We start from the raw sequence: 57,303 nt of genomic DNA on the forward strand, positions 1-57,303 counted from the left end.
GCGGCCTCCCCCCGGGGGGGGGCCTGGGGGGGGCCGGGCGGGCCCGCCCCCCCCCCCCCCCCCCGGACCCCGTGGTGCGGTCGGGCCGGTCAGCCGGTGCGGCGCAGGGCCTCCGAGAGACGGCCCGCGGCGTCGATGACGGCCTGGGCGTGCATCCGGCCCGGGTGCCGGGTCAGTCGCTCGATGGGGCCGGAGACCGAGACGGCCGCGACCACGCGGTTGGACGGTCCGCGCACCGGAGCGGAGACCGAGGCCACGCCCGGCTCGCGCTCCCCGATGGACTGGGCCCAGCCGCGGCGGCGCACGCCCGAGAGCGCGGTGGCCGTGAAGCGGGCGCCCTGGAGGCCGCGGTGCAGTCGCTCCGGCTCCTCCCAGGCCATCAGGATCTGGGCCGAGGAGCCCGCCTTCATGGTGAGCGTGGAACCCACCGGCACCGTGTCCCGCAGCCCGGACAGCCGCTCGGCGGCGGCCACGCAGATCCGCATGTCGCCCTGTCGGCGGTAGAGCTGGGCGCTCTCGCCCGTGATGTCCCGTAGGTGGGTGAGCACGGGCCCGGCCGTGGCCAGCAGGCGGTCCTCGCCCGCCGCGGCGGCCAGCTCCGCCAGCCGCGGGCCCAGGATGAATCGTCCCTGCATGTCGCGTGCCACCATCCGGTGGTGCTCCAGGGCGACCGCGAGACGATGGGCCGTGGGCCGTGCGAGCCCGGTCGCCGCGACCAGCCCGGCGAGGGTGGCCGGACCGGACTCCAGGGCGCTCAGCACGAGAGCGGCCTTGTCGAGTACGCCGACACCACTAGAGTTGTCCATGCAACGATATTCGCGTCTCACTCTGTGAAACGCAAGTTCAATTCTCCAGGGAACTTGTCACCCTGTACGTCACACGCCGCCCGCAGACCGACGGGGCCGGCGGTCGCTGTCCGGGACGAGGGGTACCGGAGACGACGCTCACACACCTAGTTGGGTCGACCAACGACGGCCGACCGGAGGGAAAGCGATGGGTAGGACACTCGCGGAAAAGGTCTGGGACGACCACGTCGTCCGGCGCGCAGAGGGCGAGCCCGACCTCCTCTTCATCGATCTGCACCTGCTGCACGAGGTGACCAGCCCGCAGGCGTTCGACGGCCTGCGGCAGAACGGCCGCCCGGTGCGCAGGCGCGACCTCACCATCGCCACCGAGGATCACAACACCCCGACCCTCGACATCGACAAGCCGATCGCGGACCCGGTCTCGCGCGTCCAGCTGGAGACGCTGCGCAAGAACTGCGCCGAGTTCGGCGTGCGGCTCCACCCGCTCGGTGACGTCGAGCAGGGCGTCGTCCACGTCGTCGGTCCGCAGCTGGGGCTGACGCAGCCCGGCATGACCGTCGTCTGCGGCGACTCGCACACCTCCACGCACGGGGCCTTCGGCGGTCTGGCGTTCGGCATCGGCACCTCCCAGGTGGAGCACGTGCTGGCCACCCAGACCCTGCCGCTGGCCCGCCCGAAGACCATGGCCATCACCGTGGACGGCGAACTGCCCGACGGCGTCACCGCGAAGGACCTGATCCTCGCGATCATCACCCGGATCGGCACCGGCGGCGGCCAGGGCTACGTCCTGGAGTACCGCGGTCCCGCCATCGAGAAGCTCTCGATGGAAGCCCGGATGACCATCTGCAACATGTCCATCGAGGCCGGTGCCCGCGCGGGCATGATCGCGCCCGACGAGACCACCTTCGCGTACCTGAAGGGCCGCCCGCACGCCCCCGAGGGCGCGGACTGGGACGCCGCCGTCGCGTACTGGAAGACCCTGCGCACCGACGACGACGCCGTCTTCGACGCCGAGGTGGTCATCGAGGCCGCCGAACTGTCGCCGTTCGTCACCTGGGGCACCAACCCGGGCCAGGGCGCCCCGTTGTCCGCGAGCGTCCCCGACCCCGCTTCGTACGAGGACGCTTCGGAGCGGCTCGCCGCCGAGAAGGCCCTGGAGTACATGGGGTTGACCGCCGGACAGCAGCTGCGGGACATCAAGGTCGACACCGTCTTCGTAGGTTCCTGCACCAACGGTCGGATCGAGGACCTGCGGGCCGCGGCCGACATCGTCCAGGGCCGCAAAGTCGCCGACGGCGTACGGATGCTGGTCGTCCCGGGCTCCGTGCGGGTCGGGCTCCAGGCCGTCGACGAGGGCCTGGACAAGGTCTTCAAGGAGGCCGGCGCGGAGTGGCGGCACGCGGGCTGTTCCATGTGTCTGGGCATGAACCCCGACCAACTCGCCCCCGGCGAGCGCTCCGCTTCCACCTCCAACCGCAACTTCGAGGGACGGCAGGGCAAGGGCGGGCGCACCCATCTGGTGTCCCCGCAGGTCGCCGCCGCCACCGCGGTCCTCGGCCATCTGGCCTCACCGGCCGACCTGGCCGGAGCCGACGTCGCCACCCCCGCAGGAGTCTGAGAGCCATGGAAGCCTTCACCACCCACACCGGCCGGGCCGTCCCGCTGCGCCGCAGCAACGCCGACACCGACCAGATCATCCCCGCCCACTGGCTGAAGAAGGTCACGCGCGACGGCTTCGAGGACGGGCTCTTCGAGGCGTGGCGCAAGGACCCCGAGTTCATCCTCAACCGCCCCGAGCGGGCGGGGGCCACCGTGCTGGTCGCGGGCCCGGACTTCGGCACCGGCTCCTCCCGCGAGCACGCCGTCTGGGCGCTCCAGAACTACGGCTTCAAAGCGGTCATCTCCTCCCGCTTCGCCGACATCTTCCGGGGCAACTCGCTCAAGAACGGCCTGCTCACGGTAGTTCTGGACCAGAAGATCGTGGACGCGCTCTGGGAGCTGACCGAGGCCGACCCCCAGGCGCCCGTGACCGTCGACCTCGAAGCGCGCGAGGTGCGCGCCGAGGGCGTCACGGCCCCCTTCGAGCTGGACGAGAACTCCCGCTGGCGGCTGCTGAACGGCCTGGACGACATCAGCATCACCCTGGCCAACGAGCCGGACATCGCCGCGTACGAGGCGCGCCGCCCCTCGTACAAGCCGCGCACGCTGACGCTCTGAACCGCCCGGCCCCGGTCCGGTCGACCCCGCGGATTCCCGCACGGGACCGGCCGGCGGGGCCCGGGGCGCCCGCTCCCCGAGTTCCCGGGGGGCCGCCCGCGCCCCCGCGAGGCCCTTCGGGGCCCGCGACCCCCTTCGAATCCCGGTGATGTACCCCCATCCGTCCCACGGTTGGGGGTACATCCGTGTGCGCTCCCGCACCCCCTCCGCCGGGCGTCCCGCCGGTCGTCAACTCACGGCAGTCCAGGGCCACAAGAGGCCGAAAGTTGCCTTGCGGATGAGACCCTGAAGGTGACGCGAAATGCCCTCCGAGCTGCATAGTTGCACCCTGGGCGGGCGACAACTCGCCCTAGATGGCACAATCGGTGCATGGATCGCGATGACCAACTCCAGCTCTACGGGGTCGTCGCGGACCAATTGAAGGAGGCGCACGCCAAGGTGCGCGCACTGCAAGTCCCGGAGGGCGTACGGATGGCGCTGACCCGGAAGCTGCTGGTCATCACGGCCGTGGCCAAGCACGATCTCGCCGATGCGGCAAGGCGTCTGGAGCGATTGAGTGTGGACCTCGACGAGGGTCGTTTCCCTGAAGAGGGCTGAGTGGCACCGGCATCGGGTCGCGATGCGGGTCGACCGAGCGGGCAGCGGTCGATTTCGTTGCGGCACAAGGGTGATTAGCCCGTTTCGTGTTTGATTTGCGGTATATATCTGCCTAACGTGCGAAAAAGTCTTGAACAGATTCGTTCGAGCAATGTTTCCGAAGGGGAAGACGTGAACAAGGCGCAGCTCGTAGAAGCCATTGCCGACAAGGTCGGTGGGCGTCAGCAGGCCGCTGACGCCGTGGACGCCGTACTCGATGCCATCGTGCGCGCGGTCGTCGCGGGCGACCGGGTCTCGGTCACCGGTTTCGGCTCGTTCGAGAAGGTCGAGCGGCCGGCCCGCTACGCCCGCAACCCGCAGACGGGGGAGCGGGTCAGGGTCAAGAAGACCTCGGTGCCCCGCTTCCGTGCGGGTCAGGGCTTCAAGGACCTGGTGAGCGGCTCGAAGAAGCTCCCCAAGGGCGGCGAGGTCTCCGTCAAGAAGGCGCCCAAGGGCAGCCTGTCCGGCGGTACCAAGACCACCGCCAAGGCCGCGACCAAGAAGGCCGCGGCCAAGAAGCCGGCAGCCCGCAAGACCACGGCCGCCGCCAAGAAGACCACGACCGCCAGGAAGACGACCGCCACGGCCAAGAAGACCACGGCCACGGCCCGCAAGACCACGGCCGCCGCCAAGAAGGCGACCGCGACGAAGAGCACGGCGGCCAAGAAGACCACGGCCGCCGCGAAGAAGACCACGACCGCGGCGAAGAAGACCGCTCCGGCGAAGAAGGCGGTCGCCAAGAAGGCACCGGCCAAGAAGTCGACCGCGCGCAAGACCACGGCCAAGAAGACCACCGCCCGCAAGCGGTAGGACGGGGCCGCAACGGTCACTCACGCGCCGGGCCGGACTCCCCCCGGGGAGTCCGGCCCGCGGGCTGTCCCGGCCCCGCCGGCGCGCGTGAGCGGGCGCTGACGCGTGTCAAGGGGGTCGGGGGCTTTCCCCCGGCCGGACGGGCCGGCGGAGGCCGTCAGGCCCGGCGCTAGAACGTCTGGAGGGTCACCAGCGTGACGCGCCGGTCGTTCCCGTCGCCGGTGACCTCGATCCGTACGCGCTGGCCCGGCCGCAGGAGGCGCAGACCCCCCGCGTCGAACGCCGGGCCGTCGAACGGGACCGGGGTCCCGTCGTCCAGGAGGACGCTGCCGCTGCGGGAGTCCGGGTCGTACGTGTAAGCGGTGGCTTGCATGGGGGAAAGCCTAACGGCGCGGCTGCCGGCAGACCGCTCGCCGGGTGCTCTCCCCGTCCGCGACGGGCGGCCGTGGCGCCGCCCGCCGGGTGTGCGGGCCGACGCCCAACGCCAGGGCGGTCCACAGGTCCCGACCGGTGTCGACGTCCTGGCGCACCGAATCGGTGTCCGGGAGCAGGATCTCCACCGCGCCCGAAGCCCGGTGCCGGGCGCGCGACGCCCCGCCGAACAGGGGGCGCAATTCCGTGCCGGGCAATGCCGTCAGCAGGGTCGTACCGATTCCCGAGGCGTCCGGCACGAATGCGCGCGGGAATTGGGCGGCCCGGTCGAGAACGCGGGTCAATTCCTCGGACCGCAATGCGGGGAGATCGGCGTTCAGCGTGGCGAGGGCGGCCCCGGGCCGGCTGTCGCGCACGGTCGCCGCTCCGTGCGCCAGCGCGGCGTTCAGCCCGCCGCCCCGGACCGCGTCCGGGACGGTCCGGGCCCCGAGGCGCGTCAGCTCCCGGTCGGCCAGCGCGTCGTCCGTGACGACCACCACATCCCGTACCGCCCGGCTGGCCAGCGCCGCGGCCACGGTGTCCTGGGCGAAGGCGAGGACCAGACCGGGACGAACCGTGTCCGATGCCGTGTCCGAGAGTCTGCTCTTGGCCTGTGCCAAGGGCTTCAGCGGGACGACCAAGGTCCACTGCACGCGCGCTCCGTCCCCACACATCGTGCCCATTGTCACCCGCGACCCACCCGTTCCGTCCGTGAGGGGGTCCCGCCCGCCCGTGTCGCCGGGGCGGAAGGCGCGCGGTCCCGGGCGTACCGTGTGCTCGACAGAGAGGCGGCTCGGAGCCACACTTGGGCGCCTGACCAGGTCCGGACCGGGGCCGGGTGAAGCTAGAGGAAGGTGTCCGCGTGTCCCGCCGAAAAGTCGGCTTCTGGTACCGCCTCGCGGCGGTCCTGTGCAAACCGCCGTTGGTGGTGCTGTTCAAGCGGGACTGGCGCGGAATGGAGAACATCCCGGCTTCGGGCGGATTCATCACGGTGGTGAACCACAATTCCCACGTGGACCCGGTCGCTTATGGTCACTTCCAGTACAACTCCGGACGGGTGCCGCGTTTCCTCGCCAAGCACAGCCTCTTCCGCAAGGGGTTCGTCGGGGCCGCCATGCGCGGTACCGGGCAGATCCCCGTCTACCGCGAGAGCACGGACGCGCTCAGTGCGTTCCGGGCCGCCATCGACGCCGTGGAGCGCGGCGAGTGCGTCGCCTTCTACCCCGAGGGCACCCTCACCCGCGATCCCGACCAGTGGCCCATGAGCGGCAAGACGGGCGCCGCCCGGGTCGCCCTGAGCACCCGCTGCCCGGTGATCCCGGTCGCGCAGTGGGGCGCGAACCTGCTGTTGCCGCCGTACGCGAAGAAGCCGCACCTGTGGCCCCGCAAGACCCATCGGGTGCTCGCCGGACCGCCCGTGGACCTCTCCCGGTTCTACGACGCGGAGCCGACGCCCGAACTGCTCAAGGAGGCCACGGAGGTCATCATGGCCGCCATCACGGCCCAGCTGGAGCAGTTGCGCGGCGAGAAGGCACCGGACACCCCCTACGACCCGCGCCGGGCGCGGGTCCAACAGCGCAGCCGGACCACCGCCGGGCGCAGCGAACCGAACGAACGGCCCGCACGGGCCGGACAGCACGAGAACGACGTGGAGGACGGCAAGTGACCAGCACCGTGAAGGCGGCCGTCTTCGGCACCGGTTCCTGGGGCACGGCCTTCGGGATGGTGCTCGCCGACGCCGGCTGCGACGTCACCCTGTGGGCCCGTCGCGGCGCACTCGTGGACGCCGTCAACTCCACCCGCACCAACCCGGACTACCTCCCCGGCGTCGAACTGCCCGCGAACCTGCGGGCCACCACCGACCCGGCCGAGGCGGCGGCGGGCGCCGACCTCACCGTCCTCGCGGTCCCCTCGCAGACCCTGCGCGGCAACCTCGCCGCCTGGCGGCCCCTGCTGGCGCCCGGCACGGTCCTGGTGTCCCTGATGAAGGGCGTCGAACTCGGCTCCGCGATGCGGATGAGCGAGGTCATCGAGGACGTGGCGGGGGTCGGCGCGGAGCGGGTCGCCGTCGTCACCGGACCCAACCTGGCGCGGGAGATCGCCGCCCGGATGCCCGCCGCCGCCGTCGTCGCCTGCGCCGACGAGGCCGTCGCCCAGCGGCTCCAGGCCGCGTGCCACACCGCGTACTTCCGCCCGTACACCAACACCGACGTGGTCGGCTGCGAACTGGGCGGCGCGGTCAAGAACGTGATCGGCCTCGCGGTCGGCATCGCCGACGGCATGGGCCTCGGGGACAACGCCAAGGGCTCCCTCATCACCCGGGGACTGGCGGAGACCACCCGACTCGGCCTCGCCATGGGCGCCGACCCGCTCACCTTCTCCGGTCTCGCCGGGCTCGGCGACCTGGTGGCCACCTGCTCCTCGCCGCTGTCCCGCAACCACACCTTCGGCACCAACCTGGGCAAGGGCATGACCCTCCAGGAGACCATCGCCGTCACCAAGCAGACCGCCGAGGGCGTCAAGTCCTGTGAGTCCGTGCTGGATCTGGCCCGCCGGCACGGCGTCGACATGCCCATCACCGAGACGGTCGTCGAGATCGTCCACGAGGGGAAGCCGCCGGTCGTCGCCCTGAAGGAACTCATGTCCCGCAGTGCCAAACCCGAACGCCGCTGACCTGCGCCCCGGCGGCCGGACGGACGCCGGGCGGAACGCGGCCCCGCGGGCGCTGACCCACGACGGGGCAGCGGGTACGCTCAGTCCGTTATGAGCAGCGAGACCTCACCCCAGAGCTTCAGGCTCCGCAAGCCGCGCGTGGCCGTCGTGTTCGGCGGTCGCAGTTCCGAGCACGGCATCTCCGTCGTCACGGCGGGCGCCGTCATGCGCGCCATCGACCGCGACAAGTACGACGTGCTGCCCATCGGCATCACCCGGGACGGGCGCTGGGCGCTCACCGCGGACGAGCCCGACCGGATGGCGATCACCGACCGCACGGTCCCGAACGTGGACCAGTTGGCCGAATCGCCCGAGGGCACCGTCGTGCTCCCGGTCGACCCGTCGAGCCGCGAGGCCGTCTACCACGAACCCGGCGCCGTGCCCAAGGCGCTCGGTGACGTGGACGTGGTCTTCCCGGTCCTGCACGGCCCGTACGGCGAGGACGGCACCCTCCAAGGGCTCCTGGAACTGTCCGGGACGCCGTACGTGGGCTCCGGCGTGCTCGCCTCGGCCGTCGGGCAGGACAAGGAGTACATGAAGCGCGTCTTCGTCTCCTTCGGGCTGCCGGTCGGGCCGTACCTGGTGGTCCGGCCCCGCGAGTGGGAGCGGGACGAACCGGGCGCCCGGCAGCGGATCGCCGCGTTCGCCGGCGAGCACGGCTGGCCGCTGTTCATCAAGCCCGCCCGCGCCGGTTCCTCGATGGGCATCACCAAGGTCGACTCCTTCGAGGGCCTGGACGAGGCGATCGAGGAGGCCCGGCGCCACGACCCCAAGTTCCTGGTCGAGTCGCTGCTGCGGGGCCGGGAGATCGAGTGCGGGGTGCTGGAGTTCGAGGACGGGCCGCGGGCCAGCCTGCCCGCCGAGATCCCGCCCGTGCAGTCCCACGACTTCTACGACTTCGAGGCGAAGTACATCGACTCCGCCGCCGGGATCGTGCCCGCCCCGCTGAGCGCCGAGGAGACCGCCGAGATCCAGCGGTTGGCCGTCGCCGCGTTCGAGGCCGTGGGCTGCGAGGGACTCGTCCGCGCGGACTTCTTCCTCACCGAGGACGGGAGCTTCGTGATCAACGAGATCAACACGATGCCCGGCTTCACGCCCATCTCCATGTACCCGCGGATGTGGGAGGCCAGCGGGGTCTCCTATCCGGAACTGGTGGACCGACTGGTGCAGGCCGCGCTGCGGCGCTCCACCGGACTGCGCTAGCGGAGCCGTCCCGACGCCCCGGGCGTCGGGACGCCCGCCACCCGGCGGGGCCGTCACCTCAGTCCGCTATGCCCTCGGGGACCTCGGCGACGACGGGCTCCGCCAGATCGGTCAGCGGGGCCAGCCCGCGGTCCTTGCGGGACCCGGGCAGGGTCACCTCGACGTACGCGCGGCGCAGCGCGGTGGTGAACCGGAACGCGCCGTCGTCCTGCGGCTCCATCAGCCAACCGACGCCGTCCACCTCGACGCTGTCGGCCTTCGGATCGTTCATCTTCGCGGGTCGGGGCACCCCGCAGCGCAGTATGATCGCCGGATCGCCCCAGGCCGCGGTCAACTCGGACGCGGGCGTCGGGTCACCCCGGTCGAGCCCGTCCACCCGTTCCGGCAGCGCCCCGTGCAGGTTCCGGCACAGCCGGTCGGCCGAGTCGGCGGGGGAAGGGACGGCCGCCGTCACCGAACCGCCCGCCGGAGAACAACCGGCGAGGGCACACAGCAGGGCGAGGGCGGACGGCCCGAACAGACGGCGCCGGCGACGGGGAGAGCTCACCGGCCAAGGGTAGACGGGGACTACAGATGGACGACCGGGCAGGTCAGGGTGCGGGTGATGCCGTCCACTTGCTGGACCTTGGCGACCACCATGCGGCCCAGTGCATCGACGGTTTCGGCCTGGGCGCGCACGATCACGTCGTACGGTCCGGTCACGTCCTCGGCCTGGATCACCCCCGGGATCTTGCTGATGGTCTCAGCGACGGTCGACGCCTTGCCGACCTCCGTCTGGATCAGGATGTACGCCTGTACCACGGAACCTCCAGGGCGGCCACGAGGATCATGTGGGGAGAAGAGACGCCACGTTATCGCGTCGCCGTGCGCCGCGGGGAGACCCGCGGACGCTGTGGCGCGCACGGGGTGCACGCGCGGTACGGGTTGACGGCCTCGCCGACCCCGCGCAACGCACCCATCACCAGCACAGCGCCGACCGTGCCGGCAGGGCCCACGACACCCGCGCGTGCGGGGGCGGCCGTCGGACCGGTCGGTCGCACCGGCGCGGAAGGGGCAGGACGAGGATGAAGGGCACCGTGGGCGAGCTGGGGGAGTTCGGGCTCATCAGGGAACTGACCGCCCGGCTCACCACCACCCCGGCGGTACGGCTGGGGCCCGGGGACGACGCCGCGGTGGTGACCGCCCCGGACCGGCGGGTCGTCGCCAGCACCGACGTCCTGCTGGAGGGCCGCCACTTCCGCCGCGACTGGTCCACCGCGTACGACGTGGGCCGCAAGGCCGCCGCCCAGAACCTCGCGGACATCGCCGCCATGGGCGCCGTGCCGACCGCGCTGCTGCTCGGCCTGGTGGTCCCCGCCGAACTGCCGGTGACCTGGCCGACCGAGCTGATGGACGGGCTGCGCGACGAGTGCCAGGTCGCGGGCGCCGCCGTGGTCGGCGGGGACGTCGTGCGCGGGGAGACGATCACCCTGTCGATCACCGCGCTCGGCGATCTGCGCAACCACGAGCCGGTGACCCGGTCCGGCGCCCAGCCCGGTGACGTGGTCGCCGTGACGGGCTGGCTGGGCTGGTCCGCCGCCGGACACGCGGTCCTCTCTCGCGGCTTCCGCTCGCCGCGCGCCTTCGTGGAGGCCCACCGGCGACCGGAGCCGCCCTACCACGCGGGTCCGGCCGCCGCCGGGCTCGGCGCGACCGCCATGACCGACGTCAGCGACGGACTGATCGCCGACCTCGGACACATCGCCGAGTCCAGCAAGGTCCGCATCGACGTCCGCTCCGGTGCGGTCGACGTGCCCTCCCAGATGAACGACATCGCGACCGCCGTCGGCGTCGACCCGCTGCTGTGGGTGCTCACCGGGGGCGAGGACCACGCGATCGTGGCGACCTTCCCGCCGGACGTGAAGCTGCCCGCACGCTGGCGGGTCATCGGCGAGGTGCTGCACCCCTCCGCGCTGCCGCAGGTCACCGTGGACGGGGCGCCCTGGACCCGGGCCAGCGGCTGGGACCACTTCGGCGACATCGAGGACTGACCCCGCGCCCCGACCGGACCGAGAACGGACGACCGCCATGACACCCCAGCCCCCGCCGTCCCCGACTCCCGTGCCGCCGCCCCGCGCCGCGCCGCCCCGGGTGCTCACCGTCGCCGGATCGGACTCGGGCGGCGGCGCCGGCATCCAGGCCGACCTGAAGACGATGCTGACCCTCGGCACCCACGGGATGAGCGTGCTGACCGCGGTCACCGCGCAGAACTCGCGCGGCGTCCAGGGCGCCTGGGAACTGCCGGTGGCAGCCGTCCGCGCCCAGTACCGCAGTGTGGTGGACGACATCGGGGTGCAGGCCGTGAAGACCGGCATGCTGGCCTCCGCGGAACTGGTGGAGACGGTCGCGGCCCTGCTCGCGGCCACCGACGCCCCGGTGGTCGTCGACCCGGTCGGGGTCTCCAAGCACGGCGACGCCCTGCTCGCGACCTCCGCGCTGGACGCCGTACGCCGGGAACTCCTGCCGACGGCGACCGTGGCCACGCCCAACCTGGACGAGGTGACCCAACTCACGGGGATCACGGTGCGCTCCGAGGACGGGATGCGCCGGGCGGCCGACGCGGTGCTCGGGTTCGGACCGCGCTGGGCGCTCATCAAGGGCGGGCACCTCGCCGGGGACGCCGTGGACCTGCTCACGGACGGCGTCGAGGAGCACTGGCTGCGCGCGCCCCGCCTCGACAACCGGCACACCCACGGCACGGGCTGCACCCTCGCCAGCGCGATCGCCGCCCGGCTCGCCCACGGGGACCCCGTGCCGGTCGCCGTGACGGCGGCCAAGGAGTACGTGACCGGGGCGATAGCCGCCGGGTTCGCCCTCGGTGCGGGCATCGGCCCGGTGGACCACGCCTGGTGCACACGGAACGTCACCCGGGACTGACCGCGCACACGGAGAAGCCGGCCCACCCGAGGGTGGACCGGCTCCTCAGCAACCAGCAAGTGGCCGCGCTAAAAGCTATACGTCAGCGCGAGACCTTGCCGGCCTTGATGCACGAGGTGCAGACGTTGAGCCGCTTCGGCGTCCGACCGACCACGGCACGCACGCGCTGGATGTTGGGGTTCCAGCGACGGGGCGTACGGCGGTGCGAGTGGGAGATGTTGTTGCCGAAGCCCGGCCCCTTGCCGCAGACGTCGCAGTTGGCAGCCACGGGTCACTCCAAAGACTTCAGATGCACTTACGGTTGAACCCGGCATGCCGGGACCAGTGCAGTGATCGGGTGGCGTTGCCAGGGGAAAGGCCCGATGTGGATCGGGCAACCGGAGCAGCATACTACGGCCGCTTCGGTAGAACGAAACTACCACGCTCCGCCCGACGACCTCCCCGCCGGCCGCTGCGGGTGCTCTTCCCACCGGGGCCGCGGTCCGGGCCGGGCGCTACGCTGCCTCGCAGTCCGGATGCCCGAAGGAAGGCCAGCAGGTGCCCCAGATCCTCGACTCCGTCACGGTGCGCGCCTGGTGCGCACGGTCCCTGGAGGCGCTGGGCAGGGCCCGCGAGGAGATCGACGCGATCAACGTCTACCCGGTGGCCGACGGCGACACCGGGACCAACCTCTACCTGACGCTGGAATCCGCCGTACAAGCCGTGGAAGCGGTGTTCGCCGGGCACGAGCCGGAGCTTCCGGCACCGTCCGAAGTGATGCGCGCGATGGCGCACGGGGCGCTCATCGGAGCGCGCGGCAATTCGGGAACGATCCTCGCCCAGCTGCTGCGCGGCATGGCCCAGGTCCTCGCCGCCGAAGCCGCCGAAGCCGCCGAAGCCGGGGAAGCCGGGGACACCGAAGACGCAGAACGGCTGCGGCGGGCGCTGCGCCGGGCCGCGGAGTCGGCGTACGAGGCGGTCGCGCACCCCGTGGAGGGCACGGTCCTGACCGTGGCGACGGCGGCGGCCGACGCGGCGGCCGACGCCGACGGCGACTGCCCGGCCGTGGTCAGGGCCGCCTACCGGGGCGCCGTGACGGCCCTGGAAGCCACCCCCGGGCAGCTGGCGGTCCTGGGGCGGGCGGGCGTCGTGGACGCCGGCGGACGGGGCCTGGTCGCCGTTCTCGGCGCCCTGGTGGAGGCACTGACGGGGGAGCGCCCGCCGACCGTCGCCGCGGGCCGTGCGCGGGCGGCCCGCGAGCCCCGGCAGCCGGCCGCCCCCGACGAGTGCGAGGAGCACCGGGACGCGGCGGCGGACGGGCCGGCGTACGAGGTGATCTACCTGCTGGAGGCCACCGACGCGGCCGTGGAGCGGCTGCGCGCCCGGCTCGACGCCCTCGGGGACTCCCTGGTGGTCGTCGGCGGCGACGGGCTGTGGAACGTGCACGTGCACGTGGACGACGCGGGCGCCGCCGTGGAGGCCGGGGTCGAGGCGGGACGCCCGCACCGCATCCGCATCACCCACTTCGGCGCCGGCGACGCGCACACCGCCCGCCCGGGCGACGACCGCGAGGCCGTCGCACCGGTACAGCGGGCGGTCGTGGCCGTCGTCCCCGGCGAGGGCCTGGCCGAGCTGTACGCCCGGGCCGGTGCCGTACCCGTGCTGGCCCGTCCCGGGGAGCCCCCGGCCAGCGGCGAACTGGTCCAGGTGATCCGCCGGGCCCACGCCCGCGAGGTGGTGCTGCTGCCGAACGACGCCGGGCTGCGGCACACCGCCGCCGCAGCCGCCGAACAGGCCCGCGCCGAAGGGGTGCGGGTCGCCCTGATCCCCACCCGGTCCGCCGTCCAGGGCATCGCGGCGCTCGCCGTCCACGAACCGGACCGCCGCTTCGACGAGGACGTGGTGGCGATGACCTCCGCCGCCGGTGCCACCCGCTACGGGGAGCTCGCCGTGGCGGAACGGCAGTCCTGGACCATGGCGGGCATCTGCCAGGCCGGTGACGTGCTCGGACTGATCGACGGCGACGTCGCGGTCATCGGGGAGACCCCTGACGACGGCGCGGCCCCGGCAGCGCCCGGCGGAACGGTCCCCGGCGACGTCCTCGCGCGCACCGCCGTCACGGTCCTGGACCGGATGCTCGCGGCGGGCGGCGAACTGGTCACCCTGGTGCTCGGCGAGGACGCGCCGGACGGCGTCGCGGACCTGCTGGAACGCCATGTGCGCGAAGCCCACCTCGCGGTCGACACGGTCGTCTACCGGGGCGGGCGGCACTCCGCGCTGCTGCTCATCGGCGTCGAGTAGCCCCGGGGCCGCCGGACCCGCTCAGTCCCGCCCGGCCAGATGCGCCAACAACTCCTCGGCGGCGGCCGTACGGGCGCTCCCGGTCTCGTCCGAGGAGCCCCGGTGGGCGAGGAGCACCGACCGGGCCCGCGCCTCGGCCCGGTCGCGGCGCCCCAGGTACGACAGCAGCCAACCGGCGTGCAGTTCCGCCGCCGTCCGGCTGTCCAGCGCCGCGGGCCCCAACGAGGCGTAGTCGTCCACCGCGCGCCCCACGTGTTCCAGCGCCTCCTCGTACGCCGCACGGACCGCGGGATCGCCCTCCGGGATGCCGTCCTGCGAGCGGACCAACAGCTCCCCGAACTGCCGCCGGGTCTGCGCCGATTCGGAGACCAACCGTTCCCGGGCCCCCTCGCCGACCTCCTCGGGAGCGGCGTTCCGGGCGGCGGCGAGGGCCCGTTCGCACTCGAACAGCGCGGCCTCCATCAACTCCCGCGCCTCGTCGAGCCCGGCCCCGGCGAGGTGCCCCGCGTCCTCGTCCACCATCAGCCACGCCCGCGAACGCAACGAACGCACCAACCCGTGCGGATTGCCGAGCGGACGCCACAGCTCGCCGGCCCGCTCGTACGCCCGGTCCGCCTCGGCCGCGAGGCCCGCGTGCCCCAGGGCCTCCGCGGCCATGTGGGCGAGCATCGCGTGGTCCCGCTGCTCGGGCCAGGTCCGGGCGGTCTCGGCGGCGAGCAGCCACTGTTCGGCGGCGTCCCGGTGGTTGCCCAACTCCCGCAGACAGTCGCCCAACCACCACCGGGTCTGCACCAGGGTGCCGTCCCCGTGGGCCTCCTCGGTCAGGTCCAGGAGCGCGGCCTCCAGGACCTCGGCGGCCTCGGCGTACCGCCCGAGCTGGAGCAGCAGTCCGCCCAGCTGGTGCCGCGCCCAGGCACCGAGGGCGGGCCCCGCACCGGACTCGTCGGACCAGTGGGCGGCCTCCAACGCGTGCTCGCACGCCCCCGGCAGGTCCCCCGACCTGGCCAGGCTCTCGGCGAGCTGGAGGTGCAGCTGCGCCTGGTGCACCGGCGGCAGCAGCGGCCCCCCGTGTGCGAGGGCGGCCCGCGCCGCCCGGTGGGCGAGGTCCAGGTCGTCCAGGTGCCGGGCGAGCGCGGCGAGCCGGGACGCCGGCTCCGCCGCGAACCAGGGGGTGCCGGCGGCGACGTACCCCTGCCAGGCACCGGTGAAGAGGTCCACCGCCGCCTCGGCGTCGCCCCGGTGCGCGGCGAGTTCACCGAGCATCGCCCGGGCGGCGGCGGCGCGTGACACCAACCGGGGGTCGTCCGGATGGCGTTCGGCCAGCTCCAGGAGGCGTTGCGCGGCGTTCCGGGCGGCCCGTTCCGCCGCCGCAGGGTCCCCGTCGGGCGGGGGCGCCGCGGTCGGGTCGGCCGCCCGCTGCTCCTCGCGCCCGACGGCGACCAACAGGGTCCGCGCCAGGTACAGCAGCATCGACGCCGCGTGCCGGGCGCCCGTCCCGGACTCCTCGTACCGGGCGACCGCCCGCCGGGTCGGCTCCGCGAGGTCCTCCGCCGACCCGTCCGGTGCGGCACCGGACGCCCGCAGCGCCCGGGTGTAGACCCCGCGCGCCCGGGCCTCCACCGCCTCGTCGGGGGCGCCGGCCGCCTCGTACAGTTCGGCCGCCCGCTCGAACAGCGCGGGGTCCCCGCCGCCCATCGCCTCGTGGTCGGCGATCTCCGCACGGTCCCGGTCGGGCAGGACGACGCCCTGCGCCCCGGCGGCCTCGGCCACCGCGGCCCAGGCGTCCTGGGCGGTCGGGTGCCGGTCCTGGGTGCGCTGGCGAGCCTCGGCCAACAGCCCGTCGAGCGTCCCGCCCCGGTCGCTGCCACCGGCGTCCGGCACCCGGGCGGTCGTCGGGTCCGGCGCGGAGCGCGGCGCGGGCACCGGGGGCAGCCGCCCGGCGCGCACCCCGAGCGGCAGCCGGGCCACCAGGGGCCGCCGGGCCATCCGCTCGCGCAACTCGTCACCGATGTGGGTGGTGCGGTTGCGCGCGTCGAACCGCGCACCGATCGCCAGGGCCTGGGCCCGGGCGTGGCCGGCGAGTTCCCGTGCCGTCCAGCCCCGCCCGGCCGGTCCGGGCACCGACTGGTCGCCGAGCCCCAGCTCGGTCAGCCGCCCCATCAGCTGGGCCACCACCCCGAGGAAGCCCAGCTGGCTCCTCGGGTGCCCGCTGTCGGTGAAGTACGCGGGACGTTCGGCCAACAACTCCAGGGCGCGCGCCTCGTTGCCGGTCAGCGTGCAGAACTCCACGTGCTGCGCGTACGCCTCGCGCATGCTCTCCGTCTCGCGCACCAGCCGCAGCCCCCGCAGGTGGTTCGCCCGGGCCTCGTCGAGGCGGCCGAGGCGCACCAACGACATCAGACTCGCCGCCAGCGAGGCGTGCGGCTCGTGGGCGCAGGTGTACTCGCCGTCCAGCACCGGCCGCCACAGCTCCAGGGCCTGGGCGTCCTGACGCCGGTACGCCTTGAACCACGCCTGGTCGTGGAGTTCGCAGGCGTGACAGTCGCTCATCCGGTCCCGGTCGGCCGCCCGCCAGGCGCGGTGGGCGCGTTCGGCCCGCTCCAGGTCGCCGATGTGCAGGGCGACGCTGTGCTCGCCGGCCCGCACCGCCCGCTCCGAGAACCCCGCCACCCGGTAGCGGTGCTCCATCTCGCCCAGCCACTGCTCGATCGAGTCGAGCGGCACGTGCGGTTGGTCGAGCATGCCCGAGGACATCCACTTGAACGCCCAGTGCAGGGAGTGGGTCTCGTACGCGTCGAAGTCCTCGGGGCGCTCGTCCCACATGCGCAGCAGCCGCGCGAAGGGCACGAACATCCGGTCCTTCTCGGAGCTGTAGCAGTACACCTGCAACTGGTGCCCCAGGGCCTCGATCACCGCGAGCGGCAGGCCCAGCTTCTCCGCCTCCACGAGCAGCGCCTCCGCGCGCGCGTTGCGGGCGGGGCCCTCCGGTCGGGCGTCGTTCTCGGCGATCGCGGCCCGCAGCGCGGCCAGGTCCATCGCGGGGGCGGTGTCGGGGTCGGTCATGACGTCTGCTCCCCGTGCTCGGTGTGGGTGGCCCACTCCAGCAGGCCGAGGAACGCCCGGTTCAGCAGCGCGGAGTCGCCGGGCCGCAGCGGGCGCTGCGCCATCAGCAGGGCCTGCCCGTACAGCGACTCGGTCGCGGTGCCGATCAGGTCCGGATCGCGCAGGGCGCTGATCCGGCGGATCAACGCGTTGCGGTGGTTGAGCACCAGCCGCGCCCGGGGTGCGCTGCCGCGCAGCGAGCCCAGGATGCCCGCCCACAGGTCGTCGGCCTGCTCCTCGGCGTCGGCGCGGGCCTGTTCGTGGCGGGCCCGCCGGTCGTCGAGGTGCAGCGCGGGCACGGACACCGGGTGGAAGGCGCGCAGCGCCACGTCGCAGCCCAGCGGGTCGAGCCGGGCGCGCGCCGCGGCCAGGAAGGCGCCGAGCGCCAGCTCCTCGGCGGGGTCGACGGTGTCGAGGTGCGCGGTCACCGTCTCCCCGTCGAGTTCCGCCACCGAGGTGTCCGGGCGGACCGAGGGCAGCGCCTCCACCAGTTCCGTGTCGTACGTGTAGCCGCCGTTGACGACGCCGATGCCCTGGGCCGACGCGATGGGCGCGACCTGGCGGAACTCCTCCACCGTGCGGGTGAAGTGGACCACCGGGTGGCGCCGGGCGAACTCCTCCAGCGACAGCCGTCCGTCGGTGGTCTCGAAGGGCAGCCACGGCAGCATCGTGCGGAGCATGTCCCGGTCATGCCGGGCCAGCGACTTGACGCCCAGGTGGTGCACCGAGACGAAGGCCGACAGCCGGTCCGGGTCGCCCGCCGCGAGTTCGGACAGCCAACTGCGGATGCGTTCGCCGAGCGCCTCCCGGACCGCGGCCAGCGTCTCGTCCTCGTACAGCGCCTCGCGCGACGCGGTGGGCCGCAGGCTGTCCGTGTCGAGGACGCAGCGCACGAAGAACGCCCAGTCCGGCAGCAGCTGTTCGGCCCGGTCGGTCAGCAGCATGCCCTTGAGGTGCACCCGGTGGCCGGCGCGCTGGGCGGGGCTCACCGCCTGCGGCAGCACGTACGCGACGCCCCGGATGCCGGCGAGCGGCACGTCCAGGTCGATGGCGTCCAGCGGACTGAACCCGAACGTCTCGTGACAGTGCCGGGCCAGCGCCACGCGTCGTGCGCCCGGGCTCGGGTGGCGTCGCTCCCACGGCGCCGGCAGGTCCGTCACGGGGCGGTCCCCGACCCGGACGTCGTAGGGGAGCAGCGAACCGAAGTCCCGCGCCAGGGTGAGGACCCGCTCCTCGTCGAGCCACTCCTGCGAGCCGGCGCGCGCCTGGAGGTACACCGTGGTGCCCGGTTCGGCGCGCGCGTCGTCCGGCAGGGCGCGCACGGTGTACGAGCCGTCGTCGCGCGCCGTCCACTCCACGGGGGGCGCCTCCGGGTGGCGCGCCGAACGGCTCACCACCCGGATGCGTTCGGCGACCACGAAACAGGCGAGCAGGCCGATCCCGAACTGTCCGAGGAACTCCGAGCGCGCCGATTCGAGCCCCGTCACCGCGTCCGCCGGGACCGAGGGGTCCACCGGGACCGGGGAGCCGGGACGGCCGGACCGCTTGGAGCTGCGGCCGATGGTGGCCAGCAGGGAGTGGACGTCCGACTCGGTCAGCCCGATCCCGGAGTCCTCGATGCGCAGGGCCCTGCCGCGGCCGGTCCCGCCCTCCTCGACGGCCAGCCGCACCAGGGCCGGTGCGTCGGGTTGTTCGGCGCGGCGTGCGGTGATGGCGTCGACCGCGTTCTGGAGCAGTTCGCGCAGGTAGACCTTGGGGCTGGAGTAGAGGTGGTGGGAGAGGAGGTCCACCAGGCCCCGCAGGTCCACCTGGAAGGTGTGGGGGGCCTGCACCGGCGGTGGCGCCCCGCCCGTGTCGCCCGGTTCCGGTGCGCGGTCCTCCGGACCCGTCGGGGTCGCGGCTGCCGGCACGGGTGGAAAGGGCTCGGGAGAGGGCTGCGCGATCGGAAGCGCGTCGGTGTCCTGGGGCCCGTGAGGCGTCTGAGGTGTTTGGGAGTCCATCGTCGCTGCGCCGGTGGGGGGACGGACGACGGCGCGGGTCGGGCGGTCCCGGCGAGCGGTGACCGCGGCAGGCAAGGGACAGACCATCCTAGGCCCCGAACGAACCGGCTGACCAGCGGATTTCCCGGACGAATGGGGCCGATGTCGGCGTCGATGTCAGTGCGGTGGTGTGCAATGGTCGGGTGCCCGTGCTCGAAGAACCGTTGAAGAAGGTCCTCGGCCCCGCCACCGCCAAGGTGATGGCCGAGGCCCTTGACCTGCACACCGTAGGCGACCTCCTCCACCACTACCCCCGCCGGTACGCCGAGCGCGGCGAGCTGACCAGACTCGCCGATCTCCCCCTGGACGAACACGTCACCGTGGTCGCCCAGGTCGAGACCGCCCGGGTCCTGAAGTTCAACGGGGGCAGCGGACAACGCCTCGAAGTCGTCATCACCGACGGCAGCGGACGCCTGCAACTCGTCTTCTTCGGCCGCGGCGTCCACAAACCGCACAAGGACCTGCTGCCCGGCACCCGGGCGATGTTCGCGGGCAAGGTCTCGCTCTTCAACCGCAAGCTCCAACTGGCCCACCCCGCGTACGAACTGCTGCGCCGCACCCCGGACCCCGCGCCGGGGTCCGACGGGGCGGCGGAGGGCAGCGCCGTCGACTCCTGGGCGGGCGCCCTGATCCCGATCTACCCGGCCACCGCCAAGATGGAGTCCTGGAAGATCGCCAAGGCCGTGGACGCGGTCCTCCCCAGCGCCCCCGAGGCGGTGGACCCGCTGCCGCCCGCACTGCGCGAGGGGCGCGCCCTGGTCCCCCTGCCCGAGGCCCTGCTGAAGGTCCACCGCCCGCACACCAAGGCCGACATCGCCGATGCCCGGGCCCGCCTCAAGTGGGACGAGGCGTTCGTCCTCCAGGTCGCCCTGGCCCGCCGCCGCTTCAGCGACGCCCAACTGCCCGCCACGGCCCGCCGCCCCGGCCCCGACGGCATCCTCACCGCGTTCGACGCGCGGCTCCCGTTCACCCTGACCGACGGGCAACGGAAGGTCACCGCCGAGATCTTCGACGACCTCGCCACCGAGCACCCCATGCACCGGCTGCTCCAGGGCGAGGTCGGGTCCGGCAAGACCCTGGTGGCGCTGCGGGCCATGCTCGCCGTGGTCGACGCGGGCGGACAGACGGCGATGCTGGCGCCCACCGAGGTGCTGGCCCAGCAGCACCACCGCTCCATCACGGAGATGATGGGCGAACTCGCCGAGGGCGGCATGCTCGGCGGCGCCGACCACGGCACCAAGGTGGTGCTGCTCACCGGCTCCATGGGGGTGGCGGCCCGCCGACAGGCCCTGTTGGACCTGGTCAGCGGCGATGCGGGCATCGTCATCGGCACCCACGCACTGATCGAGGACAAGGTCCAGTTCCACGATCTGGGCCTGGTGGTCGTGGACGAGCAGCACCGGTTCGGCGTCGAGCAGCGGGACGCCCTGCGCGGCAAGGGGCCCCGGGGGGAGGGCGGTGAGCGGCGCACCCCGCACCTGCTGGTCATGACCGCGACCCCCATCCCGCGCACGGTGGCGATGACCGTCTTCGGCGATCTGGAGACCTCCGTCCTCGACCAGTTGCCCGCCGGACGCTCGCCGATCGCCAGCCACGTCGTGCCCGCCGCCGACAAGCCGCACTTCCTGACGCGTGCGTGGCAGCGCGTGCGGGAGGAGGTCGCCAAGGGGCACCAGGCGTACGTGGTCTGTCCCCGCATCGGCGACGACCCGGAGGCGGCCGAACCCGCCGCCGACGCCAAGACCGGTTCCGGGGCCGACGCGAAGGCCGCGGCCAAGGCCCGCGCCACGGCGGAGGCCAAGGCCGCGGCGAAGGAGGAGGAGGCGGCGGCCACCGCGGACAAGCGCCCCCCGCTGGCCGTCCTGGACGTCGCGGCGGAACTGGCCCGCGGCCCCTTGCAGGGGCTCGCCGTCGAGGTGCTGCACGGACGGATGGCGCCCGAGGACAAGGACGCGGTGATGCGGAGGTTCGCCGCCGGGGAGACGGACGTGCTGGTGGCGACCACCGTCATCGAGGTCGGGGTCAACGTGCCCAACGCCACCGCGATGGTGATCATGGACGCGGACCGCTTCGGGGTCTCCCAGCTCCACCAGCTGCGGGGACGGGTCGGCCGGGGCTCGGCCCCCGGCCTGTGCCTGCTGGTCACCGAGATGCCCGAGGCCAGCACCGCCCGGGCCCGGCTGGAAGCGGTCGCGGACACCCTGGACGGGTTCGCCCTGTCCCGCATCGACCTGGAGCAGCGACGGGAGGGCGACGTCCTCGGGCAGGCGCAGTCGGGGGTGCGCTCCTCGCTGCGGGTCCTCACCGTCCTGGGGGACGAGGACGTCATCGCCGAGGCCCGGGAAGAGGCCGCGGCGGTGGTCGCGGCCGACCCGGAGCTACGGGAACTGCCGGGCCTTCGGGTGGCCCTGGACGCACTGGTCGACGCCGAGCGGGAGGCGTACCTGGAGAAGGGCTGAGCCCGCCCGGTCGGGTGCGCGCGACCGCATCCCGCCCCGGACGCCTATCGTGGGGGTGTCCGTACCGACCGCACCGTGAAGGACCCGAGCGCACATGACCCGCGTGATCGCCGGACTCGCCGGTGGACGGCGGCTGGCCGTCCCCCCGGGCAACGGCACCCGCCCCACCTCGGACCGCGCGCGAGAAGGGCTCTTCTCCACTTGGGAGTCCCTGCTCGGCACCCTGAGCGGCCTGCGGGTCGCCGATCTGTACGCGGGCTCCGGCGCGGTGGCCCTGGAGGCGCTGTCCCGGGGAGCCGCCCACGCCCTGCTGGTCGAGGCCGACCCCCGGGCCGCCAAGGTGATCAGGGACAACGTCCGCACGCTCGGCCTGGCCGGCGCCGAGGTGCGGGCCGGCCGCGCGCAACAGGTGGTCACCGGACCCCCGCCGACCGCACCGTACGACGTCGTCTTCCTCGATCCGCCCTACGCCGTCGAGAACGGCGATCTTGAAGAGATCCTGCTCACACTCCGTGCTGAGGGGTGGCTCACCGTCGACGCGCTCGTCACCGTGGAGCGCAGTACCCGGGGCGGCGCGTTCCCCTGGCCCGCCGGCTTCGAGTCCGTTCGGTCCCGGCGCTACGGCGAGGGAACGTTTTGGTACGGTCGCGCCGCCGCCACCAGCGACACCGCCCCCACGTGCGACAACGCACCGTGATCGGACCGGAGAGCGAGGAACCACAGTTGCGCCGCGCCGTCTGTCCGGGGTCCTTCGACCCCATCACCAATGGCCACATCGACATCATCGCCCGTGCCTCGAAGCTGTACGACGAGGTCTACGTCGCCGTGATGATCAACCAGTCCAAGAAGGGGCTGTTCGAGATCGAGGAGCGGATCGACCTGATCCGCGAGGTCACCGCCGAGTACGGCAACGTACGGGTGGAGTCGTTCCACGGGCTCCTCGTCGACTTCTGCAAGCAGCGTGACATCCCCGCGATCGTCAAGGGGCTGCGGGCCGTCAGCGACTTCGACTACGAACTCCAGATGGCCCAGATGAACATCGGACTCTCCGGTGTGGAGACGCTGTTCGTCCCGACCAACCCCACGTACAGCTTCCTCTCGTCCTCCCTGGTCAAGGAGGTCGCGGCGTGGGGCGGGGACGTCTCCCACTTGGTTCCCCCGACCGTGCTCGGGGCGCTGTCCGGACGGCTCCGCGAACGCCGCGAAGCGGGCCACTGAGCCCTTAGCGGGGTGCCCTCCCGGTCGGTTGCCCGCGCAGTTCCCCGCGCCCCCCAACAGGTGCGCCCCACTCACCGTGCGCTGCCCCCGCCCCCAGGGGCGCGGGGAACTGCGCGAGCAAGTACGACGCACCCGCGCCGAACCACGCACCCCGGCCGAAGGAAAGGGGCGCGGGGAACGGCGCGGGCAAGCACCACGCACCCGCACCGAACCACGTACCCCCGCAACCGATGCCGGACGGCACAAAGTGGCCGTACAGTCACCTTGTCCGTCCCAACGAGGCACAGAGAGTGGCGAACACACGGTGGACGTGCAGAAGAAGCTGGATGAGATCGTCGCGGCCGTCGGCAACGCCCGCTCCATGCCCATGTCCGCCTCCTGCGTGGTCAACCGGGCGGAACTGCTCGCCCTGCTCGCCGAGGTGCGCGAGGCCCTGCCCGGCTCGCTGGCCCAGGCACGCGAACTGCTCGGCGACCGCGAGGGCATGGTCGCCGACGCCCGCGCGGAGGCGGAACGGATCGTCAGCGCCGCCCACCAGGAACGCGGCTCGCTGATCGCCGACACCGAAGTGGCCCGCAGGTCCCAGGGCGAGGCCGACCGCATCCTCGTCGAGGCCCGCCAGGAGGCCGAGGAGATCCGCGCCGAGGCAGACGACTACGTGGACTCCAAGCTCGCCAACTTCGAGGTCGTCCTGACCAAGACCCTCGGCTCGGTCGGCCGGGGGCGGGACAAACTGCTCGGCACGGGCCCCGGCCCCGCGCTCGACGGCCACGTGGACCCCGACTACGCGGAGGCGCCGGAGCGCAGCCACGACCCGGAGACCCTGCGGCGCCGGGCCGACGAGTACGTCGACGTCAAGCTCGGGGCCTTCGAGGCGGTGCTCGCCAAGACCCTGGAGGCGGTGGGCCGGGGCCGCCAGAAGCTGCACGGCCGGGTCGCCGCGGACGAACTGGGCCTGCTCGCCGACGGGGCCGACGGCCCCCGCCCCACCAGCGACGCCGACTACCTCGCCGACCTCGCGGCCATGTCGGACCCCGCGACCGGCCGAGCGACCCCCGGTGGCCCCGTACCGGCCGCACCGCCCCCGCCGCCCGCCGTGCCCGTCCCCGTGGCCGCGCAGACCCCGCCCCCGGCCCAGGACGGGTACGGCCAGCAGGACGCCTACGGCTACGGCCAGGAGGCGTACGGCTACCCGCAGGGGTACGAGCAGCAGCAGGGTTACGGGTACCAGGAGACGTACGGGTACGGTCAGCAGGACTACGGCACGCAGGGCGGCGGCTACGAGACGTACGACGCCCAGCAGCAGGGCGGCGGTGGCTACGAGTCCCCCGGGGGCTACGGGGCGCAGCCCCCGGCGGCGCAGCCCACCACGCTCGACGAGACGAGCCTGTTCGACACCGCCATGATCACCCCGGAGCAACTGCGCCGGTACGAGGAAGGCCGCTAGCGGCTCCGTGCTCGTGGGCGCTCCACCAGGGTCGCCGGGGTCCACCGGGGGAGCGCGGGGGGTCACGGTTGGGAGCAGGGGGAAAGGTCCAGTATCCTGGCTCTTCGGTCGCGTGCGTCGAGTACGCGATCACTCCCTTCACAGCTCGCCGGGCCCTTCCCCGTGGGCGCCGACGACCGAAAGACAGGGATGGCTCTGAACGCCCGCCTGGACCACCGCGACCCCCTCGTGTTCGACACGCACGAGCTGGGACGGCGTCCGGGTGCGCTCCAGCGGCTGACCCGCACGGTCGACGCGCCCTCCGGAGACGCCGCCCTCGGTCTTCCCGGGATCATCAAGGTGCCCTCGGGCGCCCCGGTGCAGCTGGAACTCCGACTTGAGTCCGTCATGGAAGGGGTGCTCGTCACAGGCACCGCCCGTGCCGTGGTCGAGGGAGAGTGCGTAAGGTGTCTGGAGCCGCTGGAGCGGGAGCTCGAAGCGGACTTCCAGGAGATGTTCTCGTATGCCGAGACCGACAACCGGGGCCGTGCGAAAGCGGAGCCGGAGGACGGTGACGAGGAGGACGAGGACAGGCTCTTCATCGAGGACGGCCTGATCGGCCTCGAACCCGTGCTGCGCGATGCGGTGGTGCTCGCACTGCCCATGCAGCCGGTGTGCCGGGACGACTGTCCGGGCCTGTGCTCCACATGCGGAGTGCGGCTCGCGGACGACCCGGACCACCAGCACGGGGCCGTCGACATCCGTTGGGCGGCACTGCAAGGACTCGCTGAATCCATCCAGGACAGCGAGAAGGACGACATGAGCGGCGCCGAAGCGGGCGTCGACGAGAAGCAGGAGAAGTAGCCGTGGCTGTTCCGAAGCGGAAGATGTCGCGCAGCAACACGCGCCACCGCCGGTCGCAGTGGAAGGCTGCGGTCCCCACCCTGGTTGCGTGCGAGCGCTGCCACGAGCCCAAGCTCCAGCACATTGCGTGCCCCGCTTGCGGCACTTACAACAAGCGTCAGGTCCTCGAGGTCTGAGCGGCTGGTGAGGGGCACGATGCCAGACGCCAAGAAGAATGACCCCCGTACCAACGGGGGAGGCCCGACGGCTTCGTCCCACACGCTCCTGGAAGGGCGGCTCGGCTATCAGCTGGAGTCCGCCCTTCTTGTGCGTGCGTTGACCCATCGCTCGTACGCGTACGAGAACGGTGGTCTGCCGACCAACGAGCGACTGGAGTTCCTCGGGGACTCCGTGCTCGGCCTGGTCGTCACCGACACGCTGTACCGCAGTCATCCCGATCTGCCCGAAGGGCAGCTCGCGAAGTTGCGGGCCGCGGTGGTCAACTCGCGCGCGCTGGCGGAGGTGGGGCGCGGTCTTGACCTCGGCGCGTTCATCCGGCTCGGCCGGGGTGAAGAGGGCACCGGTGGTCGGGACAAGGCGTCGATCCTCGCCGACACCCTGGAAGCGGTGATCGGCGCGGTCTATCTCGACCAGGGGCTCGAAGCGGCGGCGGAGCTGGTGCACCGCCTGTTCGACCCGCTGATCGAGAAGTCCTCGAACCTCGGTGCCGGACTGGACTGGAAGACCAGCCTCCAGGAACTCACCGCGACCGAGGGGCTCGGCGTACCCGAGTACCTGGTCACGGAGACCGGCCCGGACCACGAGAAGACCTTCACCGCTGCTGCCCGCGTCGGGGGCGTCTCGTACGGCACCGGCACCGGCCGCAGCAAGAAGGAAGCGGAACAGCAGGCCGCCGAGGCGGCCTGGCGGGCGATCCGCGCCGATGCCGATCGACGTGCAGCCGAAGCGGCCGAGGCCGCTGACGCCGCCGACGTCGTGGACACCGTCGAGGAGAACGCCGACACCTCCTCGGCCACGGCCTGATCCACGCTTCCCCGTGAGCGCCCACCCCGGTCGGGGCGGGCGCTCACGACGTGTACGGACCGACGATCCGACCCACGACCCCAGGACACCGCATGCCCGAACTGCCGGAAGTCGAAGTGGTGCGGCGCGGACTCGCCCGCTGGGTCGCCGAGCGGACCGTCGCCGAGGTCGAGGTGCGCCACCCGCGCGCCGTGCGCCGGCACCTCGCCGGCGCCGAGGACTTCGGACGGCGCCTCGAAGGCGAACGCATCGGCGTGCCCAGCCGCCGGGGCAAGTACCTGTGGCTCCCGCTCACGGAACCGGCCGGCGACAGCACCGGCACGGCGGTCCTCGCCCACCTGGGCATGAGCGGACAGCTCCTGGTCCAGCCGGAGGACGCCCCCGACGAGAAGCACCTACGGGTCCGGGTCCGCTTCGCCGACACCACCGACACCGAACTGCGCTTCGTCGACCAGCGCACGTTCGGCGGGCTCAGCCTGCACGACACCACCCCCGACGGCCTCCCGGACGTCATCGCGCACATCGCCCGCGACCCCCTCGACCCGCTCTTCGACGACGAGGCGTTCCCCGTCGCGCTGCGCCGCCGCCGCACGACGATCAAGCGGGCGCTCCTCGACCAGTCCCTGATCAGCGGGGTCGGCAACATCTACGCCGACGAGGCGCTGTGGCGGGCCCGGCTGCACTACGAGCGCCCCACCGCCACCCTCACCCGCCCCCGTACCGCCGAGCTGCTCGGCCACGTCCGGGACGTGATGAACGCGGCCCTCGCCGTCGGCGGCACCAGCTTCGACAGCCTCTACGTCAATGTGAACGGCGAGTCCGGCTACTTCGACCGCTCCCTGGACGCCTACGGTCGCGAGGGGCTGCCGTGCCGCCGTTGCGGTACGCCGATGCGGCGGCGGCCCTGGATGAACCGGTCGAGCTACTACTGCCCGAACTGTCAGCGCCCGCCCCGCACCACGCCGTAGCGCCACTGCGGCGCGGACGCCCGGCTCAGAAGCCGAAGTTCTGCGTCCACCAGGGGCCGCCGGAGGCGAAGTGGGCGCCCACGCCCAGGGTCTTGAAGTCGCAGTTGAGGATGTTGGCCCGGTGCCCCGGGCTGTCCATCCAGGCGGCCATCACCGCTGCCGCGTCCGCCTGGCCCCGGGCGATGTTCTCGCCGCCCAGATCGGATATCCCGGCGGCCTCGGCCCGGTCCCAGGGGCTGTCCCCGTCGGGGTCAGTGTGGTCGAAGAAGCCCCGCGCGGCCATGTCCTGGCTGAAGTCCTCCGCGAGCCGCGCCAAACCGGCGTCCGCGCTGACCGGCTGGCAGCCGACCTTCGCCCGCTCCCGATTGACCAGGGCGACCACCTGGGTCTCCGGCGAGCCGGTGACCGGTGCCTCGGTCGCCGGCGGTGGCGGGGGCGCGGCGGGGGTCGACGGTGCGGGCTTCGACGTGGGGGCGGAGGTGCTCGGTGTGCTCTGCGGGGCCTTCGTGGTGGGCGCCGTCTCCGGCTTCGGAGGCGGTGACGTCCGCTGCTTCTCCGGGGCGGCGGGGGCCGACGCCGACTGCGACGGAGACGGTTTCGCCGGAGCGGTGCTGCGGTCACCGCCCTGCTTTCCGGCGCCGGTCGACGGCGGGGCTGGCGCGGAGGCCGAGGGGGTCGGCGCGCTGCTCCGCCCGCCGTTGCTGTCGACCCCGCCCGGCACCTCGCTGGCGCGCACGCGATCGGAGGCGCCGTTGCCCACGGTGGTGGAGTCGCCGCCCGGCAGCACGCCGGCGGCCACCGCCACCGCGCCCAGCGCCATCGCTGCGGACACCCCGAGCAGCCCGGTGCGCACCGGAGTGGACACCCGCCTGCGGGACCTCTTGCGCGGACCGGCGCCCTTCGCGGCGCCCGCCGCGGACCGCCCGGCACCCGGTGCGACGACCGGCAGGGCGGTGGTCGCCGCGTACGGGCCCGACCCGCCGTCCGGCGGGGGGAGGGCGGTAGTGTCCGCGGTCGCGTCCTCGGGGAAGGCGCCGGGCGCGGTCAGGTCCGGGAAGCCGTCGGCCGCACCGTGCCCCGCCGCTCCTGCGGTGCCGTACCCGGCGAGTCCCCGCCCGTAGGCGGAAGCCCCGCCGTACGTCTCGTCGTACCGCTGGACGGGGATCGGCGCGGTCGCGGCCACGGGGTCAACGGAGTCGACGGGGTGCGGAGCGTACGGCCGGGCCACGTCGGTGTGCGCACCGTGGTCCGGGTACTCGGGGTGGTCCGGGTACGAGGATTGCCCGGGGTCGCCTTCGGGAACCGAATGAGGCGTGTCGTGCGTATAGCCATCGGTACCGGAGGCGCGTCCGGCGGCGGAGCGTCGGTGGCGTCCCATGTCCTGTCCCGGCCTTTCTGTTCCTTGCGGGCAATGCGACTCCCCCATTCGGGTGAGGCTCATTGCGTCGGGACGCTACCCCATGCCGCAAGGGGACGAAGTACCCATAGGGCATTTCGCCGGCTACCGTGCAGCCATGAATGAAGAGGTGCGCCTCACCGCATGGGTACGCGGCCGTGTACAGGGAGTGGGTTTCCGCTGGTACACGCGTGCCACAGCATTGGAGATCGGCGGGCTGAGTGGCTTTGCTCTCAATTTGGACGACGGGCGCGTCCAGGTCGTGGCGGAAGGCGGCCGGGAGCGGTGCACGGCGCTCCTGGACTGGCTCAGGGAGGGCGACACGCCGGGCCGCGTCGACGGAGTGACCGAGATATGGGGCACACCGCGCGCCGGGTACGACGGGTTCGCGATCCGCTGAGGACGCGCGCCGGCGGGGGCCGCGACGCGCTCCGCGCACCCCGGGCGCGGGGCCCCGCCGTCGGGGAAAGTTCCTGGTGGTTGCCAAGAAGGGCGAGCCGTGGCAGGCTCCCGAGAGAAGGATGATCGACACGCCCCCAGGGCCCCGAAGTCGGTGCCCGGCCGGTTGGATTTCGGCCGTGAGCCCCCGGGTGACCCGCCGGTACCGGGCGTGATCGTGTTGACCGTCAAACTTTTTGGTGAGACTCTGGAAGCCCCGCGCACCTTACCTGTTTGGCATGGAAGAACGGCATCCAGAACTCAACAGTGCCAAGCATCGCGGGTGCGATTCCCTCACGACCCAACCGCTACGGTCGGTCACTCATTGTGGAGGACCATCCATCATGGCAAAGGCGCTTCTCGGTTACGTCGGCGGCTCCGATCCGCGACTCCTCGCCGAGATGCGACGGCTCCAGCAACGCGTCCAGGACCTTGAGTCCGAGCTCGTACGGATTCAGGCCGAGAACGACGCGTTGGCGGCTGCCGCTTCTCACGACAGCGATTCGCTACTGACGAGCATCGACGTTCCCCAGGCGGAGCCTGCGCTCACCTGACCACTCCTGCTGAGCCCCGCTGACACGTGGTCGGGCTGCCCTACTACCGGTACCACCGAGATCGCTTGCCCGATCTAGCAAGGGACGCTTCGGCGTCCCTTCTGTCATTGCCCCCTCGACCGTGTGTTCCGCGTCTCCCGGCCGTCCGCCCCGTCTGAGCGGTACTGCCGCGCAGACGCTTCCGGCTGCGTCGCCCCGTCCGGTCCGCCGAACGGTCCCGCCCCCGGGCGCCCCCTTCCTTTACCGTCTGATGTGCCCTGCGCATTCCTCGGTGAAACCGCAACTTCACCCGGGGGCCCGGTGGGACGCCGGCACGCCCGAATCGTGACCCCCGGCCTCACCGGGCCGCGAGAAGCAGAGAGGTAGAGTCCGGCGGCGTGCACCTCAAGGCCCTGACCCTGCGCGGATTCAAATCCTTCGCGTCCGCCACGACACTGCGATTCGAACCGGGAATCACCTGCGTCGTCGGACCGAACGGCTCGGGAAAGTCCAATGTCGTCGACGCCTTGAGCTGGGTCATGGGCGAACAGGGCGCGAAATCCCTGCGCGGCGGCAAGATGGAGGACGTCATCTTCGCCGGGACCACCGGACGACCCCCACTCGGGCGGGCCGAGGTCTCCCTCACCATCGACAACTCCGACGGCGCCCTGCCCATCGCTTACGCCGAAGTGACCATCACGCGGATCATGTTCCGCAACGGCGGTAGCGAATACCAGATCAACGGCGACACCTGTCGGCTCCTCGACATTCAGGAATTGCTGTCCGACTCCGGAATCGGCCGCGAAATGCACGTCATCGTCGGCCAGGGCCAACTCGACTCCGTCCTGCACGCCGACCCCTCCGGCCGCCGCGCCTTCATCGAGGAGGCCGCGGGCGTCCTCAAGCACCGCAAGCGCAAGGAGAAGGCGCTCCGGAAACTCGACGCCATGCGGGCCAACCTCGCCCGGGTGCAGGACCTCACCGACGAACTCCGGCGCCAGCTGAAACCGCTGGGCCGGCAGGCCGCCGTCGCCCGGCGCGCCGCCGTCATCCAGGCCGACCTGCGGGACGCGCGGCTGCGGCTGCTCGCCGACGACCTGGTGACCCTGCGGCGGGCCCTCGCCACCGAGGTCGCCGACGAGGCCGAGCTGAAGCGCCGCAAGGACGCCGCCGAGGCCGAACTGCGGGCCCAGCTCACCCGCGAGGGACGGCTGGAGGACGAGGTACGGCAGCTCACCCCCCGGCTCCGGAGCGCCCAACAGACCGTCTTCGACCTGTCCCGCCTCGCCGAACGCGTCCGGGGCACCGTCTCCCTCGCCGACGCCCGGGTCACCAGCGCCACCGCCGCCCCGCCCGAGGAACGCCGGGGCCAGGACCCCGACGCCCCCGAGCGGATGGAACGCGAGGCCGCCCGCATCCGCGAACAGGAAGCCGAACTGACGGCCGCCCTCGAAGCCGCCGAACGCGCCCTGGAGGACACCGCCGCCCACCGGGCCGACCTCGAACGCGCCCTGCTGGACGAGGAACGCCGCCTCAAGGACGCGGCCCGGGCGCTCGCCGACCGCCGCGAAGGGCTCGCCCGGCTGGGCGGGCAGGTGGGCGCCGCCCGCAGCCGCGCCGCCGCCGCCGAGGCCGAGATCGACCGGCTCGCCCTGGCCCGCGACGCCGCGCAGGAACGTGCCGCCAGCGCCCAGGAGGAGTACGAACACCTGCACGCCGAGGTCGACGGACTCGACGCGGGCGACGCCGACCTCGCCGTACGGCACGAGGAGGCCCGCACCTGGCTCACGGCCGCCGAAACCGCCCTCGCCGAGGCCCGCGAGGCGGCCACCGCCGCCGACCGCCGTCGCGCCGCGGTCTCCGCCCGCCATGACGCCCTCGCCCTCGGACTGCGCCGCAAGGACGGTACGGGCGCCCTGCTCGCCGCCGGGGACGCCCTCACCGGACTGCTCGGCCCCGCCGCCGCACTGCTGACCGTCGCGCAGGGGTACGAGGTGCCCGTCGCCGCGGCCTTCGGGGCGGCGGCCGACGCCCTGGCCGTCACCTCGCCGGCCCAGGCCGCCGAAGCGATCCGGCTGCTGCGCAAACAGGACGGCGGCCGGGCCGCGCTGCTGCTCGCGGGCGCCCCGGAACCGTCCCCCGGACCGACCCCCGGCCCCGTACTGCGTGGCAACCCGCCCCCCGCGGCCGCACTGGTGCGCGGCCCCGCCGAGCTGCTGCCCGCGGTGCGCCGGCTGCTCGCCGGGTACGTCGTCGTGGACACCCTGGAGGACGCCGAGGACCTGGTCCGCGCCCACCCGGAGCTGACCGCCGTCACCACCGAGGGCGACCTCCTCGGCGCGCACTTCGCCCACGGCGGGTCGGCCGGCGCGCCGAGCCTCCTCGAAGTACAGGCGTCCGTCGACGAGGCGGCGACCGAACGTGCCGCGCTCGACGAGCGCTGCGCCCGGCTCGCCGCCGAGCAGCGCACCGCCGAGGAGGACCGCACCACCCGTGCCGCACTGGTGGACGAACTGGCCGAGCGCCGCCGCACCGCCGACCGCGCCAAGTCGTCGGTCGCCCAGCAACTCGGGCGGCTCGCCGGCCAGGCCCGCGGCGCCGCGGGGGAGGCCGAACGGGCGGCGGTCGCCGCGGCGAAGGCCGGAGAGGCCCTGGAGCGGGCCCGCACCGAGGTCGAGGAACTGGCGGAACGGCTCGCCGTCGCCGAGGAGAGCGCCGCCGTCGCCGACGAGGGCGAGGAGCCCGACACCCACGCCCGGGACCGACTCGCGGCCGACGGGGCGAACGCCCGGCAGACCGAGATGGAGGCCCGGCTCCAGGTCCGCACCCACGAGGAGCGCGTCAAGGCACTCGCCGGACGGGCCGACGGCCTGGACCGGGCGGCCCGGGCCGAACGGGAGGCCCGCGCCCGGGCCGAGCGGCGGGCGGCCCGGCTGCGCCACGAGGCGACCGTCGCCGCCGCGGTCGCCGGCGGCGCGCGTCAGCTCCTCGCCCACGTCGAGGTGTCGACGGCCCGGGCGGAGGCGGACCGGACGGCCGCCGAGGGCGCCCGCGCGGACCGGGAACGCGAACTGGCCGCGGTGCGGGACACCGGCCGCGGGCTCAAGGCCGAGCTGGACAAGCTGACCGACTCGGTGCACCGGGGCGAGGTGCTGGGCGCCGAGAAGCGGCTGCGCGCGGAGCAGTTGGAGACCCGGTCGCTGGAGGAGCTGGGCGTGGAGCCCGCCGCGCTCGTCGACGAGTACGGCCCCGACCGGCCGGTGCCGCCCCCGCCGCCCGCCGACGGCGAGGAACTGCCCGAGGACCCCGAGCACCCGCGCAACCTCCCGCGTCCGTTCGTCCGGGCGGAGCAGGAGAAGCGGCTGCGGGCCGCCGAACGCGCCCACCAGCAGCTCGGGAAGGTCAACCCCCTGGCGCTGGAGGAGTTCGCGGCGTTGGAGGAACGCCACCAGTTCCTCAGCGAACAGCTCACCGACCTGAAGAAGACCCGGGCGGACCTGCTCCAGGTGATCAAGGAGGTCGACGAGCGGGTCGAGCAGGTCTTCACCGAGGCGTACCGGGACACTGCACGGGAGTTCGAAGGCGTCTTCGCACGGCTGTTCCCCGGCGGCGAGGGGCGGTTGGTCCTCACCGACCCGGACGACATGCTGGCCACCGGCGTGGACGTGGAGGCCAGGCCCCCCGGCAAGAAGGTCAAGCGGCTGTCGCTGCTGTCCGGCGGGGAGCGGTCGCTGACGGCGGTGGCCCTGCTGGTGTCGATCTTCAAGGCGCGGCCGAGCCCGTTCTACGTGATGGACGAGGTCGAGGCCGCCCTCGACGACACCAACCTCCAGCGGCTCATCCGGATCATGCGGGAGCTCCAGGAGGCGTCCCAACTCATCGTCATCACCCACCAGAAGCGGACGATGGAGGTCGCCGACGCGCTGTACGGGGTGTCGATGCAGGGCGACGGGGTGTCCAAGGTGATCAGTCAGCGGCTGCGCTGAACCGCGCCTGAACCGCGCACGGGTGGCGGGTGTGCCGGGGGAGCCCCGGGGTACCCGGGCAAGCGATCCACCCGATCTCGATTCACCCGTTGGGGGGAGGTGGCGTCACCGCACCGCGGCACGCGGGTGTTCCCGGTGGTGAGCGGTGTCGACCTGTGCGCCACTGGAAGGGCTCACCAGCCCCCCCCGAGGCCCGAGGAGTGATGCGTGACCAGTGCAGCGACCCCGTCCGGCGCCCGCGAGGAGCACCCCGAACACCTCGGGCACGTCATCTTCATCGCGGCGTCGGCGGCGATGGGCGGCTTCCTGTTCGGGTACGACAGCTCCGTCATCAACGGGGCTGTCGAGGCGATCAGGGACCGCTACGACATCGGCTCCGTGGCGCTCGCCCAGGTCATCGCCATCGCCCTGATCGGCTGCGCGATCGGCGCGGCCACCGCGGGCCGCATCGCCGACCGCATCGGACGCATCCGCTGCATGCAGATCGCGGCGGTCCTCTTCATGGTCAGCGCCGTCGGCTCGGCACTGCCGTTCGCCCTCTACGACCTGGCGTTCTGGCGGATCATCGGCGGTTTCGCCATCGGCATGGCGTCGGTGATCGGCCCCGCGTACATCGCGGAGGTGTCCCCGCCCGCGTACCGGGGGCGGCTGGGCTCGTTCCAACAGGCCGCGATCGTCATCGGGATCGCCACCTCCCAACTGGTCAACTGGGGCATCCTCCAGGCCGCCGACGGCGATCAGCGCGGACAGTTGCTGGGCGTGGAGGCCTGGCAGGTGATGCTCGGCGTGATGGTCGTCCCGGCCGCCCTGTACGGGCTGCTGTCCTTCGCCATCCCCGAATCGCCGCGCTATCTGATCTCGGTCGGCAAGAACGACCGGGCCCGTGAGGTGCTGCGCGAGGTCGAGGGCGACGAGGCCCACCTCGACGCCCGGCTGGCGGAGATCCAGGAGAAGGTGCACCGGGAGCACAAGCCGACCTTCAAGGACCTGCTCGGCGGGCGGTTCTGGTTCCTGCCGATCGTCTGGGTCGGCATCGGACTCTCCGCGTTCCAGCAACTCGTCGGCATCAACGTGGCGTTCTACTACTCGTCCACGCTGTGGCAGTCGGTCGGCGTCGACCCGACGGACTCGTTCTTCTACTCGTTCACCACGTCGATCATCAACATCATCGGCACGGTCATCGCGATGATCTTCGTGGACCGGGTCGGTCGCCGGCCGCTCGCGCTGATCGGTTCGGTGGGCATGGCCATCGGGCTCGCCCTGGAGGCGTGGGCCTTCAGCTACGACCTGGTGAACGGGAAGCTGCCGGAGACCCAGGGCTGGGTCGCGCTGGTGGCCGCCCACTGGTTCGTGTTCTTCTTCGCGATGTCCTGGGGCGTGGTCGTCTGGGTCTTCCTCGGCGAGATGTTCCCCAACCGCATCCGCGCGGCGGCCCTCGGCATCGCCGCCTCCGCCCAGTGGATCGCCAACTGGATCATCACCGCGACCTTCCCGTCCCTCGCGGACTGGAACCTGTCGGCCACGTACATCATCTACGCCTGCTTCGCCACGCTCTCGATCCCCTTCGTCCTGAAGTTCGTGAAGGAGACCAAGGGCAAGACGCTGGAGGAGATGGGCTGACCCGCCCCGCTGCCGGCCGTCAGGCCCCGGCGACCGGCCTCGCCCCCGCCACCGGTTTCCGGCAGCGGGGGGCCGGGATCAGAACTCGTCCACGGTGTGCGGCAGCAGCTCCGTCCGGGAGGCCAGCCCGAACAGGGTGGCCGCGCCCGCCCGGTGCTCGGTGAGCAGGCCGGCGCGCAGCAGCTCCTCGGGCGCGGTCCCGCCCAGGTAGCAGGCGGCCAGCTCCCGCACGTCGAGCGTCAGGTCGGGTGCCTCGTCGGTGCGGGTCACCCGGGCCCGGTGGACGTCCCCGTCCGGCTTCGCCGTCACCCGGTAGCGGCCCGCGTTGCCCGGCACCCCCCGGTCGGACACCTCCAGGACCAGGTCCAGCGGCGCCGACCAGGTCCGGCCCTCCAGCGCGGCCGGCACGTCGGCGAGCCGCAGCCACAGCGCCGGGAACTCCCGGGTCACGTCGACCTGGTCCCGGTCGGCCGCGAAGAGGAGCAGCGGATCGTCCAGCGGCCGGCCCCAGGCCCGTACCTTGTCGACCAGGTCGATCGAGACCAGGTAGCGCCACAGGGCGGCGGCGACCTGCGGCGACTCGGCCTCCAGTTCGATGACGTGCGCCGTGCCGCGGCCCTCGTCGTCGGACTTGGTCCGGTACGCCACGTACCCCGCGGGCGGCTCGCCCGGATCGCCCAGGGTCACCACCCGGGGCTCGGACATGTCCTCGTCCTCCTCGAACGTCTCCGGCAGGACGAGGTGGCGCCACCACCAGTCGTCGCGCCGCACCCGTCCCGCCCGCTCGCCGCGGGCCGTCTCGTGCAGGGTGCCGATCACCTCGGCCGCCCCGGCGAACGGGACCAGCCGCAACGGACGCCCGTCGGGCTCGATCCGCAGGTCCAGGGGGTGGGTGGCGTCGACGGTCACCGTGTACGCGTGGGTCGCCGGGTCGAAGCCGAAGCGGCCGTAGATCGTCGCCTCCGACACCCACAGCGCCGCCAGCGGTTTGCGCTGCTCGGCGCAGCGCCGCCACAGCTCGTCGACCATGCCGGTGAGGACGCCCCGGCGGCGGTGGGTCGGTGCCACCGAGACGAAGGTCACCCCCGCGGTGGGCAGGGAGCCGCCGGGCACGGACAGTTCGAGGTCGTGGGCGGCCAGCAGCCCCACGAGGTCCTCGCCCTCGTAGGCGCCGATGAGGTCGGAGCGGGTGAGGGCTTCCTTGTGCTTGGCGCGTGACTCGTCCTCGGGTGACTTCTCCAGGAAGACGAGGTAGTGCAGGTCCAGGGCATGGTCGAGCCGGGCCTCGGGAATCGTGCGGTACTCCAAGGTCATGCCGGTGACGCTAACCCGCACCCTCGGAACGGGGCATCCGAGTTTCCCGGGCGGGCACCGCGCAACCGTCGTGGGCGGCCGGGCGCGGGGGCATTCGGTCGTGCTTCTCGTCCGGGCCGGCGGGGGTGGTCGATACTGGGTGCGTTATGGACATCGTCATTCTTGCTGTAGTCATCGCCGTGGTGCTGCTCGCGACCACCGGCGCGCTGGTGGTCGGCAGTCGCCGCAAGCGGCAGCTGCCCCCGCCGCCGCCCGCCGCGCCCGACCTCACCGCCCCTCCGGCCGAGCCCCGCGTCGGTGAGGAGGCCGAGCCGCCCCGGGAGGAACCCCGCCGCACCGTCGAGGAGGTCGACCTCCCCGGCGCCCCGGCACCGGCCGCCGCCCTGGCCGAGGTCGAGGAGGCGCCCGCCGCGCCCCCGATCGAGGTGCCGGAACCGACCGCGGGACGGCTGGTGCGGCTGCGGGCCCGCCTCTCCCGTTCGCAGAACGCGCTGGGCAAGGGCCTGCTCACCCTGCTGTCCCGGGAGCGCCTGGACGAGGACACCTGGGAGGAGGTCGAGGACATCCTCCTCACCGCCGACGTGGGCGTGCAGCCCACCCAGGAGCTCGTCGAGCGGCTGCGCGAGCGGGTCAAGGTGCTCGGCACCCGCACCCCGGAGGAGCTGCGCGCGCTGCTCCGCGAGGAGCTGCTGACGCTGCTCGTGCCCGACTTCGACCGCAAGGTGAACACCGAGTCCGGGCTCGACACCCCCGGAGTCGTGATGGTCGTCGGGGTCAACGGCACCGGCAAGACGACCACCACCGGCAAGCTCGCGCGGGTCCTCGTCGCCGACGGCAAGAACGTCGTGCTCGGTGCCGCCGACACCTTCCGGGCCGCCGCCGCCGACCAGCTCCAGACCTGGGGCGACCGGGTGGGCGCCCGGACCGTGCGGGGCCCCGAGGGCGGAGACCCGGCGTCCATCGCGTTCGACGCGGTCAAGCAAGGCATCAAGGAGGGCGTCGACGTCGTCCTCATCGACACCGCGGGGCGGTTGCACACCAAGACCGGCCTGATGGACGAGCTGGGCAAGGTCAAGCGGGTCGTCGAGAAGCAGGCCCCGTTGGACGAGGTGCTGCTCGTGCTCGACGCGACCACCGGGCAGAACGGGCTGGTGCAGGCCCGGGTGTTCGCGGAGGTCGTGGACGTCACCGGCATCGTGCTGACCAAGCTCGACGGGACCGCGAAGGGCGGCATCGTGATCGCGGTCCAGCGCGAGCTGGGCGTCCCGGTGAAGCTGGTGGGCCTCGGCGAGGGCGCGGACGACCTCGCGCCCTTCGAGCCCGAGGCGTTCGTGGATGCGCTTATCGGGGAGTAGCCCGGACGGGGTGCGGTCCACCGCGCCCGCGCCGGGTGTGCGCCGCGTCATCGGGCCCGGCGGAATCCAGGGGTGGTCGACCGGCCCCCCCTCGGTTCCGTCGGGCCCTCGTCGTGCGGCCCGACGGCGGGTGCCCGAGGGGTCAGCGGTCGGAGCGGTGGGCCGCGTAGGCGAGGGTGCCGAGCAGCAGGTGTGCCTGCGGCGGGCGGGCCGGGTCGAGGCCGGGGGCCCGCAGCCAGCGCACCGGGCCGCGACCGCCGCGGTCGGACGGCGGTGCGGTGACGTGGTCGCCGGGTCCCAGTGCGCGCAGGTCGAGCGCGGCACCGTCCCAGCCCATCCGGTACAGCAGCCGGGGGAGCCCGTCGGCGGCCCCGGGCGCGACGAGGAACTGGGCGCGGTGGTCGGGGGTCAGGGTCACCGGCCCCAGCGGCAGGCCCATCCGCTCCAGCCGGACCAGGGCGCGGCGGCCCGCCGTCCCGCCGACCTCCAGCACGTCGAAGGACCGGCCCACCGGCAGCATCACCGTGGCCCCGGGGAACCGTGCCCAGGCCCGGGCGACCTCGTCGAGGGTGGACCCCGCGGGGATGACCGGGGCGCCCTCCAGCGGATGGGCGCCCGGGGCCCCGCAGCGAGCGCGGTCGTCCGCCCCGGTCCGGCCGCAGGAGCAGCAGCCGCCCGTCGCCCGGGCGCCGGGCACCACGTCCCAGCCCCACAGTCCGGTGAACTCCGCCGCAGCGGTGCACTCGTCGGTGCGTCCGCGGCGACGCGAACCCGACCGGATGTCACGGATGCCGCCGATCGTGAAGTCCATGCCTCCTCCAACAGGTTCCGCGCGCCGGTGGTTACGAAGTCACGGTGCGAGCTTCGGTCACGATATGGATGCGTGCGATGACCGTCCGTTTGCGTCATGCCCCGTCAACGTGGGTATCCGGACAGCGCGCGGAAGCACTTCCCGTGGCGTGCGCGGCATTCCGCGCTCCGCTGTGCGTCACTCCGCCCTTGCCGCCGCATCTGCGTCAAGTCAAGCGCGCGGAAAGGGAGTCGGGTTCATTCGAAGGGGTGGCGAATGGTGGCGTTTCCGTGATCCGCCTCGCCGAATGCGTGATCGTCAGATTACTTTCAGTGCACGGATCTCGTGGGCCATTCCCCTTCGGGGCAGGCCGGCGGCGGCTCGGTCCCCCGTTCGAAGGGTGACAAGCGCCGGACAAAGCACTGTGACGCACGGCATGCTGATAGGGCTTGACCAGAAGTGTGGACAAATGGCGTGACGGATGGGGGCGTTCCGGTGGGCGGCAACGGTGAGGGCGGTTCGAACGCTGAGAAGCGCCCGAACGAGATGCTGGGCTCGTGGTTCACCCGGAGCGGGTGGTCCAAGGGCGAGTTGGCGCGTCAGGTGAACCGCAGAGCCCGGCAGTTGGGTGCCAACCACATCTCCACCGACACCTCCCGGGTCCGCCGCTGGCTGGACGGGGAGAATCCGCGCGAACCGATCCCGCGCATCCTGTCCGAGCTGTTCTCCGAACGGTTCGGCTGTGTGGTCGCCGTCGAGGACCTCGGGCTGCGCGCCCCCCACCGGGCGCCCTCGGTCGCCGGGGTGGACCTGCCCTGGACCGGGCCCCAAACGGTGGCCCTGATCGGCGAGTTCTCCCGGAGCGACCTGATGTTGGCCCGCCGCGGCTTCCTCGGCACCTCCCTCGGGCTGGCCGCCGGACCCGCGCTCATCGAACCCATGCAACGCTGGCTGGTCCCGACCCCCGGCACGCCGCGCCCCGAACCCGACGACGCCACCCTGCGCCGCGGGAACCGCCTCTCCCAGCCCGAGTTGGACCTGCTGGAGTCCACCACCCAGATGTTCCGGCAGTGGGACGCCCAGTGCGGCGGCGGGTTGCGGCGCAAGGCCGTCGTCGGGCAGCTGCACGAGGTCACCGACCTGCTCCAGGAACCCCAGCCGGCCGCCACCAGCCAGCGACTGTTCAAGGTCGCGGCCGAACTCGCCGAACTGGCCGGCTGGATGAGCTACGACGTGGGGCTCCAGCCCACCGCGCAGAAGTACTTCGTGCTCGCGCTGCACGCCGCGAAGGAGGCAGGGGACAAACCGCTCGGTTCGTACGTCCTGTCCAGCATGAGCCGTCAGATGATCCACCTCGGCCGTCCCGACGACGCCCTGGAACTCATCCACCTCGCCCAGTACGGCAGCCGGGACTGCGCCAGCGCCCGCACCCAGGCGATGCTGTATGCGATGGAGGCCCGCGCGTACGCCAACATGGGCCAGCCCAGCAAGGTGAAGCGGGCCGTCCGGATGGCCGAGGACACCTTCGGGGACGCCCTGGAGTGCGACGAGCCCGAGCCGGACTGGATCGGCTTCTTCACCGAGGCCGAGCTGAACGGCGAGAACGCGCACTCCTTCCGCGACCTGGCCTACGTCGCCGGGCGCAGCCCCACCTACGCGGCGCTCGCCGAGCCCGTGATGAACCGGGCCGTCGAACTCTTCGCGAAGGACGAGGACCACCAGAGGTCGTACGCGCTGAACCTCATCGGCATGGCGACCGTCCACCTCCTCCAGAAGGAGCCGGAGGAGAGCGCACGGCTCGCCCACGAGGCCCTGGCGGTGGCCAAGCAGGTCCGTTCCGAGCGGGTGAACACCCGCATCCGCAAGACGGTGGACAACGCCGCCCGGGAGTACGGCCACCTCACCGAGGTCGTCGAGCTGACCGAGCGGCTGGCCGTGCAGCTGCCGGAGAGCGCCGAGGCGGTCTGACGGCAGCCGCTCCGACCGGCCCCTCGGGACTGCTTCCGCTCCCGCGCGGGCCCGCTACCGGCGGGCTCCCGCGCTCCGGGGGTGTTCACCCGTGCGTAACACCCCCGGTCTCTTCGTCACTGGCGTGAAACAACCGGCGGCATCCGTGGAAACGGCGCCGCGCGAGTCTCTGGCCCACAAGGAGGGCGACCGAGCCACCCGGCGCCCCCCGGCCACCCCTCACGCCACCCTCAGCCCCGGCCCCGCCCGCTCGGGTCCGTTCCACGACGAGGAGACGCCGATGCCCCCAGGCATCACGTTCGCCGCAGACGCCCCGACGCTGTCTGCCGCCAACACCGGATTCATGCTCATCTGCTCCGCGCTGGTCATGCTGATGACCCCGGCCCTCGCCTTCTTCTACGGAGGCATGGTCCGCGTCAAGTCCACCCTCAACATGCTGATGATGAGCTTCATCAGCCTGGGCATCGTCACCGTCCTGTGGGTGCTGTACGGCTTCTCCCTCGCCTTCGGCACCGACAGCGCCGGCCTGATCGGCTGGTCCTCCGACTACGTCGGCCTCAGCGGGATCGGACTCACCGAACTCTGGGACGGCTACACCGTCCCCGTGTACGTCTTCGCGGTCTTCCAGCTGATGTTCGCGGTCCTCACCCCCGCCCTGATCAGCGGTGCCCTCGCCGACCGGGTCAAGTTCAGCGCCTGGGCGCTGTTCGTGGCCCTGTGGGCGACCGTCGTCTACTTCCCCGTAGCCCACTGGGTGTGGGGCACCGGCGGCTGGGCCTTCGAAATGGGCGTCATCGACTTCGCGGGCGGCACCGCCGTCCACATCAACGCGGGCGCCGCCGCCCTCGGCGTGATCCTGGTGCTCGGCAAGCGCGTCGGCTTCAAGAAGGACCCGATGCGCCCGCACTCCCTGCCGCTGGTCATGCTCGGCGCCGGACTGCTCTGGTTCGGCTGGTTCGGCTTCAACGCGGGCTCCTGGCTCGGCAACGACGACGGCGTCGGCGCGCTGATGTTCCTCAACACCCAGGTCGCCACCGCCGCCGCCATGCTCGCCTGGCTCGGCTACGAGAAGCTCCGGCACGGCGCGTGCACCACCCTCGGCGCCGCCTCCGGGGCCGTCGCCGGACTCGTCGCCATCACCCCGGCCGGCGGCTCCAGCTCCCCGCTCGGCTCCCTCGCCATCGGTGCGATCGCCGGTGTGCTGTGCGCCATGGCCGTCGGCCTCAAGTACCGCTTCGGGTACGACGACTCGCTCGACGTCGTCGGCGTCCACCTCGTCGGCGGGATCGCCGGCTCCGTCCTCGTCGGCTTCTTCGCCACCGGCGGCGGCCAGTCCGAGGCCAAGGGCCTCTTCTACGGCGGCGGACTCGAACAGCTCGTCAAGCAGCTCGCCGGGGTCGGCGGGGTCCTGCTGTACTCCTTCGTCGCCTCCGCGCTCCTCGCCCTGGTCATCGACAAGACCCTCGGCATGCGGGTCAGCGAAGAGGTCGAGGTGTCCGGCATCGACCGCACCGAACACGCCGAGACCGCCTACGACTTCAGCGGCGCCGGCGGCGGCGCCACCACCCGCACCTCCGCCCCGGTCCGCGAGTCCGCACCCGCCGAGTCCCACGAGAAGGTGGACGCATGAAGCTCATCACCGCCGTCGTCAAGCCGCACCGGCTCGACGAGGTCAAGGAAGCCCTCCACGCCTTCGGCGTCCACGGGCTGACCGTCACCGAAGCCAGCGGATACGGCCGCCAGCGCGGCCACACCGAGGTCTACCGGGGCGCCGAGTACACCGTCGACCTCGTCCCCAAGATCCGCATCGAGGTGCTGGCCGAGGACGACGACGCCGAACAGCTCATCGACGTCATCGTCAAGGCCGCCCGCACCGGCAAGATCGGCGACGGCAAGGTCTGGTCCGTCCCGGTCGACACCACGGTCCGGGTCAGAACCGGCGAACGCGGCCCGGACGCCCTCTGAGCCGGCGCCGACCGCACCGATGACCCACGGGGGAACGAGAGAACGGAGCCGCCGGGTGACCACCGTCGACCAGCACCGCAGCACCCCGGAACCCGACGAACCCGACGGGCCCGTGCCGGGCCCCTCGCCCAGCGGCTACGCGGCGGCCAGGGTGCGCCTCCTGCACGGGCGCTCCCGCACCGGCCCCGAACGCCGCGCCGCCCTCTCCGCCCTCACCGACGACTGGCTCGCCGCCCTGTTCCAAGCCGCCGACGCACCGCGGGGCGTCAGCCTCGTCGCCGTCGGCGGCTACGGGCGGGGCGAACTCTCCCCGCGCAGCGACCTCGACCTGCTGCTCCTGCACGACGGCGGGGACCGGACCCGGACCGCTGCCCTGGCCGACCGGCTCTGGTACCCCGTCTGGGACCTCGGCCTCGCCCTCGACCACTCGGTGCGCACCCCCGCCGAAACGCGCCGCGCCGCCACCGACGACCTCAAGGTCCAACTCGGCCTCCTCGACGCCCGGCACCTCGCCGGCGACCCGGCCCTCACCGCCGCGCTGCGCGCCACCGCCCTCGCCGACTGGCGCAACCTCGCCCCCAAGCGGCTGCCCGGACTGCGCGACCTGTGCGCCGAACGCGCCGCGCGCCACGGCGAACTCGCCCACCTCCTCGAACCCGACCTCAAGGAGGCCCGCGGCGGACTGCGCGACGCCACCGCCCTGGCCGCCGTCGCCGCCTCCTGGCTCGCCGACGCCCCCCGGCACGGCCTCGCCGACGCCCGCCGTCGCCTCCTCGACGCCCGCGACGCCCTCCACCTCACCACCGGCCGCGCCACCGACCGCCTCGCCCTCCAGGAACAGGACCAGGTCGCGGCCACCCTCGGCCTCCTCGACGCCGACGCCCTGCTCCGCCAGGTCTACGAAGCCGGCCGCGTCCTCGCCTACGCCGGCGAGGTCACCTGGCGCGAGGTCGGCCGGGTCCTGCGCGCCCGCGCCGCCCGCCCCCGGCTGCGGACCGTCCTCGGCGGCCGGGGCCGCGGTACGGACCCCACCCCCCGCACCCCGCTCGCCGAAGGCGTCGTCGAACACGACGGTGAGGTGTCCCTGGCCCGCAGCGCCCGCCCCGAGCGCGACCCGGTCCTCCCGCTGCGCGCCGCCGCCGCTGCCGCCCAGGCCGGACTGCCGCTCTCCCCGCACGCGGTGCGCCACCTCGCCCGCTCCACCGGGCCGCTGCCGGTGCCCTGGCCCGCCGAGGCCCGCGAACAGTTCGTCACCCTCCTCGGCGCCGGTCACCCCACCGTCCAGGTGTGGGAGGCGCTGGAGGCCGGGGGGCTGATCAGCCGACTGCTGCCCGACTGGGAACGGGTGCGCTGCCGCCCCCAGCGCAACGCGGTCCACACCTGGACCGTCGACCGGCACCTGGTCGAGACCGCCGTCCGGGCCGCCGCCCTCACCCGCCGGGTCGCCCGCCCCGACCTGCTGCTGGTCGCCGCCCTGCTGCACGACATCGGCAAGGGCTGGCCCGGCGACCACGCCGTCACCGGCGCCACCATCGCCCGGGACACCGCCGCCCGCATCGGATTCGACGCGCAGGACACGGCGGTCCTCGCCACCCTGGTCCGCCACCACCTGCTGCTCGTGGACACCGCCACCCGCCGCGACCTGGACGACCCCGCCACCGTGGCGACCGTCGCCGGGGCCGTCCGCACCACCGGCACCCTGGAGTTGCTGCACGCCCTCACCGAGGCCGACGCCCTCGCCACCGGCCCCGCCGCCTGGTCCACCTGGCGCGGCACCCTCGTCACCGAACTGGTCCGCAGGGTCGCCGACCGACTCGGCGGCACGCCCCCCGCCGCACCGACCGTGCCGTCGGCGGTGGCGGCGGGAGAGAGCGCCGACCACGAACGGCTCGCCGTCGAGGCCCACCGCACCGGTGGCCCGGTCCTCGCGCTACGGGCCCAACAACCGCCGCCCACGCCCGGCGACGGCGACCACCCCGAACCCCTCGGCGTCGAACTGCTCGTCGCCGTCCCCGACCGGCCCGGGGTGCTGCCCGCCGTCGCCGGGGTCCTCGCCACCCACCGGCTCACCGTGCGCGCCGCCGAACTCCGCGAACAGGCCCTCCCCACCGGCCTCGGCGGCGCATCGGCCGACCGCCCGGGCGGCGCGGTGCTCCTCCTCGACTGGCGGGTGGCCGCCCAGTACGGGTCCCTGCCGCAGGCCGCCCGGCTCCGCGCCGACCTGGTCCGCGCCCTCGACGGCTCCCTCGACATCGCCGCGCGCCTCGCCGAGCGGGACGCCGCGCACCCCCGGCGCCGGGGCATCGAACCGCCCCCGCCGCAGGTCACCGTGGCCGGGTCCGCCTCCCGCCAGGCCACCGTCATCGAGGTCCGCGCCCAGGACGCCCCCGGACTGCTGCACCGCATCGGACAGGCCCTGGAACGCGCGGGGGTACGGGTCCGCAGCGCGCACGTGAGCACCCTGGGCGCCAATGCCGTCGACGCCTTCTACGTCACCGACCCGGCCGGTGCGCCCCTGGCCGCCGACCGGGCCGCCGCACTCGCCCGGGACCTGGAGTCCGACTTGCGGGGGTGAGCGCCGGGGCGCCCGGACGACGGGCCGGTCACCGCACCGGTACGGGACCCGTCGCAGAGGGTCCTACGGCTGGCGGGACCGATTACCCTGGGGGACGACCCGTCCGCCCCCTTCGACCCGAGGATTCGCGACCGCCGTGTTCGACACTCTCCAGGATCGCCTCGCAGCGACATTCAAGAACCTCCGCGGCAAGGGTCGCCTGAGCGAGGCGGACATCGACGCCACCGCGCGGGAGATCCGTATCGCCCTCCTTGAGGCGGACGTCGCGCTCCCCGTCGTCCGGGCCTTCATCAAGCAGGTCAAGGAACGGGCGACCGGCGCCGAGGTGTCGCAGGCGCTCAACCCCGCGCAGCAGGTCATCAAGATCGTCAACGAGGAGCTGGTCGGCATCCTCGGCGGCGAGACCCGCCGACTGCGGTTCGCGAAGACCGCGCCGACCGTGATCATGCTCGCCGGTCTCCAGGGCGCGGGCAAGACCACCCTCGCCGGCAAGCTCGGCCACTGGCTCAAGGGCCAGGGCCACTCGCCGCTGCTCGTCGCGTGCGACCTCCAGCGCCCCAACGCCGTCAACCAGCTCAGCGTGGTCGCCGAGCGGGCCGGGGTCGGCGTGTACGCCCCCCAGCCGGGCAACGGGGTGGGCGACCCGGTCCAGGTCGCCCAGGACTCCATCGAGTACGCGCGCTCCAAGCAGTACGACATCGTCATCGTCGACACCGCCGGACGCCTCGGCATCGACCAGGAACTGATGCAGCAGGCGGCCGACATCCGGGACGCGGTCTCCCCGGACGAGGTGCTGTTCGTCGTCGACGCGATGATCGGTCAGGACGCCGTCAACACCGCGGAGGCGTTCCGCGACGGCGTCGGCTTCGACGGCGTGGTGCTGTCCAAGCTCGACGGCGACGCCCGTGGTGGTGCCGCACTGTCGATCGCGCACGTGACCGGCCGTCAGATCATGTTCGCGTCCAACGGCGAGAAGCTGGACGACTTCGACGCCTTCCACCCGGACCGGATGGCCTCGCGCATCCTGGGCATGGGTGACGTCCTCACCCTGATCGAGAAGGCCGAGCAGACCTTCTCGAAGCAGGAGGCCGAGGAGATGGCCTCCAAGCTCGCCTCCAGCAAGGGCAAGGACTTCACGCTCGACGACTTCCTCGCCCAGATGGAACAGGTCCGCAAGATGGGCTCCATCAGCAAGTTGCTCGGCATGCTGCCGGGCATGGGGCAGATCAAGGACCAGATTAACAACCTGGACGAGCGGGACGTGGACCGCACCGCGGCGATCATCAAGTCGATGACGCCCGCGGAGCGGCAGGACCCGACGATCATCAACGGATCGCGGCGGGCCCGGGTCGCCCGGGGTTCCGGCGTCGAGGTCAGCGCGGTCAAGAACCTGGTGGAGCGGTTCTTCGAGGCCCGCAAGATGATGTCCCGGATGGCCCAGGGCGGCGGGATGCCCGGCATGCCCGGCATCCCGGGCATGGGTGGCGGCCCCGGTCGCCAGAAGAAGAAGCAGAAGATCGCCAAGGGCAAGCAGCGGTCGGGCAACCCGATGAAGCGCAAGCAGCAGGAGGAGGAGGCCGCCACCCGCCGCGAGCAGGGTGCAGCCTTCGGTCTGCCCGACCAGTCCGCGCAGAACTTCGAACTGCCCGACGAGTTCAAGAAGTTCATGGGCTGATCCCTCCACGGCGGTGGGGTGGCCAGGCGCCGCCCCACCCTCCGTGCCGGCACGATGTTCCTGTCCCGACGTCAACTCCGTTACGACGGGGATCCGTTGGAGTGAGGGGTGGCGCGCACCCCTGATCGGCGGTGGCGCGTCAACCCGGCGCCCGCTCGGATTCCCGCCCCCGGGCGCCCCGCCGTACCGGGCCCGGACGGCACAGGCGTCCGCCCGCACCGCTCGGACCGAGGAGTTCCCCCCCCGCCGGTACCAAGACCGCGTGGCCGAGGCGGAGTTGCCCGACCAGGGGCCGGTGCGCAGTGCCCCGGTCATCCGACCGTACGGGTACGGCGACGCCCGAGCGCGGCCCGCATCCACCGGGAGGTGCCTCCCGCATCCACCGAGCACGTCCTCGCGGTCGATCAGGACGAGGCGGTGCGGGCAGCCGTCCGCGCGACCGCCGACCGGGTCCGCGCGACGGGCGTCCGGGTCCGGATGGGGGGCCGCGCCGCCCTCCCGCTCGGACGCCGCGCCGTGGAACGGGAGTTGAGCAGCCCCCCGCTGTGCGCGGAGAGCGGCCCCCGGGACGTCGGGAGCGGCGCCGGGGGCCGGGTGCGGTGCCTCCCCGGCGGCGAGAAACCCGTGACGTGGGACGCGCTCACGGCGGTGGCGCCGGATATCCTGGCCGACGACCGGGCGCTCCCGCTCACCCAGGCCCGCGAGCGCCGCCTCTCCCGCACCGCCGACGTCACCAGCGTCGCGGCCGCCGTGGAGGCCGCCGTCCCGGGCGGCTGGGCCCGCATCCCCGGGACCGCACCGGGTACCGAGGCGGAGGAACGGCCCGCCCGGCACGAGGTGTCCGTCCGCTGCCCGATCGCCGGGAACGGCACGTTCTTGCGGCCGAGGACCTGCTGGGGGAACCCCGCCGTCGTGGCCCGCCTCTCATACATCGTGGCGATCCCGACTCACGAGACGCCGAGCACCACCCGGTGGCACGTGCCGGTGCCATACGTCGATCGGCCGAAACCCATCGGTCGTACCGGACCACCCGGGGTACGGCGCCCGGCGGGGTAGCTCTCCGTCCGTGCACCTCTTCTCCCTACATATCCGCAGATCAGCGCACCCGAACCCATCCCTGGGGGTGCGCCACGGATGAGGTGCAGAACAACGCAAACTGACGGGTACGTGCAAAATATTTGGGATGCCCCGGAATAGGAACACAGAGGCACTCCGGCTCGTTGTCACGACGTGAGCACGACACCACCAGTTCTCGCCGCAGAGCTGGCAGCCGCGTGGGCCGACATTCAAAGGCACCACCCCGAGCTGCCGGACCTGGCCGCGCCCGAATCACTGATCGGAGAGTCGTCGTCCGCGTGTGGGCACGAACTCTCCTTCGAGCGACTCCTCCATGAGGCAGTCCACGGCATCGCCGCCGCCCGAGGTGTCCGCGACACCTCGCGCGCCGGCCGCTACCACAACCGCAGATTCCTCGCGATCGCCGAGGAGATGGGCCTCGACCATCCGGACGAACCACACCCGAGCAGTGGTTTCTCCCTGGTCACCCTGAACGTCGAGGCCAAGAAGCGGTACCGCCCGACCATCGATCGCCTCCAGCGCGCGCTCAGGGCGCACACGGCGGCGACCGAGTCCGACAACGTGGCCCGCACCTTCCGCGGTCCCGCCGCGCGGCACGGCTCCTCCGGGGGCGGCGTCCGCGTCAAGGCGGTCTGCGACTGCGGGCGCAACGTGCGCGTGGTTCCGTCGGTCCTCGCGCAGGCGCCGATCGTCTGCGGGGGGTGCGGGAAGCCCTTCCGCATCCCCGAACCCGTCGCGGTGGCCAGCTGACGGCCGCCACGACCGGATGAGGACGGACCGCGCAGCCGGCGAGCGCCGGGCGGGACCGTCCGGAACGTGCGGATGCACCGGGCGTGACGTGGGGGCGTCGTGCGAGGGCATCCGGAGCGTTCCGACCTGACGCTGGGGGCGTCGGGGCTCAGCAAGGGGGACCACCTCTCAGGATTCGGCGCGCGACGAGCGGGCTCGCGGAGTCACGTTCCGCTTCCGTCACGCGTCACGGCGGCCGATCAGGACGGCCGCGGGTCGGACGTCCGCGAGGGCCGCGGACGGCCAGCAGCTCCCGTACCGCCCGCGCGGCGGGCCCTCGGCCGTGGAGACCGCCACCCGTCAGGTAGGTGGAGGTCCGCACGGTCGGGGGGCGGCGCGCAGCGGCACACGTCGGTACGGAGCAGCGCTCGGCAGTCATGCAGTACCCGTCAGTACGGGGTGAGGGGGCGTCCGGACGCGATTCGGGCGCCCCCTCCCTCATGTGGCACAATGACTAGCTGTACTCGACGGCCGCACAGGACCCCTCTCTCCTCCGGCTGACGCGTCCATCGGGCAACTCGGGTACCGCAACCCCACGCGGCAATCCGTCGTGCCCACACCCGTCAACACCAGGAGACACCACTCCCGTGGCAGTCAAGATCAAGCTGAAGCGTCTGGGCAAGATCCGTTCGCCTCACTACCGCATCGTCGTCGCCGACTCCCGTACCCGCCGTGACGGCCGGGCCATCGAGGAGATCGGCCTGTACCACCCGGTGCAGAACCCGTCGCGCATCGAGGTCGACGCCGAGCGCGTCGCCTACTGGCTGCGTGTCGGCGCCCAGCCGACCGAGCCCGTGCTCGCGATTCTGAAGAAGACCGGCGACTGGCAGAAGTTCAAGGGCGAGCCCGCCCCGGCTCCGCTGCTCGTCGCGGCCGAGAAGGCCGCCCGCCCCTCCTTCGAGTCGCTCGGTGGCGAGTCGGACGGCAAGGGCGAGGCCATCACGCAGAAGAAGAAGGCTGACAAGGCTGAGAAGAAGGACGAGGCTGCCGCCGAGTCTGAGTCGACCGAGGGCTGACGAGATGCTTGAGGAGGCTCTTGAGCACCTCGTGAAGGGCATCGTCGACAATCCGGACGACGTGCAGGTCGCCTCGCGCAACCTGCGCCGCGGACGCGTCCTGGAGGTTCGGGTCCACCCCGATGACCTCGGGAAGGTGATCGGCCGTAACGGCCGCACCGCACGCGCCCTGCGGACCGTCGTGGGCGCCATCGGCGGCCGTGGCATCCGCGTCGACCTCGTCGACGTCGACCAGGTCTGAATCCGCCCACCGGGCACGCCCGGCCCCCAGGGGCCGCGGCCCGCTCGCACGGCGGTTCTCACAGTGATGGCTGAAGTACTGGGGCCGGGGGTGAACCACCCCCGGCCCCCGTACGTTCCCCGGCCGCCTCCCCGCTCCACCCCTGCTTTCCGTCCCGCCCCAGTCGTCCCCTCACCAGGAGCAAGACACGTGCAGCTCGTAGTCGCGCGGATCGGCCGCGCCCACGGGATCAAGGGCGAGGTCACCGTCGAGGTGCGCACCGACGAACCCGAACTGCGGCTCGCCCCCGGTGCCGTCCTCGCCACCGATCCGGCCGCCACGGGCCCCCTCACCATCGAGACCGGCCGCGTCCACAGCGGACGGTTGCTGCTGCGCTTCGCCGGAGTGCGCGACCGCGGCGCCGCCGAAGCCCTGCGCAACACCCTGCTCATCGCCGAGATCGACCCCGACGAGAGCCCGGCCGAGCCCGACGAGTACTACGACCACCAGCTCATGGACCTCGACGTCGTCACCATCGACGGCACCCCGATCGGCCGGATCACCGAGATCTCGCACCTGCCCTCGCAGGACCTGTTCGTCGTGGAGCGCCCCGACGGCAGGGAGGAGCTGATCCCCTTCGTCGAGGAGATCGTCGTGGAGATCGACCTCGCCGAGCAGCGCGCCGTGATCGACCCGCCGCCCGGCCTCATCGACGACCGGGCGGAGGTCGCCTCCGCCCGGGACGCCGAGGCCGGCGACACGTCCGGGGCGGGCGACACGTCCGGTGCGGGCACCGGGACGGTCGGGGACGGCGTCTGATGCGGATCGACGTCGTCACGATCTTCCCCGAGTACCTGAACCCGCTCGACGTCTCCCTCGTCGGCAAGGCGCGCGCCCGCGGACAGCTCGGTGTGCGCGTCCACGACCTGCGGAACTGGACCCACGACCGGCACCACACCGTCGACGACACCCCCTACGGGGGCGGTCCGGGCATGGTCATGAAGACCGAGCCCTGGGGCGAGGCACTGGACGAGGTCGTCGCCGACGGCTACGAGTCCGGTGCGCACGGCCCCGCCCTCGTCGTCCCCACCCCGAGCGGACGCCCCTTCACCCAGGAACTCGCCGTCGAGCTCTCCGCCCGGCCCTGGCTGATCTTCGCGCCCGCGCGCTACGAGGGCATCGACCGGCGCGTCACGGACGAGTACGCGACGCGCACCCCGGTCTACGAGGTGTCCATCGGTGACTACGTGCTCGCGGGCGGCGAGGCGGCCGTCCTCGTCATCACCGAGGCGGTGGCCCGGCTGCTGCCCGGCGTCCTCGGCAACGCCGAGTCCCACCGGGACGACTCCTTCGCCCCCGGGGCGATGGCGGACCTGCTCGAAGGCCCCGTCTACACCAAGCCCCCCGAGTGGCGCGGTCGCGGCATCCCCGAGGTGCTGCTCAGCGGCCACCACGGCAAGATCGCCCGCTGGCGCCGCGACGAGGCCCTGCACCGCACCAGCCTCCACCGACCCGACCTGATCGAGCGGGCCGACCCGGCCGCGTTCGACAAGAAGGACCGCGAGACCCTGTCGATCCTGGGCTGGGCGCCCGGCGCCGACGGTCGATTTGGGCGGACCGCGCACACCGTGGAACAATGAGCCGTTGTCGTGCGTCGCTCGGCGTGCGCCCCTGCCACAGGGGGACACGACGCCCGCTCCAGTGGGCACGACACCCCACCACCACCTCCCAAGAGATTCGCCGATGACCTGTGGCATGGGCGAGGAAGCAGACGATCATGTCCCACCTGCTCGACACCGTCGACAACGCGTCGCTGCGCAGCGACGTCCCGGCCTTCCGCCCGGGTGACACCGTCAACGTCCACGTGCGCGTCATCGAGGGCAACCGCTCCCGTGTGCAGCAGTTCAAGGGCGTCGTCATCCGCCGCCAGGGCTCGGGCGTCCGTGAGACCTTCACGGTCCGCAAGGTCTCCTTCTCCGTCGGCGTCGAGCGCACCTTCCCGGTGCACACCCCGATCGTCGAGAAGATCGAGCTCGTCACCCGCGGTGACGTGCGTCGCGCGAAGCTCTACTACCTGCGCGACCTGCGCGGCAAGGCCGCGAAGATCAAGGAGAAGCGCGACAACTGAGTCGTCGCACCGCTCCTCGGTCCCGGACCGGGGCACCCCTGGTGCCCCGGTGGGGCCGGGTGACGTGCGTCACGGCCACTCGCGCCCGCGGGTCCTCATCGGTGCCGGATACCATCAGGCACCGATGGACACCGCAGCACAGCGATCGGAACGCGACCGTTCCTCCCGTTCCTCCGTATCCGGGCCCGCCCCGGAGCCGGGGGACCCGGAGGGGCGGTCGCGTTCCGTTTCCCCCGAACCCCCCACCGCACCGGCCTCGGAGTCACCGGAGTCACCGGAGTCACCGGAGTCACCGGAGCCGTCGGAGGCCCGAGGGGATCGCTCCCCGCTCGCCGAGTGGCTGCCCGGCGGCCGGTTGACGCTCGCCGTCCTGGTCGTCCTGGTGCTCCTGCTGCTGGTCACCACGTTCGTACTGAAACCCTTCGCGATCCCCAGCTCCTCCATGGAGCCGGGGCTGCGCGCCGGGGACCGCGTCCTCGTCAACAAGCTGGCGTACCGTCTGGGGGCGGAGCCGCAGCGGGGGGACGTCGTGGTCTTCGACGGCACCGGCTACTTCGGCGACGCCCACTACATCAAGCGCGTCGTCGGCACCGGCGGTGACCGGGTGGTCTGCTGCGACCGGCGGGGGAGGATCGAGGTGAACGGCCGAGCCGTGGACGAGCCCTACCTGAGCCCCGGCGACCGGCCCTCACAGGTTCCGTTCGACGTGGTCGTGCCCGGCGCGAGCCTGTTCCTCCTGGGCGACCACCGCTCCGCCTCCAGCGACTCCCGGGACCACCTGGGCTCGCCCGGCGGCGGCATGATCCCGCTCGACCACGTCATCGGCCGGGCCGAGTGGATCACCTGGCCCTTCGACCGACTGACCGGAGTCGACCGCCCGGGCGGTTTCGCGCGCGTACCCGATCCGCCCGCCGGCGGCGGCCATGGGTAACCGCCGGCGCCCCCGCTCCGGCCCGGGCGCCGACCCGCGGCTGCCCACCGGTAGCCGGCCCACCGGCCCGCCCGGCCGTGCCGAACGCCGCAAGCTCGCGCGCAAGGTGAAGCGCCGCCGCCGGCGCTCCGCGTTGAAGGAGATACCGCTGCTGCTCGGCGCGGCGGCCCTGATAGCCCTCGTCCTGAAGACGTTCCTGGTCCAGGCGTTCGTCATCCCCTCCGGTTCCATGGAGCAGACCATCCGGATCGGGGACCGGGTACTGGTCGACAAGCTGACGCCCTGGTTCGGCGGCAAGCCGGAGCGCGGGGACGTCGTCGTGTTCAAGGACCCGGGCGGCTGGCTCGGGGACGAACCGGTGCAGCCCCCCGACGACCCCGTCGTCATCAAACAGGTCAAGCAGGCGCTCGGCTGGATCGGCCTGATGCCGTCCGCGGACGAGCAGGACCTGATCAAGCGCGTGGTGGCCGTGGGCGGTGACACGGTCAAGTGCTGCGACGCCGACGGCAGGGTCACCGTCAACGGCACGCCCCTCAACGAGCCGTACGTCAACCCCGGCAACCAACCCTCCGAATTGACGTTCGAGGTCAAGGTCCCTCCGGGCCGGCTGTGGGTCATGGGCGACCACCGCAAGAACTCCGCGGACTCCCGCTACCACCGCACCGGCGGGCACGACGGCACCGTCTCCGAGGAGAGCGTCGTCGGTCGGGCCCTGCTCATCGCCTGGCCGTTCGACCACTGGCGACGGCTCGACGAGCCGGACACCTACGCCTCCGTCCCGGACCCGCCCGGGGCGCCGAGCGGCACCGCCGCCCAGGGCGCTGCGGTGCCCGTGATGGCCGCGTCGCATAGGGTGTCCCCCGCGGATCACAATGGATTGATCCCCCTCCCGACCCCTGCGGAACTCCCGCTCGTTATGGGAGTGGTGGGCCTGCGTCGCATGTGGGGCAGGCAGCGGTACGGACTGAGGAGTGGATGTGGGGGATTTGGCGGTCGGCGCACGATCCGGTCACGATGGCCCCGAAGAGCGCCCCGAGCGCCCGGGCGGGCTGCCGTCGGACGCGGGCGGCCCGGGGCCCGACCCCGCGCCGCGCAGCGGGGACACCGCACCCACGGGCGGCGGTGGTGGTGACGGGGAGATCCCGGACGAAGGGGACGAGCAGGGCGGTGGTCAGCCGAAGAAGCCGCGTTCCTTCTGGAAGGAACTGCCGCTGCTCGTCGGCATCGCCCTGGTGCTGGCACTGGTGATCAAGACGTTCCTGGTGCAGGCGTTCTCCATCCCCTCGAACTCCATGCAGGACACCCTCCAGAAGGGTGACCGGGTGCTGGTCGACAAGCTGACCCCCTGGTTCGGGTCCGAACCGGAGCGCGGGGAAGTGATCGTCTTCCACGATCCCGACCAGTGGCTGGCGGGCGAGCCGATCCCCGAGGTCAACGTCATCCAGAAGGGCCTCAGCTGGATCGGCCTGATGCCGTCCGCCGAGGAGAAGGACCTGATCAAGCGGGTCATCGGGGTCGGCGGCGACACCGTGGAGTGCAAGGGCACCGGCCCGGTGCTCCTGAACGGCAAGCCCCTCGACGAGCCGTACGTCTTCCCCGGGGACACCCCGTGTTCGGTGGACGAGTACGGCGGCCAGTTCAAGAAGAAGGTGCCCGAGGGCATGGTGTGGGTCATGGGCGACCACCGCCAGGACTCCCAGGACTCCCGGTACCACCAGCGCGACAGGAACGAGGGCTTCGTCCCCGTCGACGAGGTCGTCGGTCGTGCCGTGGTGATCGCCTGGCCGCCCACCCGCTGGGCGACGCTGCCGGTCCCCGACACCTTCGACCAGCCCGGCCTGAACGCCGCGCTCGGTGCGGCGCCCGGATTCCTGGGCCTCGCCGGCGCGCTGCCGATCGTGCTGTGGCGGCGCAGGGCCGTACGCCGCTCGGCGTCCTAGCCCGGACCGCACGTCCCTCGGTGTCCGCCGTGCCCGGTGCACGGCGGACACCGCTGTGCGTGGCGCCTACCGCCGGGTAGGGTGCCGCCCAGAGCACCGGCCCGGCAGCGCCGTCCGCGCCTCCGGCGACCGCTGGCTCGACGATCGGGTACGGGGGGCTGCGATGAGCGGGACCGAAGATTCCGTGGGCACGGTCGACACCGGTGCACCGGTCCCGGGGCGAACGGGCGCTGCCCTGTCCGGAGTGGCCGTCGCCCTCGGCTGCGTGCTGTTCCTCGGCGCCTTCGCCTGGGGCGCCCTGGTCTACCGGCCCTACACCGTCCCCACCGCCTCCATGGCACCGACCCTCGGCACCGGGGACCGGGTCCTCGCCCAGCGCATCGACGGCGAGCAGGTGCGCCGCGGTGACGTGGTCGTCTTCCATCAGGCCGCCTGGGGCGACCTGCCGATGGTCAAACGGGTCGTCGCGGTCGGCGGGGACACCGTCGCCTGCTGCACGGACGGCAGGCTCACCGTCAACGGCACCGCACTGGACGAGTCGTACCTCGCCCCCGCCCAGGCCGCTTCCGTCACGAGCATCCCCTCCACCACCGTGCCCGACGACGGGCTGTTCCTGCTCGGCGACGCCCGGGCCGGCTCCCTCGACTCCGCCGCCCACCTCCAGAGCGCCGGCGGCGGCGCCGTGCCCCGGTCGGCGGTGGTGGCCCGGGTCGACGCCGTCGTCTGGCCGGTGGACGGGGCGCTCGCCCGCCCGGCCGTCTTCGCCGCGCTGCCCGGCGGGGTGTCCGAGCCCGGTCCGCTGCGGCCCCTGCTGAGCGCGGCGGTGCTGGGCACGGTGTTGGTCCTGGGCGGGGCCGCGTACGGTCCGCTCGCCCGCCGGGTCGCCCGCCGCCGCAAGGGAACGGCGGCGCCGGAGGGCACCGGGGAACCGGCCGGCACCGGATGACTCCGGACGCCCCGGGGCCGCACGGCATACAGTGATCCCACGGGTCGGGAGGGGACTACGGGATGGGTGAGGCACCGCAGGACCGACGGGTTCCGCCGCTCGCCCCGGGGCGCCCGCTGCGCAGGGTGGCCCGGGTGGTGCTGCTCGATCCGCGGGACCGCGTCCTGCTGCTCCACGGCCACGAGCCGGACGATCCGGCCGACGACTGGTGGTTCACCCCCGGCGGTGGCGTGGAGGGCCGCGAGACCCGTGAGCAGGCCGCCGTGCGGGAACTGGCCGAGGAGACCGGCATCACGGACGTGGCGCTGGGGCCCGTGCTGTGGCGCCGGATCTGCTCGTTCCCGTTCGCCGGGCGCCGCTGGGACCAGGACGAGTGGTACTACCTGGCCCGCACCGCCCGCACCGCCGAGGTGGCGCCCGGGGGTGCCGGACTGACCGAGCTGGAACGGCGCAGCGTCGTCGGAGCACGCTGGTGGACGTGCCGGGAACTGGCCGGGACGCATGAGACGGTGTACCCGACCAGACTCGCCGGACTGTTGCGCCGGCTGCTTGATGAAGGGCCCCCGGCCACTCCCGAGGTCCTGGACACCGAAATCGTCTAGGGCTCCGTGGTGCTGGCGCACAATGGGGGGACGCACGGCTGAAGGGGAACATGCCATGAGCGCCGAGGACCTCGAAAAGTACGAGACCGAGATGGAGCTGAAGCTCTACCGGGAGTACCGCGACGTCGTCGGGCTGTTCACGTACGTGATTGAGACCGAGCGGCGCTTCTACCTCACCAACGACTACGAGATGCAGGTGCAGTCCGTTCAGGGCGAGGTCTTCTTCGAGGTCACGATGGCCGATGCCTGGGTGTGGGACATGTACCGGCCGGCGCGCTTCGTGAAACAGGTACGGGTGCTCACGTTCAAGGACGTCAACATCGAGGAACTGAACAAGAGCGATCTGGAGCTCCCCGGCAGCTGAACCTGCCGCGGGTTCGGCCCTCGGCACCGCGGGCCCCTTCCGAGCACGTCACGAGCGCATTCCACGCACACCCCGGGTGCATCCCGGACGCTCCCGGAGTGCCTCCTGAGCGCTCCACGGACCCGGCACGGGCCTGCTGAACCACCCTCGGGTTCACTCGATCGGGTGGTGCAGTTATCCACAGGCGCCGGGCTGTCCACCAAGATCCACACGCTGGGCGCCGTTGCCGCACCGTGGGTGTCGGAGGTGGTGCCGACATGAACGCACGAGGGGCGCTCGGCAAGTACGGCGAGGACCTGGCCGCCCGGCGGCTGACCGCGGGCGGATGGGCCGTCCTGGCGCGCAACTGGCGTTGCGGAAGGGCGGGCGAGCTCGACATCGTGGCCCGCGAGGGTGACGTCCTGGTGGTCTGCGAGGTCAAGACCCGACGCGAGGGGCCGTTCCAGCAGCCGCTGGCCGGGGTCACGCCCGACAAGGCCCGGCGGCTGCGTGACCTCGCCCAGCGCTGGGTCCAGGAACACGGAGGGGCCCCGCCGGGCGGGGTGCGCATCGACGTGGTGGGGGTGTTGGTGCCCCGCCGCGGCG

Annotated in this window: 53 protein-coding genes (1 of these 53 only partly in view); 42 read left to right on the forward strand and 11 right to left on the reverse strand. The window is 72.9% G+C overall.

Annotation, left to right across the window (positions count from 1 at the left end; genetic code table 11):
• Nucleotides 1-89: 89 nt before the first annotated feature.
• A complete protein-coding gene (gene ndgR, locus ACFWIA_RS09055; RefSeq protein WP_028806673.1) occupies nt 90-806 on the reverse strand; it encodes an IclR family transcriptional regulator NdgR in 717 nt (238 codons plus the stop codon).
• Nucleotides 807-993: 187 nt separating this feature from the next.
• Between ndgR and leuC the strand changes: the two genes are divergently transcribed.
• The 4 genes from leuC (at nt 994) to ACFWIA_RS09075 (ending at nt 4,469) form a co-directional block, all read left to right on the forward strand.
• Entirely contained in the window at nt 994-2,424 is a 1,431-nt protein-coding gene (leuC, locus tag ACFWIA_RS09060; protein WP_387001917.1) for a 3-isopropylmalate dehydratase large subunit, read from the forward strand.
• Between the two features lie 5 nt (nt 2,425-2,429).
• Entirely contained in the window at nt 2,430-3,023 is a 594-nt protein-coding gene (gene leuD / locus ACFWIA_RS09065) for a 3-isopropylmalate dehydratase small subunit (protein WP_387001919.1), read from the forward strand.
• A 369-nt stretch (nt 3,024-3,392) separates the two neighbouring features.
• Nucleotides 3,393-3,620 (forward strand): hypothetical protein, encoded by a 228-nt coding sequence (locus ACFWIA_RS09070; RefSeq protein ID WP_385491442.1) that lies wholly within the window; start codon nt 3,393-3,395, stop codon nt 3,618-3,620.
• A gap of 171 nt (nt 3,621-3,791) precedes the next feature.
• Nucleotides 3,792-4,469 carry an HU family DNA-binding protein gene (locus ACFWIA_RS09075; RefSeq protein ID WP_387001922.1) on the forward strand — a complete coding sequence of 226 codons (678 nt, stop codon included), beginning with the start codon at nt 3,792-3,794 and terminating at the stop codon, nt 4,467-4,469.
• 169 nt (nt 4,470-4,638) lie between these two features.
• Here ACFWIA_RS09075 and ACFWIA_RS09080 read toward each other — a convergent pair whose 3' ends face one another.
• A complete protein-coding gene (locus tag ACFWIA_RS09080; RefSeq protein ID WP_385491448.1) occupies nt 4,639-4,842 on the reverse strand; it encodes a hypothetical protein in 204 nt (67 codons plus the stop codon).
• A gap of 10 nt (nt 4,843-4,852) precedes the next feature.
• Entirely contained in the window at nt 4,853-5,533 is a 681-nt protein-coding gene (gene cofC / locus ACFWIA_RS09085; RefSeq protein ID WP_387001924.1) for a 2-phospho-L-lactate guanylyltransferase, read from the reverse strand.
• A 209-nt stretch (nt 5,534-5,742) separates the two neighbouring features.
• Here cofC and ACFWIA_RS09090 point away from each other — a divergent pair, with 209 nt between their 5' ends.
• From ACFWIA_RS09090 to ACFWIA_RS09100, 3 genes are all read left to right on the forward strand, one after another.
• The gene (locus ACFWIA_RS09090; protein WP_387001925.1) at nt 5,743-6,546 is read left to right on the forward strand and encodes a lysophospholipid acyltransferase family protein; all 804 of its coding nucleotides are present in this window, start codon (nt 5,743-5,745) and stop codon (nt 6,544-6,546) included.
• Nucleotides 6,543-7,553: an NAD(P)H-dependent glycerol-3-phosphate dehydrogenase gene (locus ACFWIA_RS09095; RefSeq protein ID WP_387001927.1), complete on the forward strand. Its 1,011-nt coding sequence runs from the start codon at nt 6,543-6,545 to the stop codon at nt 7,551-7,553. The genes ACFWIA_RS09090 and ACFWIA_RS09095 overlap by 4 nt, the downstream gene beginning before the upstream one ends.
• 90 nt (nt 7,554-7,643) lie before the next feature.
• Nucleotides 7,644-8,795, forward strand: coding sequence for a D-alanine--D-alanine ligase family protein (locus ACFWIA_RS09100; protein ID WP_387001929.1), 1,152 nt, complete (start codon nt 7,644-7,646; stop codon nt 8,793-8,795).
• A gap of 58 nt (nt 8,796-8,853) precedes the next feature.
• Here ACFWIA_RS09100 and ACFWIA_RS09105 read toward each other — a convergent pair whose 3' ends face one another.
• Both ACFWIA_RS09105 and ACFWIA_RS09110 read right to left on the reverse strand, forming a co-directional pair.
• The gene (locus ACFWIA_RS09105) at nt 8,854-9,342 is read right to left on the reverse strand and encodes a DUF3515 domain-containing protein (RefSeq protein WP_387001930.1); all 489 of its coding nucleotides are present in this window, start codon (nt 9,340-9,342) and stop codon (nt 8,854-8,856) included.
• Nucleotides 9,343-9,362: 20 nt separating this feature from the next.
• Nucleotides 9,363-9,596: an Lrp/AsnC family transcriptional regulator gene (locus tag ACFWIA_RS09110; protein WP_387001931.1), complete on the reverse strand. Its 234-nt coding sequence runs from the start codon at nt 9,594-9,596 to the stop codon at nt 9,363-9,365.
• Between the two features lie 263 nt (nt 9,597-9,859).
• On the opposite strand from ACFWIA_RS09110, the gene ACFWIA_RS09115 reads away from it, so the two are divergent.
• The gene (locus ACFWIA_RS09115; RefSeq protein ID WP_387001933.1) at nt 9,860-10,825 is read left to right on the forward strand and encodes a thiamine-phosphate kinase; all 966 of its coding nucleotides are present in this window, start codon (nt 9,860-9,862) and stop codon (nt 10,823-10,825) included.
• A gap of 37 nt (nt 10,826-10,862) precedes the next feature.
• Nucleotides 10,863-11,711, forward strand: a complete 849-nt coding sequence (gene thiD, locus ACFWIA_RS09120; protein ID WP_387001935.1) for a bifunctional hydroxymethylpyrimidine kinase/phosphomethylpyrimidine kinase — start codon at nt 10,863-10,865, stop codon at nt 11,709-11,711.
• Nucleotides 11,712-11,793: 82 nt separating this feature from the next.
• Here the strand turns inward: thiD and rpmB are convergent, their stop codons facing one another.
• Nucleotides 11,794-11,979 (reverse strand): 50S ribosomal protein L28, encoded by a 186-nt coding sequence (gene rpmB, locus ACFWIA_RS09125; RefSeq protein ID WP_015036441.1) that lies wholly within the window; start codon nt 11,977-11,979, stop codon nt 11,794-11,796.
• A gap of 269 nt (nt 11,980-12,248) precedes the next feature.
• Between rpmB and ACFWIA_RS09130 the strand changes: the two genes are divergently transcribed.
• Nucleotides 12,249-13,991 (forward strand): DAK2 domain-containing protein, encoded by a 1,743-nt coding sequence (locus ACFWIA_RS09130; protein WP_387001937.1) that lies wholly within the window; start codon nt 12,249-12,251, stop codon nt 13,989-13,991.
• A 21-nt stretch (nt 13,992-14,012) separates the two neighbouring features.
• Here the strand turns inward: ACFWIA_RS09130 and ACFWIA_RS09135 are convergent, their stop codons facing one another.
• Both ACFWIA_RS09135 and ACFWIA_RS09140 read right to left on the reverse strand, forming a co-directional pair.
• Nucleotides 14,013-17,054, reverse strand: a complete 3,042-nt coding sequence (locus tag ACFWIA_RS09135; protein ID WP_387001939.1) for a tetratricopeptide repeat protein — start codon at nt 17,052-17,054, stop codon at nt 14,013-14,015.
• The gene (locus tag ACFWIA_RS09140) at nt 17,051-18,925 is read right to left on the reverse strand and encodes an HSP90 family protein (RefSeq protein WP_387001941.1); all 1,875 of its coding nucleotides are present in this window, start codon (nt 18,923-18,925) and stop codon (nt 17,051-17,053) included. Before ACFWIA_RS09140 ends, ACFWIA_RS09135 begins: the two co-directional genes overlap by 4 nt.
• A gap of 350 nt (nt 18,926-19,275) precedes the next feature.
• On the opposite strand from ACFWIA_RS09140, the gene recG reads away from it, so the two are divergent.
• The 8 genes from recG (at nt 19,276) to mutM (ending at nt 27,090) form a co-directional block, all read left to right on the forward strand.
• On the forward strand, nt 19,276-21,591 hold the full coding sequence (recG, locus tag ACFWIA_RS09145) for an ATP-dependent DNA helicase RecG (protein WP_387001943.1): 2,316 nt from the start codon (nt 19,276-19,278) through the stop codon (nt 21,589-21,591).
• A 94-nt stretch (nt 21,592-21,685) separates the two neighbouring features.
• On the forward strand, nt 21,686-22,288 hold the full coding sequence (gene rsmD, locus ACFWIA_RS09150; RefSeq protein ID WP_387001945.1) for a 16S rRNA (guanine(966)-N(2))-methyltransferase RsmD: 603 nt from the start codon (nt 21,686-21,688) through the stop codon (nt 22,286-22,288).
• A 26-nt stretch (nt 22,289-22,314) separates the two neighbouring features.
• Complete coding sequence (coaD, locus tag ACFWIA_RS09155; protein WP_387002143.1) at nt 22,315-22,809, forward strand: pantetheine-phosphate adenylyltransferase; 495 nt, start codon at nt 22,315-22,317, stop codon at nt 22,807-22,809.
• 304 nt (nt 22,810-23,113) lie between these two features.
• Nucleotides 23,114-24,256, forward strand: a complete 1,143-nt coding sequence (locus tag ACFWIA_RS09160; protein WP_387001947.1) for an ATP synthase F0 subunit B — start codon at nt 23,114-23,116, stop codon at nt 24,254-24,256.
• Nucleotides 24,257-24,445: 189 nt separating this feature from the next.
• Nucleotides 24,446-25,099, forward strand: a complete 654-nt coding sequence (locus ACFWIA_RS09165; protein WP_387001949.1) for a YceD family protein — start codon at nt 24,446-24,448, stop codon at nt 25,097-25,099.
• Nucleotides 25,100-25,101: 2 nt separating this feature from the next.
• Nucleotides 25,102-25,275 carry a 50S ribosomal protein L32 gene (gene rpmF, locus ACFWIA_RS09170; RefSeq protein ID WP_006139588.1) on the forward strand — a complete coding sequence of 58 codons (174 nt, stop codon included), beginning with the start codon at nt 25,102-25,104 and terminating at the stop codon, nt 25,273-25,275.
• Between the two features lie 19 nt (nt 25,276-25,294).
• Nucleotides 25,295-26,122: a ribonuclease III gene (gene rnc / locus ACFWIA_RS09175; RefSeq protein ID WP_387001951.1), complete on the forward strand. Its 828-nt coding sequence runs from the start codon at nt 25,295-25,297 to the stop codon at nt 26,120-26,122.
• Nucleotides 26,123-26,214: 92 nt separating this feature from the next.
• Nucleotides 26,215-27,090 (forward strand): bifunctional DNA-formamidopyrimidine glycosylase/DNA-(apurinic or apyrimidinic site) lyase, encoded by an 876-nt coding sequence (gene mutM, locus ACFWIA_RS09180; protein ID WP_387001953.1) that lies wholly within the window; start codon nt 26,215-26,217, stop codon nt 27,088-27,090.
• 25 nt (nt 27,091-27,115) lie between these two features.
• On the opposite strand, the gene ACFWIA_RS09185 is transcribed toward mutM, so the two are convergent.
• Complete coding sequence (locus tag ACFWIA_RS09185; protein WP_387001955.1) at nt 27,116-28,468, reverse strand: CAP domain-containing protein; 1,353 nt, start codon at nt 28,466-28,468, stop codon at nt 27,116-27,118.
• A gap of 136 nt (nt 28,469-28,604) precedes the next feature.
• On the opposite strand from ACFWIA_RS09185, the gene ACFWIA_RS09190 reads away from it, so the two are divergent.
• From ACFWIA_RS09190 to ACFWIA_RS09205, 4 genes are all read left to right on the forward strand, one after another.
• On the forward strand, nt 28,605-28,886 hold the full coding sequence (locus ACFWIA_RS09190) for an acylphosphatase (RefSeq protein ID WP_387001957.1): 282 nt from the start codon (nt 28,605-28,607) through the stop codon (nt 28,884-28,886).
• Between the two features lie 382 nt (nt 28,887-29,268).
• Nucleotides 29,269-29,478, forward strand: a complete 210-nt coding sequence (locus ACFWIA_RS09195) for a hypothetical protein (RefSeq protein ID WP_385491498.1) — start codon at nt 29,269-29,271, stop codon at nt 29,476-29,478.
• Between the two features lie 377 nt (nt 29,479-29,855).
• The gene (gene smc, locus ACFWIA_RS09200) at nt 29,856-33,443 is read left to right on the forward strand and encodes a chromosome segregation protein SMC (protein ID WP_387001959.1); all 3,588 of its coding nucleotides are present in this window, start codon (nt 29,856-29,858) and stop codon (nt 33,441-33,443) included.
• A gap of 207 nt (nt 33,444-33,650) precedes the next feature.
• A complete protein-coding gene (locus ACFWIA_RS09205; protein WP_387001961.1) occupies nt 33,651-35,063 on the forward strand; it encodes a sugar porter family MFS transporter in 1,413 nt (470 codons plus the stop codon).
• A 78-nt stretch (nt 35,064-35,141) separates the two neighbouring features.
• Here the strand turns inward: ACFWIA_RS09205 and ACFWIA_RS09210 are convergent, their stop codons facing one another.
• Complete coding sequence (locus tag ACFWIA_RS09210; RefSeq protein WP_387001963.1) at nt 35,142-36,377, reverse strand: GNAT family N-acetyltransferase; 1,236 nt, start codon at nt 36,375-36,377, stop codon at nt 35,142-35,144.
• Between the two features lie 146 nt (nt 36,378-36,523).
• Between ACFWIA_RS09210 and ftsY the strand changes: the two genes are divergently transcribed.
• Entirely contained in the window at nt 36,524-37,732 is a 1,209-nt protein-coding gene (gene ftsY, locus ACFWIA_RS09215) for a signal recognition particle-docking protein FtsY (RefSeq protein WP_387001965.1), read from the forward strand.
• 142 nt (nt 37,733-37,874) lie between these two features.
• Here ftsY and ACFWIA_RS09220 read toward each other — a convergent pair whose 3' ends face one another.
• A complete protein-coding gene (locus tag ACFWIA_RS09220) occupies nt 37,875-38,543 on the reverse strand; it encodes a bifunctional DNA primase/polymerase (protein ID WP_387001967.1) in 669 nt (222 codons plus the stop codon).
• A gap of 474 nt (nt 38,544-39,017) precedes the next feature.
• Here ACFWIA_RS09220 and ACFWIA_RS09225 point away from each other — a divergent pair, with 474 nt between their 5' ends.
• The 19 genes from ACFWIA_RS09225 to ACFWIA_RS09315 form a co-directional block, all read left to right on the forward strand.
• Complete coding sequence (locus ACFWIA_RS09225; RefSeq protein WP_387002145.1) at nt 39,018-40,490, forward strand: hypothetical protein; 1,473 nt, start codon at nt 39,018-39,020, stop codon at nt 40,488-40,490.
• 280 nt (nt 40,491-40,770) lie between these two features.
• Entirely contained in the window at nt 40,771-42,120 is a 1,350-nt protein-coding gene (locus ACFWIA_RS09230; RefSeq protein ID WP_387001969.1) for an ammonium transporter, read from the forward strand.
• Nucleotides 42,117-42,455, forward strand: a complete 339-nt coding sequence (locus ACFWIA_RS09235; protein WP_387001971.1) for a P-II family nitrogen regulator — start codon at nt 42,117-42,119, stop codon at nt 42,453-42,455. The genes ACFWIA_RS09230 and ACFWIA_RS09235 overlap by 4 nt, the downstream gene beginning before the upstream one ends.
• A 55-nt stretch (nt 42,456-42,510) precedes the next feature.
• Nucleotides 42,511-45,030, forward strand: coding sequence for a [protein-PII] uridylyltransferase (locus ACFWIA_RS09240; protein WP_387001973.1), 2,520 nt, complete (start codon nt 42,511-42,513; stop codon nt 45,028-45,030).
• 136 nt (nt 45,031-45,166) lie between these two features.
• On the forward strand, nt 45,167-46,705 hold the full coding sequence (ffh, locus tag ACFWIA_RS09245; protein WP_387001975.1) for a signal recognition particle protein: 1,539 nt from the start codon (nt 45,167-45,169) through the stop codon (nt 46,703-46,705).
• 366 nt (nt 46,706-47,071) lie between these two features.
• A complete protein-coding gene (locus ACFWIA_RS09250; RefSeq protein WP_387001977.1) occupies nt 47,072-47,761 on the forward strand; it encodes a hypothetical protein in 690 nt (229 codons plus the stop codon).
• Between the two features lie 174 nt (nt 47,762-47,935).
• Complete coding sequence (locus tag ACFWIA_RS09255) at nt 47,936-48,532, forward strand: hypothetical protein (protein WP_387001979.1); 597 nt, start codon at nt 47,936-47,938, stop codon at nt 48,530-48,532.
• 626 nt (nt 48,533-49,158) lie between these two features.
• Nucleotides 49,159-49,587, forward strand: a complete 429-nt coding sequence (gene rpsP, locus ACFWIA_RS09260) for a 30S ribosomal protein S16 (RefSeq protein ID WP_387001981.1) — start codon at nt 49,159-49,161, stop codon at nt 49,585-49,587.
• A gap of 4 nt (nt 49,588-49,591) precedes the next feature.
• Nucleotides 49,592-49,828, forward strand: coding sequence for an RNA-binding protein (locus ACFWIA_RS09265; RefSeq protein ID WP_040247777.1), 237 nt, complete (start codon nt 49,592-49,594; stop codon nt 49,826-49,828).
• 189 nt (nt 49,829-50,017) lie between these two features.
• A complete protein-coding gene (gene rimM / locus ACFWIA_RS09270; protein ID WP_387001983.1) occupies nt 50,018-50,626 on the forward strand; it encodes a ribosome maturation factor RimM in 609 nt (202 codons plus the stop codon).
• Nucleotides 50,626-51,447 (forward strand): tRNA (guanosine(37)-N1)-methyltransferase TrmD, encoded by an 822-nt coding sequence (trmD, locus tag ACFWIA_RS09275; protein WP_387001985.1) that lies wholly within the window; start codon nt 50,626-50,628, stop codon nt 51,445-51,447. The genes rimM and trmD overlap by 1 nt, the downstream gene beginning before the upstream one ends.
• Nucleotides 51,448-51,584: 137 nt before the next feature.
• On the forward strand, nt 51,585-51,935 hold the full coding sequence (gene rplS, locus ACFWIA_RS09280; protein WP_385491539.1) for a 50S ribosomal protein L19: 351 nt from the start codon (nt 51,585-51,587) through the stop codon (nt 51,933-51,935).
• A 124-nt stretch (nt 51,936-52,059) separates the two neighbouring features.
• The gene (gene lepB / locus ACFWIA_RS09285) at nt 52,060-52,866 is read left to right on the forward strand and encodes a signal peptidase I (protein ID WP_387001987.1); all 807 of its coding nucleotides are present in this window, start codon (nt 52,060-52,062) and stop codon (nt 52,864-52,866) included.
• Entirely contained in the window at nt 52,859-53,998 is a 1,140-nt protein-coding gene (lepB, locus tag ACFWIA_RS09290) for a signal peptidase I (protein WP_387001989.1), read from the forward strand. Before lepB (ACFWIA_RS09285) ends, lepB (ACFWIA_RS09290) begins: the two co-directional genes overlap by 8 nt.
• Before the next feature lie 7 nt (nt 53,999-54,005).
• Nucleotides 54,006-54,806, forward strand: a complete 801-nt coding sequence (lepB, locus tag ACFWIA_RS09295; protein ID WP_387002147.1) for a signal peptidase I — start codon at nt 54,006-54,008, stop codon at nt 54,804-54,806.
• A 163-nt stretch (nt 54,807-54,969) separates the two neighbouring features.
• Nucleotides 54,970-55,752: a signal peptidase I gene (lepB, locus tag ACFWIA_RS09300; protein ID WP_387001991.1), complete on the forward strand. Its 783-nt coding sequence runs from the start codon at nt 54,970-54,972 to the stop codon at nt 55,750-55,752.
• Nucleotides 55,753-55,814: 62 nt separating this feature from the next.
• The gene (locus tag ACFWIA_RS09305) at nt 55,815-56,354 is read left to right on the forward strand and encodes an NUDIX hydrolase (RefSeq protein WP_387001993.1); all 540 of its coding nucleotides are present in this window, start codon (nt 55,815-55,817) and stop codon (nt 56,352-56,354) included.
• Nucleotides 56,355-56,409: 55 nt separating this feature from the next.
• Complete coding sequence (locus ACFWIA_RS09310) at nt 56,410-56,718, forward strand: DUF2469 domain-containing protein (RefSeq protein WP_385491553.1); 309 nt, start codon at nt 56,410-56,412, stop codon at nt 56,716-56,718.
• A gap of 257 nt (nt 56,719-56,975) precedes the next feature.
• Nucleotides 56,976-57,303, forward strand: the 5' portion of a protein-coding gene (locus tag ACFWIA_RS09315) for a YraN family protein (protein WP_387001995.1). Its footprint extends 35 nt past the window's final position; 328 of the gene's 363 nt are visible here — the first part of the coding sequence; it begins with the start codon at nt 56,976-56,978; its stop codon lies off the right edge, out of view.

The organism is Streptomyces sp. NPDC127068, from assembly GCF_042724695.1.
GTDB lineage: Bacteria > Actinomycetota > Actinomycetes > Streptomycetales > Streptomycetaceae > Streptomyces.

Coding starts and splice junctions, on each gene's coding strand:
- ndgR (WP_028806673.1), bottom strand. CDS start 806: ATGGACAACTCTAGTGGTGTCGGCGTACTCGACAAGGCCGCTCTCGTG.
- leuC (WP_387001917.1), top strand. CDS start 994: ATGGGTAGGACACTCGCGGAAAAGGTCTGGGACGACCACGTCGTCCGG.
- leuD (WP_387001919.1), top strand. CDS start 2,430: ATGGAAGCCTTCACCACCCACACCGGCCGGGCCGTCCCGCTGCGCCGC.
- ACFWIA_RS09070 (WP_385491442.1), top strand. CDS start 3,393: ATGGATCGCGATGACCAACTCCAGCTCTACGGGGTCGTCGCGGACCAA.
- ACFWIA_RS09080 (WP_385491448.1), bottom strand. CDS start 4,842: ATGCAAGCCACCGCTTACACGTACGACCCGGACTCCCGCAGCGGCAGC.
- ACFWIA_RS09100 (WP_387001929.1), top strand. CDS start 7,644: ATGAGCAGCGAGACCTCACCCCAGAGCTTCAGGCTCCGCAAGCCGCGC.
- ACFWIA_RS09115 (WP_387001933.1), top strand. CDS start 9,860: ATGAAGGGCACCGTGGGCGAGCTGGGGGAGTTCGGGCTCATCAGGGAA.
- thiD (WP_387001935.1), top strand. CDS start 10,863: ATGACACCCCAGCCCCCGCCGTCCCCGACTCCCGTGCCGCCGCCCCGC.
- ACFWIA_RS09135 (WP_387001939.1), bottom strand. CDS start 17,054: ATGACCGACCCCGACACCGCCCCCGCGATGGACCTGGCCGCGCTGCGG.
- rsmD (WP_387001945.1), top strand. CDS start 21,686: ATGACCCGCGTGATCGCCGGACTCGCCGGTGGACGGCGGCTGGCCGTC.
- ACFWIA_RS09165 (WP_387001949.1), top strand. CDS start 24,446: ATGGCTCTGAACGCCCGCCTGGACCACCGCGACCCCCTCGTGTTCGAC.
- rnc (WP_387001951.1), top strand. CDS start 25,295: ATGCCAGACGCCAAGAAGAATGACCCCCGTACCAACGGGGGAGGCCCG.
- mutM (WP_387001953.1), top strand. CDS start 26,215: ATGCCCGAACTGCCGGAAGTCGAAGTGGTGCGGCGCGGACTCGCCCGC.
- ACFWIA_RS09185 (WP_387001955.1), bottom strand. CDS start 28,468: ATGGGACGCCACCGACGCTCCGCCGCCGGACGCGCCTCCGGTACCGAT.
- ACFWIA_RS09190 (WP_387001957.1), top strand. CDS start 28,605: ATGAATGAAGAGGTGCGCCTCACCGCATGGGTACGCGGCCGTGTACAG.
- ACFWIA_RS09195 (WP_385491498.1), top strand. CDS start 29,269: ATGGCAAAGGCGCTTCTCGGTTACGTCGGCGGCTCCGATCCGCGACTC.
- ACFWIA_RS09210 (WP_387001963.1), bottom strand. CDS start 36,377: ATGACCTTGGAGTACCGCACGATTCCCGAGGCCCGGCTCGACCATGCC.
- ftsY (WP_387001965.1), top strand. CDS start 36,524: ATGGACATCGTCATTCTTGCTGTAGTCATCGCCGTGGTGCTGCTCGCG.
- ACFWIA_RS09220 (WP_387001967.1), bottom strand. CDS start 38,543: ATGGACTTCACGATCGGCGGCATCCGTGACATCCGGTCGGGTTCGCGT.
- ACFWIA_RS09230 (WP_387001969.1), top strand. CDS start 40,771: ATGCCCCCAGGCATCACGTTCGCCGCAGACGCCCCGACGCTGTCTGCC.
- ACFWIA_RS09235 (WP_387001971.1), top strand. CDS start 42,117: ATGAAGCTCATCACCGCCGTCGTCAAGCCGCACCGGCTCGACGAGGTC.
- ACFWIA_RS09265 (WP_040247777.1), top strand. CDS start 49,592: ATGCTTGAGGAGGCTCTTGAGCACCTCGTGAAGGGCATCGTCGACAAT.
- trmD (WP_387001985.1), top strand. CDS start 50,626: ATGCGGATCGACGTCGTCACGATCTTCCCCGAGTACCTGAACCCGCTC.
- rplS (WP_385491539.1), top strand. CDS start 51,585: ATGTCCCACCTGCTCGACACCGTCGACAACGCGTCGCTGCGCAGCGAC.
- lepB (WP_387001987.1), top strand. CDS start 52,060: ATGGACACCGCAGCACAGCGATCGGAACGCGACCGTTCCTCCCGTTCC.
- lepB (WP_387001989.1), top strand. CDS start 52,859: ATGGGTAACCGCCGGCGCCCCCGCTCCGGCCCGGGCGCCGACCCGCGG.
- lepB (WP_387001991.1), top strand. CDS start 54,970: ATGAGCGGGACCGAAGATTCCGTGGGCACGGTCGACACCGGTGCACCG.
- ACFWIA_RS09305 (WP_387001993.1), top strand. CDS start 55,815: ATGGGTGAGGCACCGCAGGACCGACGGGTTCCGCCGCTCGCCCCGGGG.
- ACFWIA_RS09310 (WP_385491553.1), top strand. CDS start 56,410: ATGAGCGCCGAGGACCTCGAAAAGTACGAGACCGAGATGGAGCTGAAG.